General features: G+C 61.1%; 35 protein-coding genes, 1 tRNA gene and 1 pseudogene (1 of these 37 running past the window's edge). 17 read left to right on the top strand and 20 right to left on the bottom strand.

Annotated elements, in window-relative coordinates; translation table 11 throughout:
• The 5 genes from ACP7BO_RS08295 to fhuF form a co-directional block, all read left to right on the top strand.
• Positions 1 to 1,719: amino acid adenylation domain-containing protein (locus ACP7BO_RS08295; RefSeq protein ID WP_426209546.1), on the top strand; the 1,719-nt coding region annotated here is incomplete at its 5' end.
• Positions 1,716 to 14,030 (top strand): non-ribosomal peptide synthase/polyketide synthase, encoded by a 12,315-nt coding sequence (locus ACP7BO_RS08300; RefSeq protein WP_426209548.1) that lies wholly within the window; start codon positions 1,716 to 1,718, stop codon positions 14,028 to 14,030. The genes ACP7BO_RS08295 and ACP7BO_RS08300, both read left to right, overlap by 4 nt.
• 1 nt (position 14,031) lies before the next feature.
• Positions 14,032 to 18,090, top strand: a complete 4,059-nt coding sequence (locus ACP7BO_RS08305; RefSeq protein ID WP_426209550.1) for an amino acid adenylation domain-containing protein — start codon at positions 14,032 to 14,034, stop codon at positions 18,088 to 18,090.
• A gap of 73 nt (positions 18,091 to 18,163) precedes the next feature.
• Complete coding sequence (locus ACP7BO_RS08310; RefSeq protein WP_426209552.1) at positions 18,164 to 19,513, top strand: lysine N(6)-hydroxylase/L-ornithine N(5)-oxygenase family protein; 1,350 nt, start codon at positions 18,164 to 18,166, stop codon at positions 19,511 to 19,513.
• A gap of 85 nt (positions 19,514 to 19,598) precedes the next feature.
• Positions 19,599 to 20,354 carry a siderophore-iron reductase FhuF gene (gene fhuF / locus ACP7BO_RS08315; protein ID WP_426209554.1) on the top strand — a complete coding sequence of 252 codons (756 nt, stop codon included), beginning with the start codon at positions 19,599 to 19,601 and terminating at the stop codon, positions 20,352 to 20,354.
• 23 nt (positions 20,355 to 20,377) lie between these two features.
• Here fhuF and ACP7BO_RS08320 read toward each other — a convergent pair whose 3' ends face one another.
• On the bottom strand, positions 20,378 to 21,145 hold the full coding sequence (locus ACP7BO_RS08320; protein WP_397457079.1) for an ATP-binding cassette domain-containing protein: 768 nt from the start codon (positions 21,143 to 21,145) through the stop codon (positions 20,378 to 20,380).
• A gap of 177 nt (positions 21,146 to 21,322) precedes the next feature.
• Here ACP7BO_RS08320 and ACP7BO_RS08325 point away from each other — a divergent pair, with 177 nt between their 5' ends.
• From ACP7BO_RS08325 to ACP7BO_RS08335, 3 genes are all read left to right on the top strand, one after another.
• The gene (locus tag ACP7BO_RS08325; protein WP_397457078.1) at positions 21,323 to 21,817 is read left to right on the top strand and encodes a sigma-70 family RNA polymerase sigma factor; all 495 of its coding nucleotides are present in this window, start codon (positions 21,323 to 21,325) and stop codon (positions 21,815 to 21,817) included.
• A gap of 23 nt (positions 21,818 to 21,840) precedes the next feature.
• Positions 21,841 to 22,815, top strand: a complete 975-nt coding sequence (locus tag ACP7BO_RS08330) for a FecR family protein (RefSeq protein WP_397457262.1) — start codon at positions 21,841 to 21,843, stop codon at positions 22,813 to 22,815.
• Between the two features lie 157 nt (positions 22,816 to 22,972).
• On the top strand, positions 22,973 to 25,390 hold the full coding sequence (locus ACP7BO_RS08335) for a TonB-dependent siderophore receptor (protein ID WP_426209557.1): 2,418 nt from the start codon (positions 22,973 to 22,975) through the stop codon (positions 25,388 to 25,390).
• Positions 25,391 to 25,954: 564 nt separating this feature from the next.
• Here ACP7BO_RS08335 and ACP7BO_RS08340 read toward each other — a convergent pair.
• Complete coding sequence (locus tag ACP7BO_RS08340; protein WP_060693106.1) at positions 25,955 to 27,106, bottom strand: MFS transporter; 1,152 nt, start codon at positions 27,104 to 27,106, stop codon at positions 25,955 to 25,957.
• A 148-nt stretch (positions 27,107 to 27,254) separates the two neighbouring features.
• Between ACP7BO_RS08340 and ACP7BO_RS08345 the strand changes: the two genes are divergently transcribed.
• Positions 27,255 to 27,677, top strand: a complete 423-nt coding sequence (locus ACP7BO_RS08345; RefSeq protein ID WP_426209559.1) for a RidA family protein — start codon at positions 27,255 to 27,257, stop codon at positions 27,675 to 27,677.
• A 106-nt stretch (positions 27,678 to 27,783) separates the two neighbouring features.
• Here the strand turns inward: ACP7BO_RS08345 and uvrB are convergent, their stop codons facing one another.
• Positions 27,784 to 29,799 (bottom strand): excinuclease ABC subunit UvrB, encoded by a 2,016-nt coding sequence (uvrB, locus tag ACP7BO_RS08350; RefSeq protein ID WP_060693102.1) that lies wholly within the window; start codon positions 29,797 to 29,799, stop codon positions 27,784 to 27,786.
• 334 nt (positions 29,800 to 30,133) lie between these two features.
• Between uvrB and ACP7BO_RS08355 the strand changes: the two genes are divergently transcribed.
• The gene (locus ACP7BO_RS08355; RefSeq protein ID WP_426209561.1) at positions 30,134 to 31,330 is read left to right on the top strand and encodes an amino acid aminotransferase; all 1,197 of its coding nucleotides are present in this window, start codon (positions 30,134 to 30,136) and stop codon (positions 31,328 to 31,330) included.
• 65 nt (positions 31,331 to 31,395) lie between these two features.
• A tRNA-Asn gene (locus ACP7BO_RS08360) sits at positions 31,396 to 31,471 on the top strand.
• Positions 31,472 to 31,623: 152 nt separating this feature from the next.
• On the opposite strand, the gene ACP7BO_RS08365 is transcribed toward ACP7BO_RS08360, so the two are convergent.
• The 8 genes from ACP7BO_RS08365 to dapF all read right to left on the bottom strand — a co-directional run bounded on the left by ACP7BO_RS08365 (position 31,624) and on the right by dapF (position 39,273).
• Complete coding sequence (locus tag ACP7BO_RS08365) at positions 31,624 to 32,346, bottom strand: L,D-transpeptidase (protein WP_397457073.1); 723 nt, start codon at positions 32,344 to 32,346, stop codon at positions 31,624 to 31,626.
• A gap of 377 nt (positions 32,347 to 32,723) precedes the next feature.
• Positions 32,724 to 33,686: a LysR family transcriptional regulator gene (locus ACP7BO_RS08370; protein WP_060693097.1), complete on the bottom strand. Its 963-nt coding sequence runs from the start codon at positions 33,684 to 33,686 to the stop codon at positions 32,724 to 32,726.
• A 137-nt stretch (positions 33,687 to 33,823) separates the two neighbouring features.
• Complete coding sequence (gene lysA / locus ACP7BO_RS08375; protein WP_426209564.1) at positions 33,824 to 35,113, bottom strand: diaminopimelate decarboxylase; 1,290 nt, start codon at positions 35,111 to 35,113, stop codon at positions 33,824 to 33,826.
• 88 nt (positions 35,114 to 35,201) lie between these two features.
• Positions 35,202 to 35,888 carry an amino acid ABC transporter permease gene (locus tag ACP7BO_RS08380; protein WP_426209566.1) on the bottom strand — a complete coding sequence of 229 codons (687 nt, stop codon included), beginning with the start codon at positions 35,886 to 35,888 and terminating at the stop codon, positions 35,202 to 35,204.
• Positions 35,889 to 35,899: 11 nt separating this feature from the next.
• Complete coding sequence (locus ACP7BO_RS08385; protein WP_060693093.1) at positions 35,900 to 36,589, bottom strand: amino acid ABC transporter permease; 690 nt, start codon at positions 36,587 to 36,589, stop codon at positions 35,900 to 35,902.
• A 104-nt stretch (positions 36,590 to 36,693) separates the two neighbouring features.
• Entirely contained in the window at positions 36,694 to 37,491 is a 798-nt protein-coding gene (locus ACP7BO_RS08390; protein WP_426209568.1) for an ABC transporter substrate-binding protein, read from the bottom strand.
• Positions 37,492 to 37,595: 104 nt separating this feature from the next.
• The gene (locus tag ACP7BO_RS08395; protein WP_426210355.1) at positions 37,596 to 38,348 is read right to left on the bottom strand and encodes an amino acid ABC transporter ATP-binding protein; all 753 of its coding nucleotides are present in this window, start codon (positions 38,346 to 38,348) and stop codon (positions 37,596 to 37,598) included.
• Between the two features lie 28 nt (positions 38,349 to 38,376).
• Positions 38,377 to 39,273 carry a diaminopimelate epimerase gene (gene dapF, locus ACP7BO_RS08400; RefSeq protein WP_426209570.1) on the bottom strand — a complete coding sequence of 299 codons (897 nt, stop codon included), beginning with the start codon at positions 39,271 to 39,273 and terminating at the stop codon, positions 38,377 to 38,379.
• A 612-nt stretch (positions 39,274 to 39,885) separates the two neighbouring features.
• Between dapF and ACP7BO_RS08405 the strand changes: the two genes are divergently transcribed.
• The 3 genes from ACP7BO_RS08405 to ACP7BO_RS08415 are packed head-to-tail and all read left to right on the top strand — an operon-like array spanning position 39,886 to position 43,734.
• Positions 39,886 to 41,319, top strand: a complete 1,434-nt coding sequence (locus ACP7BO_RS08405) for an aldehyde dehydrogenase family protein (RefSeq protein ID WP_426209572.1) — start codon at positions 39,886 to 39,888, stop codon at positions 41,317 to 41,319.
• 4 nt (positions 41,320 to 41,323) lie between these two features.
• Positions 41,324 to 42,139, top strand: coding sequence for a shikimate dehydrogenase family protein (locus tag ACP7BO_RS08410; protein WP_426209574.1), 816 nt, complete (start codon positions 41,324 to 41,326; stop codon positions 42,137 to 42,139).
• Positions 42,136 to 43,734 (top strand): GMC family oxidoreductase, encoded by a 1,599-nt coding sequence (locus tag ACP7BO_RS08415; RefSeq protein ID WP_426209577.1) that lies wholly within the window; start codon positions 42,136 to 42,138, stop codon positions 43,732 to 43,734. Before ACP7BO_RS08410 ends, ACP7BO_RS08415 begins: the two co-directional genes overlap by 4 nt.
• A gap of 70 nt (positions 43,735 to 43,804) precedes the next feature.
• On the opposite strand, the gene ACP7BO_RS08420 is transcribed toward ACP7BO_RS08415, so the two are convergent.
• The 5 genes from ACP7BO_RS08420 to ACP7BO_RS08440 all read right to left on the bottom strand — a co-directional run bounded on the left by ACP7BO_RS08420 (position 43,805) and on the right by ACP7BO_RS08440 (position 49,509).
• Positions 43,805 to 45,052, bottom strand: coding sequence for an aspartate aminotransferase family protein (locus ACP7BO_RS08420; protein WP_426209579.1), 1,248 nt, complete (start codon positions 45,050 to 45,052; stop codon positions 43,805 to 43,807).
• Between the two features lie 90 nt (positions 45,053 to 45,142).
• Complete coding sequence (locus ACP7BO_RS08425; RefSeq protein ID WP_426209582.1) at positions 45,143 to 45,967, bottom strand: ABC transporter permease; 825 nt, start codon at positions 45,965 to 45,967, stop codon at positions 45,143 to 45,145.
• A 5-nt stretch (positions 45,968 to 45,972) separates the two neighbouring features.
• On the bottom strand, positions 45,973 to 47,220 hold the full coding sequence (locus ACP7BO_RS08430) for an ABC transporter permease (protein WP_426209584.1): 1,248 nt from the start codon (positions 47,218 to 47,220) through the stop codon (positions 45,973 to 45,975).
• A gap of 10 nt (positions 47,221 to 47,230) precedes the next feature.
• Positions 47,231 to 48,358 carry an ABC transporter ATP-binding protein gene (locus tag ACP7BO_RS08435; RefSeq protein ID WP_426209586.1) on the bottom strand — a complete coding sequence of 376 codons (1,128 nt, stop codon included), beginning with the start codon at positions 48,356 to 48,358 and terminating at the stop codon, positions 47,231 to 47,233.
• A gap of 98 nt (positions 48,359 to 48,456) precedes the next feature.
• Positions 48,457 to 49,509, bottom strand: coding sequence for an ABC transporter substrate-binding protein (locus tag ACP7BO_RS08440; protein WP_426209588.1), 1,053 nt, complete (start codon positions 49,507 to 49,509; stop codon positions 48,457 to 48,459).
• A gap of 476 nt (positions 49,510 to 49,985) precedes the next feature.
• Here ACP7BO_RS08440 and ACP7BO_RS08445 point away from each other — a divergent pair, with 476 nt between their 5' ends.
• Complete coding sequence (locus ACP7BO_RS08445) at positions 49,986 to 50,534, top strand: cupin domain-containing protein (protein ID WP_060693068.1); 549 nt, start codon at positions 49,986 to 49,988, stop codon at positions 50,532 to 50,534.
• 29 nt (positions 50,535 to 50,563) lie between these two features.
• On the opposite strand, the gene ACP7BO_RS08450 is transcribed toward ACP7BO_RS08445, so the two are convergent.
• Together ACP7BO_RS08450 and ydiJ are read right to left on the bottom strand one after the other, a co-directional pair.
• Positions 50,564 to 51,463, bottom strand: coding sequence for a LysR family transcriptional regulator (locus ACP7BO_RS08450; protein ID WP_426209590.1), 900 nt, complete (start codon positions 51,461 to 51,463; stop codon positions 50,564 to 50,566).
• An 82-nt stretch (positions 51,464 to 51,545) separates the two neighbouring features.
• Positions 51,546 to 54,611, bottom strand: a complete 3,066-nt coding sequence (gene ydiJ, locus ACP7BO_RS08455; protein ID WP_426209592.1) for a D-2-hydroxyglutarate dehydrogenase YdiJ — start codon at positions 54,609 to 54,611, stop codon at positions 51,546 to 51,548.
• Between the two features lie 157 nt (positions 54,612 to 54,768).
• On the opposite strand from ydiJ, the gene ACP7BO_RS08460 reads away from it, so the two are divergent.
• Entirely contained in the window at positions 54,769 to 55,674 is a 906-nt protein-coding gene (locus tag ACP7BO_RS08460; protein WP_426209594.1) for a LysR substrate-binding domain-containing protein, read from the top strand.
• Positions 55,675 to 55,692: 18 nt separating this feature from the next.
• Here the strand turns inward: ACP7BO_RS08460 and ACP7BO_RS08465 are convergent.
• A pseudogene (locus ACP7BO_RS08465) lies at positions 55,693 to 55,788 on the bottom strand (rhizopine-binding protein); the annotation flags it as partial.
• 12 nt (positions 55,789 to 55,800) lie between these two features.
• A complete protein-coding gene (locus tag ACP7BO_RS08470) occupies positions 55,801 to 56,271 on the bottom strand; it encodes an FAD/FMN-containing dehydrogenase (RefSeq protein ID WP_397457048.1) in 471 nt (156 codons plus the stop codon).
• Positions 56,272 to 56,549: 278 nt separating this feature from the next.
• Between ACP7BO_RS08470 and ACP7BO_RS08475 the strand changes: the two genes are divergently transcribed.
• On the top strand, positions 56,550 to 57,671 hold the 5' portion of the coding sequence (locus ACP7BO_RS08475) for a GAF domain-containing protein (RefSeq protein ID WP_426209597.1). It continues 1,071 nt past the right edge of the window; 1,122 of the gene's 2,193 nt are visible here — the first part of the coding sequence; the start codon lies at positions 56,550 to 56,552; the stop codon falls past the right edge of the window.

The raw sequence follows: 57,671 nt of genomic DNA on the forward strand, positions 1-57,671 counted from the left end.
GGCGACACGCAGCTGAGCTATGGCGAACTGGATGCCCGGGCCAATCAACTGGCCCATTGGCTGCAAGCTCAGGGCGTTGGCCCGGATGTACCGGTGGCAGTGTGCGCCGAGCGCTCCGTTGAACTGGTGGTTGCACTGCTGGGGGTGATCAAGGCCGGTGGTGCGTATCTGCCGCTGGACCCGGACCATCCGCGGGAGCGTTTGCAAGGGATGCTGGCCGACAGTGGCAGCCCGTTGTTGCTGACTCAAGCTCACCTGCTGGACAGTTGGTCCGGCGCTGCTTGCGTGCCGCCGTATGCACTGGAAAACCTGCCGCTGGCGACTCAGCTGCAGACCGCACCGCAGGTCAATATCGGCCCGGAAAACCTCGTCTATTGCCTGTACACCTCCGGCTCCACCGGCAAGCCCAAGGCCGTCGGTAATCGCCATGCCGGGCTGCTCAATCGACTGCAATGGATGCAGGCCGAATACACTCTGAACGCAACTGACCGGGTGCTGCAAAAGACCCCCTACAGTTTCGACGTGTCGGTGTGGGAGTTCTTCTGGCCGCTGCTCAGCGGCGCGGCACTGGTGATGGCACCGCCCGGTGCTCACCGTGATCCGCAGGCCTTGCGTGAACTGATCGTCGAGCACGGCATCACCACGCTGCACTTCGTGCCGTCGATGCTGCAGGCGTTCGTCTCGGCGGGTGAACTGCCGATTTGTACTTCGCTGAAACGGATTATTTGCAGCGGAGAAGCCCTGCCTGCGGAGTTGCAGCGTCAGGTGCTGGGGCAAACCAGCAGTGAATTGCACAACCTCTACGGCCCGACCGAAGCGGCCATCGACGTCACCTCATGGGCCTGTCGCGAGGACGGCAACAGCGTGCCGATCGGGCGTCCGATCGCCAATACGCAAATCCATATTCTCGACGCCGATCTCAACCCTGTGCCGGTGGGCGTGGCGGGGGAGTTGTATATCGCCGGGGTCAATCTGGCCCGGGGTTATCAGGACCGTGCAGCTCTGACTGCCGAACGCTTTGTCGCCAACCCTTATGGCGGCCCCGGCGAACGGATGTACCGCAGTGGCGACCTGGCGCGCTGGCGCGCCGATGGTGCTATCGACTACCTGGGGCGTCTCGATCATCAGGTCAAGTTGCGCGGCCAGCGCATTGAGCTGGGCGAGATCGAAGCGGTGTTGCTGGCCCATGCCGCGGTGCGCGAATGCGTGGTGGTGGCGCGGGACAATCAACTGCTCGGTTACTGGGTTGGCACCGAGGCCGATGAAGCCGCGCTTAAATTTCATCTGGGGCAGCACGTTCCTGAATACATGGTGCCGTGGCGATTATTGCAATTGCCGGCGATGCCGCTCTCGGCCAACGGCAAACTGGATCGCAAGCAGTTACCGCAGGTCGAAGCGCAGGCCGCTGCCACTGGCTATGTCGAACCCCGCAATGACGCCGAGCGCGCGCTGGCCAGAATCTGGTCCGAGGTGCTGGGTGTGGAGCGGGTCGGTGTGACGGATGACTTTTTCGAACTGGGCGGGCATTCGCTGCTGGCGACCCGCCTGGCCTCGCAGATTCGCCACCAGTTAGGCGTACAGATTCACCTCGGCGCGGTGTTCGACACCCCGACGGTCGAGGCGCTTGCTCGGCACCTGGAGCACATTCCGGCGCACGCCCCCGAAGACGAGGTGGACGCCATGACCCAATTGCTGAATGAACTGGAGCGCATTGAATGAATGACCTGAGCCAAGCCCACGGCCCCAGCCACCGTGACGATCCGTTGCGTGCGCTGGCCGAACGGCTCAATGCACTTCCAGGCGAAAAGCAGCGGCTGTTCCTGCAACAGCTGCGGGAAAAAGGCATTGATGCCCGGCGTCTGCCAATCGTCCCGGCACCCGCCGGGGCTGCGGCCGCGCTGTCCTACAGCCAGCACCGACTGTGGCTGCTGTGGCAACTGGAACCGACCTCCAGCGCTTATCACATTACCGGCGGGCTGCAACTCACCGGGGAACTGAACGAGGCGGCGCTGGAGGCTGCCCTGGCTGACATAGTCACCCGCCACGCGGTACTGCGCAGCGACTTTCCCGAAGAGGGCGGCGAGCCCCGGGTGCGGGTACATAGCGCCACTGAGCACGGGCTGATCCTCGCCCGTGAAGACCTCAGCGAGGTGTCGGCCCGGGCCCGCGACGCCGCCTTGACGCGCCTGGCCCAGGATCAGGCGCGGCAACCTTTCGACTTGACCCTGGGGCCGTTGCTGCGCCTGTGTCTGGTGCGCTGTGCCGAGCAGCGCCACGCCCTGCTGGTGACGATGCATCACATCGTCGCCGACGGTGTGTCGGTGGAGTTGTTCGTCCAGGAACTGGCCAGTGGTTATGCCCGTCACCTGCGGGGCGAGGCCAGCCCGTTGCCCGGCCTCGATGTGCAATACAGCGATTACGCGCGCTGGCAGCGGCTGTGGCTGGAGTCCGGCGAGAGCGAGCAGCAGTTGGCGTATTGGCGTGAGCGCCTGGGCAGTGAGGAGCCGGTACTGGAATTGCCGGCGGACCACCTGCGTCCCGGTTTGCCCAGCTATCGCGGGGCGCGGGTCGGCAAGGTATTGGCGGATGCCACCAGCACCCGCTTGCGCCAGTTTGCCCGTAGCCAGCAGGCCACGCCGTTCATGGTTCTGCTCGCGGCCTACGGCGTGTGGCTCAGCCGCCTGTGCGGTCAGGCGCAGGTGCGGGTCGGGATCCCGGTGGCCAATCGTCAGGCGCAGGCGATCCAAGGCTTGATCGGCTGCTTCGTCAACACTCAGGTCTGGCCGCTGCAGGTGTCGCGCCGCGAAGCCTTTATCGACCAGCTCAAGGCTGTGCGTGAGCAAGCCTTGCAAGCCCAGGCCCATCAGGACCTGCCATTCGAACAATTGGTCGAGGCGCTGCAACCCCAGCGCAGCCTTGGCCGCAACCCGCTGTTCCAGGTGCTGTTCAATCACTTGCAGCGTGGCGACAGCCAGTTGCAGGCAGGCGGGCTGGTGTTCGAGCGCCTGGATCAGGCCGCCGAAACCGCCCAGCTGGACCTGGCCCTGACCACCGAAGAAACCCCTCAGGGGCAGATCACGGCCACCTTCAGTTACGCCACCGACCTGTTCGAAGCATCCACCGTGCACGGCTGGCACACGCATTTTCTGTACCTGCTCGAGCAATTACTGGAGCAACCCGAACGCCCGCTGCATGAACTGCCGCCGCTGACGACGGCGGAGCAACAGCAACTCGCAGGCTGGAATGCGACCCGCGAAGATTACCCGCAGTACCCGAGCCTGCCAGCCTTGATCGCCGAACAGGTGCGGGCCACCCCCGAGGCCCTGGCGCTGGTGTATGGCGACACGCAGCTGAGCTATGGCGAACTGGATGCCCGGGCCAATCAGCTGGCCCATTGGCTGCAGGCTCAGGGCGTGGGCCCGGATGTACCGGTGGCGGTGTGCGCCGAGCGCTCCGTGGAACTGGTGGTGGCACTGCTGGGGGTGATCAAGGCTGGTGGTGCGTACTTGCCACTGGACCCGGATCTGCCGCTTGAGCGTCTGCAAGGGATGCTGGCCGACAGCGGCAGCCCGTTGTTGCTGACTCAGAAACATCTATTGAGCACGTGGTCCGGCGCTGCCGGTGTACCGGTGCACGCATTGGAAAGCCTGCCGCTTGCGATTCAGCCGCAGACCGCGCCCCAGGTCCATATCGGCCCGGAAAACCTCGTGTACTGCCTGTACACCTCCGGCTCCACCGGCAAGCCCAAGGCGGTGGGCAATCGTCACGCCGGGCTGCTCAATCGCCTGCAATGGATGCAGGCCGAATACGCTTTGAACGCCAGTGACCGGGTGCTGCAAAAGACCCCCTACAGTTTCGACGTGTCGGTGTGGGAGTTCTTCTGGCCGCTGCTCAGCGGTGCCGCGCTGGTGATGGCGCCACCCGGTGCCCATCGCGATCCACAGGCCTTGCGCGAGCTGATCGTCGAGCACGGCATCACCACGCTGCACTTCGTGCCGTCGATGCTGCAGGCGTTCGTCTCGGCGGGTGAACTGCCGATTTGTACTTCGCTGAAACGGATCATATGCAGCGGCGAAGCCCTGCCTGCGGAGTTGCAACGCCAGGTGCTGGGGCAAACCAGCAGTGAATTGCACAACCTCTATGGCCCGACCGAAGCGGCTATCGATGTGACGTCCTGGGCCTGTCGCGAGGACGGCAGCAGCGTGCCGATCGGGCGTCCGATCGCCAATACGCAAATCCATATTCTCGACGCCGATCTCAATCCGGTGCCGGTGGGGGTGGCGGGGGAGTTGTATATCGCCGGGATTAATCTGGCGCGGGGTTATCAGGGCCGTGCTGCGCTGACTGCCGAACGCTTTGTCGCCAATCCCTACGGTGCGCCCGGCGAACGGATGTACCGCAGTGGCGACCTTGCGCGCTGGCGTGCCGATGGCGCCATCGACTACCTGGGGCGCCTCGATCATCAGGTCAAGTTGCGCGGTCTGCGTATCGAATTGGGGGAGATTGAAGCGCTGTTGCTGGCCCATGCCAATGTCCAGGAAAGCGTGGTCATTGCCCGCGACGACAAGCTGATCGGCTACTGGGTGGGGGATGCTATCGAAGAGGATGCACTCAAGGCCCATCTGGCCCGTCACCTTCCTGAATACATGGTGCCGTGGCGTCTGGTTCAGCTGGATACCATGCCGCTGTCGGCCAACGGCAAGCTGGACCGTAAACAGTTGCCACAGCCCCAAGGGCCGGTGACTGAAGACTATGTGGTACCCAGCAGCGAAATCGAACGGATCCTGGCAAGTATCTGGGCCGATGTATTGGGTCAAGAACAGGTTGGAATCAGCGACAATTTCTTCGAACTGGGGGGCGACTCCATCCTGTCCTTGCAAGTGATCAGCCGGGTGCGTCAGGCCGGCTGGCAACTGAGCCCCCGCGACCTGTTCCTGCACCCGACCCTGGCGGCCCTGGCCCAGGCGGCGCGCAGCGTGGCTCAGGGAGGCGAGCTGGAGCAGGCGGTAACGGTCGGGCCGGCGCCGCTGACGCCGATCCAGGAATATTTTTTCAGCCAGGACATCCCGCAGCGCCAGCACTGGAACCAGTCGGCGTTGCTGCGCCCGCTGCAGGCCCTGCAAGTCGAACCCCTGCGCGCCAGTCTGGCGGCGCTGGCCGAACAACATGCCAGCCTGCGCCTGCGTTACGGGCAGGATGCCCGGGGCGTCTGGCAACAAGACTACACCGCGCATTGCACCGAGGACTGGCTGGTGGAGGTGGATGCCCCGGACGCCGAGGTGTTTCTGCGCGAGGCTGAGCGCTTGCAGGCCAGTCTGGACCTTGCCCGGGGCCCTCTGTTGCGCGCTGCCTTGCTGACCCTGGGCGACGGCAGTCAGCGTCTGTTGATCGTGGTTCATCACCTGGTGGTGGACGGCGTGTCCTGGCGTGTCCTGGTGGAAGATTTGCAGCAAGCCTATCGCCAACTGACGGCAGGCCAGCGCGTGACCCTGGCACCGGTGGGGGCCAGCTTCGCCCTGTGGGGCCAGCGCTTGCAGGCGTTCGCCGCCAGCCCGGCGCTGCTCGATGAACTGGACTACTGGTGCGCGCAGACCGCAGGGCAGCCGGCAATGGCTTTGGGCAGTGAGGGCCAGGCCGTGGAGCGCCGCCTGCGCCTGCCGGCGGAACTGACCCGGCGCCTGCAAAAGGAGGCGCCGGCGGCCTATCGCACGCGTCTGGATGAATTGTTGCTGGTGGCCCTGGCGCGGGTCCTGTGCCGCCAAAGCGCACAGGACTGCCTAAGCGTCGAGCTGGAAGGCCATGGCCGCGATGCGTTGCCCGCACCGTTCGGCGATGGGCTGGATATCGAACGCAGCGTTGGCTGGTTCACCAGCCTGTACCCGGTACGTCTGAGCCCGGGTACGGGCGATCTGGGCTCGGCGATCAAGGCCGTCAAGGAGCAGCTGCGTCAGGTGCCGAACAAGGGCATCGGCTACGGCGCGCTACGCTATCTCGGCCCGGCGTCTGCCCGGGCAATGCTTGACGGGCAGGCCCGGCCACAGGTGATGTTCAACTACCTGGGGCAGTACGACACCAGCCTCGATGGCCAGCGCCTGTTTACCCTGGCCAGCGAACCCCAGGGCCGCCAGCGCGACGATGCGGCCCCCCTGAGCCATGCCTTGACCCTCAACGCCCGCCTGGTGGAAGGCCAGTTGCAATTCGACGGCCGCGCCGATGCCCGGCACTACAGCGCTTCGCAACTGGAAAGCCTGCTCGATGACCTGCGTGCCGAACTGAGCTTGCTCGCCGCTTATTGTCTGGTCCCGCAAAACGCCGCGCTGACCCCGGCCGATGTGCCGCTGGCGGGCTTGAGCCAGGCCCGGCTCGACGGCTTGCCCCTGGCAGCCCGCGACGTCGAGGACCTGTATCCGCTGTCGCCGCTGCAACAGGGGCTGCTGTTCCACACCCTGCAAGGGGATGCTCGCGCGGCCTACGTCAACCAGATCGACGTGGTGCTTGACGGTCTGGACCCGCAACGCTTCCTGCAGGCCTGGGAAACCACCGTCCAGCAACACCCGACCCTGCGCAGCCTGTTCCTCTGGGAGCACGGGCTCGATACGCCGTTGCAAGCAGTGTTGCGCCGTGGCCCGGCCGTAGCGCAGTTGCATGACGCCCGCGGGCTCAGCCAGCAAGCCCTGGATGATTGGGCCCGGGCTGAGCGCGCCGAAGGTTTCGACCTGACCCGCCTGGCGTTGCAACGGGTGCAGTTGCTACGTCTGGATGCCACTCGCTGCCGCATGATCTGGACCTTCCACCACATCCTGCTGGACGGCTGGAGCAGCGCGCGACTGATCAGCGAAGTGCTGCAACATTACGCCGGTGAACGGCCGCGGGCGCCGCGCAGCCAGTACCGCGATTACATCGCCTGGCTCGGTGCCCAGGATGGGCAGGCGGCCCAGGCCTACTGGCAAGGGCGTCTGGCAACCCTGGATGGCCCGACCCTGCTGGCCCAGAGCCTGCCGGCCCGGGACACCCAGGGCCTTGGCGAAACCCCGGGCCACGGGGTGATTCGCGGCGGCCTGTCGGTGGCTGACAGCCAGCGGCTGCGCCAGTTTGCCCGGCGTCAGCGGGTCACCCTCAACACCCTGGTGCAGGGCGCGTGGACCCTGCTGCTGCAAACCTATACCGGCCAGTCCCGGGTGGTGTTCGGCACCACGGTATCGGGTCGTCCTGCAGCCCTGGATGATGCCGAAGCGGTGGTCGGCCTGTTCATCAATACCGTGCCGGTGATCGCTGGCGGTGCTCCGGCACAGGCGGTGGGCGACTGGTTGCGCGAGCTGCAGGCCTGCAGCGCCGATGCCGGCGAGTTCGAGCACACCCCGCTGGCCGACATCCAGCGTTGGGCGGGCCTGAGCGGGCAGAGCCTGTTCGACAGCCTGCTGGTGTTCGAGAACTACCCGGTCGATCACGCCATGCGCCAGCGCAGCGGGGTGCGCATCGAAGCTTCCAGCACCCTTGAAGCCACCCACTATCCATTGTCCCTGGCGATCTTCGCCGGTGAGACCCTGGACATCAGCTTCGGCTACCGTCGTGATGCTTTCGCCCCGGAGCGGGTCGAGGCCCTGGCCGAACATCTGCAGCAACTGTTGCTTGGCCTGTGTGCCGATGCGCTGCAGCCGTTGGCAGCGCTTAGCCCGCTGAGCGCTGCTGAACAAGCTCAACTCATGGCCTGGAGCCGCTCGGACTACGCGCCCCCGGCCTTCAGCAGTGTGCAGCAGCGAATCGCCGCCCACGCCGCGGCCGACCCGCAGCGTATTGCACTGATTTGCGAGGGGCAGCACTTGAGCCGTGGCGAACTGGAAGGGCAGGCCAACCGTCTGGCCCACACCTTGATCGCTCGCGGTGTCGGGCCCGAAGTTCGGGTCGGCGTCGCCTTGCAGCGTTCCAACCGCCTGCTGGTGGCGTTGCTGGCGGTGGCCAAGGCCGGTGCGGCCTTTGTGCCCCTGGCCCTGGATTATCCGCGCGAACGTCTGGGCTTCGTCCTGGCCGACAGCGGCATGAGCCTGTTGCTCACCGAACAGATGGCCCTGGATCGCCTGCCGCAAACCCCGGGTCTGGCCGTGCTCGACCTCGACCGGCTGGACCTGGACAACTACAGCGACCAGCCCCCTAGCGTCGAGGTGCATGCACAGAATCTTGCGTACCTGATCTACACCTCCGGCTCCAGCGGCACGCCCAAAGGCGTGGCCGTGGCCCATGGCCCGTTGGCCATGCATTGCGATGCCACCGCGCCGCTGTACGACATGAGTGCCGAGTCCCGCGAGTTTCACTTCATCTCCTTCGCCTTCGACGGTGCCCATGAGCGCTGGCTGACCGCGCTGACCTGCGGTGCCAGCCTGGTGCTGCGCGACGAAGAGCTGTGGTCCCCGGCGCGCACCTTGCAGACCCTGCAAGAGCAGCAGGTCACCAACGCCGGCTTCCCGCCGGTGTATCTGACCCAGCTGGCCGCCGAAGCCCGGACCCGTGGGCATGCCCCGGCGCTGGACCTGTACTCCTTCGGCGGCGAAGCCATGCCCCAGGCCAATTTCGAGCGGATCCGCCAGACCCTGGCACCGCGCACCCTGATCAATGGCTACGGCCCGACCGAAACCGTGGTCACGCCGCTGGTGTGGAAGGTGCCGGCCAGCCAGGCCTGCCTGTCGGCCTACGCGCCCATCGGCCGTCCTGTCGGCGACCGTCGTGCCTACATTCTCGACGCACGCCTGCAACCGGTGCCGGTCGGGGTCAGTGGCGAGCTGTACCTGGGCGGCACTGGTCTGGCCCGGGAATATCACGGACGTGCGGCCATGAGCGCCGAGCGTTTTGTGCCTGACCCGTTCGGTGCGCCGGGGGCGCGCATGTACCGCACCGGTGACCGTGTGTTGTGGGGTGCCGAGGGGGTGATCGAATACGTCGGCCGCATCGATCAGCAAATCAAGATCCGTGGTTATCGCATCGAGCCCGGGGAGGTCGAGGCGCACATCCAGCAACATCCGCAGGTCGAGACGTGCGTGGTGCTAGCGTTGCCTTCACCTACCGGGCCACGACTGGTCGCTTATGGCGTGGCAACCACGCCAGCCGATGAGCCGGGCCTGGAGGCGCGGGTCAAGCAGGCCCTGGCCGGGCATTTGCCGGACTACATGATTCCGGCCCGGCTGATGTGGCTGGCGCAATTGCCGGTGACGCCGAACGGCAAGCTTGACCGGGCGGCCTTGCCCACCCCGGACTGGCAGGTGCAGGACGGCGAATTCGTCGCGCCCCTGGGCGAGGTGGAAACCCTGCTGGCCGGGATCTGGCAGCAGTTGCTGGGTATGCAACGGGTCGGCGCCAGCGATAACTTTTTTGAACTGGGCGGCGATTCAATCGTGTCCCTGCAACTGGTGGGACGTGCCCGTCAGGCCGGGGTGCTGTTGACCCCCAAGGATGTGTTCGAACAACAGACCATCCGCGCTCTGGCCCAGGTGGCCAGGGTTGCGCCGGGCGTTGATCGGGCACAGGGTCCGGTGACCGGGGCGGCGGCCTTGACGCCGATCCAGGCCTGGTTCTTTGAGAGCCCGATCCCGGTTCGCCAGCACTGGAACCAGTCGGTATTGCTGCAACCGCGCGAAAGCCTCGACCCGCTGCTGCTGGAGCGTGCCCTGCAAGCGCTGGTGGCTCAGCACGATGCCTTGCGTCTGCGCTTTACCCGGGACGCGCAGGGTGTGTGGCAGCAGAGTCACGCCGACACCGCTGCGGTCCCCCTTGAGCAGGTCCAGGTCAGCACCCCGGCGCAACTGGCCAGTGTCTGCAGCATCGTCCAGGCCGGCTTGAGCCTGAGTGAAGGCCCGCTGTTGCGTGGCCTGTTGCTGGACACCGGGGATGGCCAGCAGCTGTTGCTGGCCGCCCATCACCTGGTGGTGGACGGGGTGTCCTGGCGCATTCTGCTGGAGGACTTGCAGCGCGCTTATGGCCAGTTGCAGGCCGGGCAGGCGCTGGACCTTGGCAACAAGAGCAGTGCTTTCCAACGCTGGGGCGAAGTGCTCCAGGCGCAGGTGCCGGAGCGTCTGGCCGAGCTGGACTTCTGGCGCGCCACACTGGCGCCGGGGGCGGTCAGCCTGCCCTTGCTGGACCCGGCCGGCAGTCGTCGCCGCGACCAGGTGCGCGAGTGCCAGGTACGGCTGGACGAGCCATTGACCCGCCAGTTATTGACCCGGGCCCCTCAGGCCTATCGCAGCCGCGTTGATGAACTGTTGCTTACGGCGCTGGCCCGGGCGGTGCTGCGTGAGACCGCTGGCGAAAGCGTGCTGGTCGGCCTCGAGGGTCATGGTCGTGAAGTGCCGCTGGACTGTCCCGACGTTGACCTGAGCCGCAGTGTGGGCTGGTTCACCAGCCTGTATCCGGTGCGCCTGCAAACCGACCCGGCGGTTGCTGCGGGTGTGGCGATTCGCGGGATCAAGGAGCAACTGCGTCAGGTGCCCGATCAGGGGATGGGCTACGGCCTGTTGCGCTATCTCGGCGAGCCCGGGGTGCGCGCCGAACTGGCTGGCGCCGCGCAGCCGTCGATCACCTTTAACTATCTGGGGCAGACCGATCGTGGCCTGGATCACCGGGCCTTGTTCAGCATCGCGGCCGAGCGCGGCGGTGACGATCAGGCGGCGGACGCCCCGCTGGGCAACGAGTTGATCATCAATGCCCAGGTGCGCCAGGGTCAATTGCAGATGAACTGGCAATACAGCGGCGCGCGGCTGTCCACGGCCTGGGTCGAGCGTGTGGCCGCAGCGTGCCGGGAGGAGTTGCAGGGCTTGATCGAGCATTGCCTGAGCCCCGACGCGCAACGCTTCACCCCGTCGGACTTCCCGCTGGCGGGGCTGGATCAGGCCGCGCTGGAGCGTCTGCAACTGCCCGCCGACACCGAGTTGCTGTATCCGCTGACGCCGTTGCAGCAGGGCATGTTGTTCCATGCCTTGCAGGCCCCCGGCGAAAGCCATTATCTCAACCAGCTGAGTCTGGCCATCGACGGCCTCGACGCCACGCGCTTCGCTCAGGCCTGGGACAGCACCGTGGCCCGGCATGACGTGTTGCGCACCCGGTTCCTCTGGGAAGGGCTGAGCCAGCCGTTGCAAGCGGTGCGCCGCAGCGTGCCGTCGCCGGTGCGCGTGCTCGACTGGCGCGAGCGCAGCGACCGGGTCACGGCGGTCGAAGATCTGCCCCGCGAAGAGCGCGAGGACGGTTTCGACCTTGGTCAGGCGCCTTTGCTGCGGGTGTTGCTGGTACGCCTGGAAGAACAGCGCTACCAATTGATTTTGAGCAGTCATCACTTGTTGCTCGATGGCTGGAGTTCGTCGCGGCTGATCGCCGAGGTTTTGCAGCACTACCGCGCAACACCACCCGGCGAAGTGGCAGGGCGTTACATCGATTACGTGCAGTGGCTGCAACAGCGTGACCCGGCGCAGCGCCAGGCCTTCTGGCGTGAACGTCTGGCCGGGCTGGACGCGCCGACTCTGCTGGCCACTAGCGTGGATGGCGTGGCCCTTGGCAGCGGTCACCGCCAGCACCACTGGCAGTGCGACGCGCAGCAGACGGCCCGCCTGATCGCCATTGCCCGCCGCGAGCGGGTGACCCTCAATACGCTGGTGCAAGGTGCCTGGAGCCTGTTGCTGCAACGCTACAGCGGGCAGGCCACCGTGGCGTTTGGCGCCACGGTGGCCGGACGTCCGGCGCAACTGGCGGATGCCGAACGTACCCTGGGGTTGTTCATCAACACCTTGCCGGTGATTCAGACGCCACCGGCGCAACAGGCCCTGGGCGACTGGTTGCGCCAGTTGCAGGCCTTCAACAGCGCGTTGCGCGAGCATGAACATACGCCGTTGTTCGAGATTCAGGGCTGGGCCGGGCAGGGCGGTCAGGCCCTGTTCGACACCTTGCTGGTGTTCGAAAACTATCCGGTGGAACAGGCCCTTGGCGAGGCCAGCGGTTTGCGGTTCTCGCCGCTGCAGCGCCACGAAACCACGCACTACCCGCTGACCCTGGTGATCCATGCCGGTGCGCAGTTGCAGATCGAATTCAGCTATCGCCTGGATGCCTTCGCCGAGGCCGACGTGGTGCGCTTCAGCGAGCACCTTGGCGGGCTGCTGCAACAGTTCGAAGACAGCTACCGGCCCTTGGCCAGCCTGACATTGCTGAGCCCGGCCGAGACCCGCCAGATTCAAATGTGGAATGCCACCGGGGTCGACTATGCACAGTACGCGAGCCTGCCAGCCCTGATCGCTGAGCAGGTGCGGGCTACTCCGGATGCGCTGGCACTGGTGTATGGCGACACGCGTCTGAGCTATGCCGAACTGGATGCCCGGGCCAATCAGCTGGCGCACTGGTTGCAGGGTCGGGGCGTTGGCCCGGACGTGCCGGTGGCAGTGAGCGCCGAGCGCTCCGTGGAACTGGTGGTGGCACTGCTGGGGGTGATCAAGGCCGGTGGTGCGTACTTGCCGCTGGACCCGGATCACCCGCAAGAGCGCCTGCAAGGGATGCTGGCCGACAGTGGCAGCCCATTGTTGCTGACCCAGAAACATCTATTGAGCACGTGGTCCGGCGCTGCCGGTGTACCGGTTCATGCACTGGAAAACCTGGCGCTGGCAACTCAGCCGCAGACCGCGCCGCAGGTCGATATCGCCCCGGAAAACCTCGTCTATTGCCTGTACACCTCCGGCTCCACCGGCAAGCCCAAGGCCGTCGGTAATCGCCATGCCGGGCTGCTCAATCGACTGCAATGGATGCAGGCCGAATACACTCTGAACGCAACTGACCGGGTGCTGCAAAAGACCCCCTACAGTTTCGACGTGTCGGTGTGGGAGTTCTTCTGGCCGCTGCTCAGCGGCGCGGCACTGGTGATGGCACCGCCCGGTGCTCACCGTGATCCGCAGGCCTTGCGTGAACTGATCGTCGAGCACGGCATCACCACGCTGCACTTCGTGCCGTCGATGTTGCAGGCGTTCGTCTCGGCCGGTGAACTGGCGCTTTGCACTTCCCTGAAACGGGTTATTTGCAGCGGAGAAGCCCTGCCTGCGGAGTTGCAACGCCAGGTGCTGGGGCAAACCAGCAGTGAATTGCACAACCTCTATGGCCCGACCGAAGCGGCCATCGACGTCACCTCATGGGCCTGTCGCGAGGACGGCAGCAGCGTGCCGATCGGGCGTCCGATCGCCAATACGCAAATCCATATTCTCGACGCCGATCTCAACCCGGTGCCGGTGGGCGTGGCGGGGGAGTTGTACATCGCCGGGGTCAATCTGGCCCGGGGTTATCAGGGCCGTCCGGGGCTGACTGCCGAACGCTTTGTCGCCAACCCCTACGGTGCTCCCGGCGAACGGATGTACCGCAGTGGCGACCTGGCGCGCTGGCGCGCCGACGGTGCCATCGACTACCTGGGGCGCCTCGATCATCAGGTCAAGTTACGCGGCCAACGCATTGAGCTGGGCGAGATCGAAGCGCAGTTGCTGGCCCATGCCGCGGTGCACGAATGCGTGGTGGTGGCGCGGGACAATCAACTGCTCGGTTACTGGGTCGGCACTGAGGCCGATGAAGCCGCGCTTAAATTTCATCTGGGGCAGCACGTTCCTGAATACATGGTGCCGTGGCGCTTGCTGCAATTGCCGGCGATGCCGCTGTCGGCCAACGGCAAGCTGGACCGCAAACAGTTGCCGCAACCCGAAAGGCCGGGCGCGAGCAGCGGCCATGTAGCGCCGGGCAGCGATGCCGAGCGGGCGCTGGTCGACATCTGGCTTGAAGTTCTGGGGCTGGAGCAGATCGGCGTCACCGACAGTTTCTTCGAGCTGGGCGGGCATTCGCTGAGCGTCATGCAAGTGCGCGCTCAACTGCAACAACGCCACGGCTGTCACCTGCCAATCAACGCCTTCTTCGATCACGTCACCGTGCAGAAGTTGGCCCTACAACTGCCGGGCGATTTGTTCGCCGCGGCGGTCGAGCATCGCGAGCGCCTGGATGACATGGCCCGCTGGCTGGATGAAATCGAGGTTTGAGATGAGTATTGATCCGCATCAAATCGCCCGGCGTTTCGCCGAACTGTCCCCTGAACGGCGCCAGGCCTTTCTCGCCAGGCTCGAGGAAAACGGCATCCGCTTTACTGATCTGCCGATGGTCGCGCTGCCCCGCGCGGATGCCTCACCGCTTTCCGCCGCCCAGCGCGGCTTGTGGATTGCCTGGCAGAGCGAACCCGACAGCCCGGCCTATAACCTGGCGGGCGTGCTGCGTCTGGGGGGGCTGCTGGATGTCGACGCTCTGGAGCAGGCTTGCAATGACTTGCTCGCCCGCCACGAAGCGCTGCGTACGTCCTTTACCCAGGACGCCGACGGCGAACCTCAGCAACGGGCCAACCCGGCGCAGTTCCAGCCACTGGCCTACCTGGAGCTGGACGAGGCCGCGTCGCGGCAACGGGCCCAGGCCCTGACGTGCCAGGCATTCGACCTGCAGGCCGGACCGGCGCTGCGTCTGGAACTGCATCGCCTCGATCCGCAGCAGCACCGGCTGGTGATCGTCCTGCATCACATCCTCGCTGACGGCTGGTCCATCGGCCTGATTATCGAAGACCTGGCCACGGCCTACGCTGCGCGCTGTCAGGGGCAGGTCGCGCAATGGCCTGCGCTGACTGTGCAATACGCCGATTATGCCGGTTGGCAACAGCGCTGGCTGGATGCGGGCGAGCAAACCCGGCAGCTGGATTATTGGCGCAAGCAACTGGGTGACGATCACACCCCTCTGGCGCTGGTGCTGGACCGCCCGCGCAGCGCGGATCGAGACTCACGCGGTGCCAGTGTGCGTCTGCAGCTGCCAGCAGACACCAGCCAGCGCTTGCGCAGCCTCGCCAAGGCCAACGGTGCGACGACCTTCATGGCCATGCTGGCGCTGCTCAACCTGTTGCTCGCCCGCCAGAGTGGCGCCGAGCGAGTGCGCATCGGCTCGCCGCTGGCCAATCGCTCGCGGGCTGAAACCCAGCGGGTGGTGGGCTACTTCACCACCCTGAGCGTGTTGAGCAACCGGGTCGATGAGCGCTGCCACTTTACTGCGCTGCTGCATCAGGTGCGCGGCACCCTGCTCGAGGCCCAGGAGCATTCCCAGTTGCCGTTCGACCAGCTCTTGCAAGCCCTGGCGCCTCCCCGCGAGGCGGGCACCCATCCGCTGTTCCAGGTCAAGTGCACCGAGCAGTCGGCCCGTCGCCCGCAGCGCTTTGCCGGGCTGTCTATGAGCCTGGACGGGCTGGTGGCGGGGGAGGTGCATTTCGATCTCAGCGTGGATTTCACCGACCGCGCCGATGGCATCGAAGTGCTGATCGCCTATGCCTGCGACCTGTTCGACGCCGAGCGCATTGAAGCCCTGGCAGAGGATCTGCGGGTGCTGGCCGACGCCGTGAGTCTGACGCCGGAGCAGCCCTTGATGGGGCTCGCTGTGAGGTCTGAAGACCGTGCCGATGCATCGGCAGTTGCCACGGAAGACGTACTGGCGGCCTGGCAGCGCCAGCATCGGCTCAGCCCTGACGCCGCCGCCCTGACCTGTAACGGGATGAGCTTCTCTCGCGGCGATATCGAGCGCGCCGCCGAGGCCCTTGGCCAACATCTGCTGGCCCGGGGCGTCGGCCCCGGAGCCCGGGTGGCGCTGTTGACCGGGCGTACGCCGGGGCTGGTGATCGGCATTCTGGCCGCACTCAAGTGTGGTGCCGCCTATGTGCCAGTGGACCCGCGCTGGCCGGCCGAACGCCGCACGGCGGTGTTGGCTGACAGCGGTGCGTGCCTGGTATTGGGGGCGGACCCCGGGGTGCCGGGTCTGGACTGGCTGGCGCTGGAGCCGGATCTGCCGCTGCCCGCGTCGATGGCGGCCTGGCCCAGCCACGTGCCGCAGTTGCCCGCATACTTGATCTACACCTCCGGCTCCAGTGGTACGCCCAAGGCCGTGGTTGCCAGTCGCGGCAACCTGGCCGCCTATGTCGCGGGGCTGAACCAGCGTCTGCAATTGCCGGCGCGCAGCAGCTTCGCGCTGGTTTCGACGGTGGCCGCCGACCTCGGCCATACGGTGCTGTTCAGCGCCCTGAGCCAGGGTGGTGTGCTGCACCTGGCCGCCGATGAACAGGCCTTCGACCCCGACGCCTTTGCCCATTGGCAAAGCGAACAGGGGGCCGACGTGCTGAAAATCACCCCCAGTCATTTGCAGGCCTTGCTCAACGCCCGCGACCCGGCCCGGGTGCTGCCACGGCATACATTGATCCTGGGCGGCGAAGCCACTTCCTGGGAGCTGCTGGAGCAGATTCGCCAGCTTGCCCCGCACTTGCGCGTGTTCAACCATTACGGCCCCACCGAGACCACGGTGGGTGCGCTGTGCCAGGACGCCGCCCATGCCGATCGCCTGCGCGCCCGCACCTTGCCTGTCGGCACAGCGCTGGCCGGGGTTGAAGCCCGGGTGCTGGATGCCTGGCTCAACCCGGTGGGTAACGGCGTCACCGGCGAGCTGTACCTGGGCGGCCCCGGTGTTACCCAGGGCTATGCGGGGCGCCCGGCTCTGACGGCCGAGCGCTATGTGCCGGACCCGTTCGGCGCACCCGGTGCACGCCTGTATCGTAGCGGCGATCGGGTGCGACGGCTGGATGACGGCAGCCTGGAATACCTGGGACGCAGCGATGATCAGGTGAAAATCCGTGGTTACCGGGTCGAACCCGGCGAAGTCAGCGCTGCGTTGCGGCGCCTGCCCGGCGTGCGGGAGGCGGCCGTGATCGGCATGCCCGGTGAGGATGGCGGCGATCAATTGCATGCCTGTCTGGTGCTGGAGCCGGGCATCGCTGTGGAAACCCTGCGCCAGTCCCTGGCCAGCCAGTTGCCGGACGCCCTGGTGCCGTCCCGCTGGACCGTGCTGGAGCAACTGCCGTTGACTGCCAACGGCAAACTTGACCGCCACGCCCTAACCCGCACGCAAGCCACCCGGCCGTCGGGCGAGGGCCCGAGGGGGCCGGTGGAGCAGGCGCTGGCACAGTTGTGGAGCGACCTGCTGGGGCAGAGCGTTATGTCCCGAGACGCCTCCTTTGGCGAACTGGGCGGCGACTCGCTGCTGAGCCTTAAACTGCTGTCGCGCATCCGCAAGCAGGGCCTGCAGGGTGAGCGCAAGCTGACCCTGGCCGACTTGCTTAATGCCCCGAGCCTCGCGGCCCTGGCCGAACGTCTGGCGCCACCTCCAGTGATCGACCCGGAGGTGGTGTTCCTGTCGCGTTCGGGGAGCGGTGTGCCGCTGTTCTGCCTGCCGGGGCTGATCGTCAACAGCAGCGAATTCAAGCCTCTGGTGGAGACCCTGGGCGGCACCCGGCCGGTGTACGGGTTCGTCAGCCATGTCTACACCGAGCAACGCTGGCGTGGCTATGATCTGCCCGCGCTGGCCCGGGAATACGCCGACTACATTGCACGCACGGTCAAGGGCGGGCGCTGCGCCTTGCTCGGCTGGTCGTCCGGCGGCGAGCTGGCGCTGGAAACTGCGCGCCTGCTGCAAGGGCGGGCGCAGGTCGACTTTCTTGGGCTGGTGGACGTGTTCGAATCGGTGCCGTTTCATCCGCGCCAGATCCCCGACGAGGCGGCACGTGCTCGCGCACAACCGCTGCTGGACAGCTGGCTGGCCCGCTCGGCGATGGCGCTTGAGTGGCGGCAATTGTTCGCGCTGATGGACGAGCGCGAGCGCGATGCCCTGACCGAGCATGTGCTGGCCCACGACGGGCAATTGCCCAGCGACGGACCGGACTTGCTGTCCCGGGAATTCGAACAGTGGGCCTTGCTCGACAAGCGCCTCAAAGCCGCCCGCCATGTGCACGCACCCGTGCCGGTGGCTGCCCATGTCTGGCAGGCCGCCGATTCCCTGACCCGCAGCGAGCGCCTGCGTGACTGGAGCGCGCTGGTAAAGGTGATCGAGCAGCGCTGTGTGGCGGGTGCACAGCATCTGGACATTATCCGTCACCCGGTCTTCATGGCCGATCTTGCCCGGGCACTGGCAGCCCTCGACGTAAACCGGCAGCCAGAGGGCGTTAAATTCGCCGAGGCCGCAAGCGTCTTCTAAGGACACATTCTCCAGCGGCCGGACCCGGTTCCGGCCACCGCTCTCTCACCCTCTACTGGAAGGAATCGGTCACATGACCCAGCACTTCAACCCGACGGCCCCCCACGACCTGATCGGCATCGGCTTCGGCCCTTCCAACCTGGCCCTGGCCATTGCCCTGCAAGAACGCGCGGAACAGGGCGGCAAGGCTTTTGATGCGATGTTCCTGGAGCGCCAGCCCGACTACAACTGGCATGGCAACACGCTGGTGGCCCAGAGCGAACTGCAGATTTCGTTTCTCAAGGACCTGGTGACCCTGCGCAACCCGTCCAGCCGTTTCTCGTTCGTCAACTACCTCAAGGCCCATGGCCGGCTGGTGGACTTCATCAACCTGGGGACCTTTTACCCGTGCCGCATGGAGTACAACGACTACCTGCGCTGGGTCGCCGTGCAGTTCGCCGGGCAGAGCCGCTATGGCGAACAAGTGCTGCGCGTCGAGCCGGTAGTGGAAGCGGACGGCCGGGTGCAGCGGCTGAATGTGATCAGCCAGAACCAGCAAGGTTGCGAAGTGAGCCGCCAGACCCGCTCGGTGATCGTCAGCACCGGCGGTACGCCGAAAATTCCCCCGGCGTTTGCCGGGTTCAAGGATGACCCGCGAGTGTTTCACCATGCGCGCTACCTGTCGGCCATGGCCACCCAGGCGTGCAGCCGTGGCGAGCCGATGCGTATCGCCGTGGTGGGCGCCGGGCAGAGCGCCGCAGAGGCCTTTATCGACCTCAGTGACAACTTCCCCAACGTGCAGGTCGACATGATCCTGCGCGCGGCCGTGCTCAAGCCCGCCGACGACAGCCCGTTCGTCAACGAGATCTTCGGCCCCGACTACACCGACCTGGTGTTCAATCAGCCGGAAACCGAGCGCGAGCGGCTGATCCGCGAGTACCACAACACCAACTACTCGGTGGTGGACCTGGACCTGATCGAGCGTATCTACGCCATTCTCTATCGCCAGAAAGTCAGCGGCATCGAGCGCCACGCTTTTCTCTGCCGGCGCATGATCGAAAGCGCCAGTGATGTGGATGGCCGTGTGCAATTGCAGCTGCGCGACCTGGCCACCGGTAGCACTGAGGCGCGGCGCTACGATGCGGTGATCCTGGCGACGGGCTACGAACGCCGCTCCCATCGTGAACTGCTGGCGCCGCTCAAGGACTATCTGGACGATTTCAGGGTCGATCGCGACTATCAATTGCTGGCGCGCCCGGAGCTGGAAACGCCAGTGTTTATCCAGGGTTTCAGTCAGCATTCCCATGGCCTCTCCGACACTCTGTTGTCTGTGCTGCCGGCCCGTTCCGGGGAAATCGCCGCCGCCCTGGAGCAGCGCCTGGAGGGCGTTAATCAGTCCCGTGCGCTTCACGAGGCGCGGGCCCTGCACAGCGTCTCGGCCTGATGGCTGAATAGCGGCGGCTGATCGGGTATGCTGGATGAATGATGCTGTTTCTCATTTACCTTTTTGAATAGGGTGCCAGGGGCTGATGATCGACGTGCTAGCACCGCTGTTTCGCGGTGAATTTGAAGCCTATCGGGACGTGTTGGTGCTGGCCGACGATCCTCGTCCGGGCATGCCCCTGGACCTGCTGCTGGCGCCCGCCGCCTTCGGCGACGTGTTGGGCGGCTTTGCTCAGCGCTATAACGGTGATGACCGGCGTGCCCTGGCGTCGTTGTGGGCCAAGCACTACATCGTCAAGCTGTTGCCGCCGGTGATGGGCGCCACGCTATTGCTGCGCTGGCGCCTGCCGCTGTCCCTCCACGACACCGCTGTGGTGCTCGACGAGGGGTATCTGCCCCAGGCGTTTCGCCTGTCTGGCAAGGGCGAGCCGTTCGCGGCCGATGTCAGTGATCCGTTTGAGCTGTTCTCGGGCTTGCTGGACGACCATTTGCAGCCGCTGTTCCAGGCCTTGTCCAGCCAGGTGAAGCTTTCACCCAAGGTGCTGTGGAGCAATGCCGGCAACTACTTCGAAAACTTGCTCAACCTCATGGCCCGGGCCGGGATGCCCGCCGAGCGCCTGGCTGCGGGGCATGTGCTGCTGCAAACCCGCATTCGCCCCGATGGCAGCCGCAATCCGCTGTTCCAGCCGGTGCAGTACCTGCCGGTCAATGACGAACAGGGCCAGCCGACCCTGCGCCGCGAGCGTAAGGTCTGTTGCGTGCGTTACCTGCTGCCCGAGCTCGAGTTGTGCGGTAACTGCCCGTTGAAGATCAGGCCGCCGGGCAAGGCGGCCTGTGTCTGACAGGGATAAACACCTGCAACCTTTCAGTAATGAAAACTGATGGCCGAGCCGTCGTGCGGGTGGGGCATGACGCCCATGCGGATGCCGTAGATGGATTCAAGCACGGCACTGTTCATCAGCTCTGCCGGTGGCCCCTGGATCAGTAAGCGGCCGCTGTGCAACGCCACCAGGTGATCGCAGTAGCGCGCCGCCATGTTGATTTCATGCAGCACCACCACCACCCCCAGATCCAGCTTGTGGCTCAGTTCGCGAATCAGCCCCAGCACCTCGACCTGATGCGCAATGTCCAGTGCCGAGGTCGGCTCGTCGAGCAGCAGATAGCGGCTGTTCTGTGCCAGCAGCATGGCCAGCCAGACCCGCTGGCGTTCGCCGCCGGAGAGGTTGTCCACCAGGCGCTCGGCATAGGCGCTGGTGTGGGTCAGCTCCATGGCCTGTTCGACCTGGGCGTGATCTTCCTCGGTCAAACGCCCCAGCGCGCCATGCCAGGGGTAGCGGCCAAAGCGCACCAGCTCGCGTACGGTGAGGCCGTCGGCGGCGGGCAATTGTTGCGGCAAGTAGGCTACCTGGCGTGCGAATTCGCGGTTTTTCCAGGCCGACAACGGCACCCCATCGAGTTTCACTGTGCCCTGGCTCGCCGCTTGCTGGCGGGCCAGCAACTTGATGAGGGTCGATTTCCCCGAGCCGTTATGGCCGATCAGGCCGATGATCTGACCATGGGGCAACGTCAGGTCCAGCGGGTACAGGAGGGTGCGCTCGGGGATGTCGAAAGAGACGGCCTGTAACTCGAACATGGGAAGGTCCTAGGGGCAAAAGGCCCCTAATCTAGAGCAAATAAGAACCATTATCAAAGGTTGCATGCGGCGATTCGGTGCCGGTGCGTGTTGCGGGGCAGGCGGGCGGCACGCAAGTCATTGCTCGCATTAATAGGAAGCATTACTATTCACGCCCCACCTTTGTAGTCCAGAGCAATGACTCGTGAAGTGCCCCGCCGGGCGGGTTTTCTTGAATATTACGATGAGTTGGTCGGGACCTGGACCCGCCGCCTGCGCAACCGTCAGCAGGCGCAGGATCTGGCTCATGACACCTTTTTACGCGTGCTCGAATCCCGCCCGGAGACGGTGGAGCAGCCGCGTGCCTATTTGCATCAGACTGCGCGTAATATCGCGGTCGATGGTTTTCGCCGAGAAGAGCTACGCGATGCCAAGGAGCAGGCAGCCGTTCCCCCAAGTTCGTCCGAAACGGGCGACCCGGAGCAGTACATGCACGCTATCCAGTTGGCTGAGTCAGTTGAAAGGGCATTGCAGGAACTGCCGCTGAACTGTCGCAAGGTGTTTGTCTGGCAGAAGATCGAAGGCCTGACCCAGGCCGAGATTGCCGAGCGCCTGGGGCTGTCCAGAAACATGGTGGAAAAGTACATGATCCGCACGCTGCGTCATTTGCGTGAACGGGTGGAGGCGCCGTGACGACATCAGATAAGGACAGAATGATGGATACCCGTGACTGTACGTGTGACAGCGCGAGCGTGCGCGATGCCGCCGCGACCTGGTTTACGCGGGTGCAGGCACAATCCCTGAGCGCTGCCGAGCAGGCCGAATTCCAGGCATGGCGCACCCGACACGCCAGCCATGAGGCCGAGTACCAATGGCTGGCAAGCCTGTGGGCGGCCACCGATCTGTTGCCTGAAGCCCGCTTGCAGGCGCTGTGCGAATTGCCGGTCATATCGCCCAGGCGCCGCCCGGTCATGGCGTACGGCCTGGCTGCAAGCCTGTTGGCGGCGATGGGGGCCGGGTTGTGGCTGCTACTGCCGGCGCAAGGGGTTTATCACGGCGAATTTGCCACGCTGGCGGGTGAATACCGTGAAGTGCTGTTGCCGGACGGCTCATCGCTCGAACTCAACAGTCGCAGCCGCATTCAGGTCAGCTTCGAGGGGCAACAGCGCACGGTCGAACTGGCGCAGGGCGAAGTGATGTTCAGCGTGGCCCATGACAGTGATCGCCCGTTCGTGGTGCGCGCCGGTGCCGGGCAGGTGACAGTCACCGGCACCCGCTTTGATGTCCGCCGTGATGGCGACCAGGCACAGGTTGCAGTGGAGTCGGGGCATGTCCGGGTGCAGGGCCGCGATGCCGGGGGCGCGGTCAGCCTGAGCGCAGGCCTTGGCACCCGGGTCGATGGGCAGGGGCAGGTGGGCGCACCGCAGCCGGTCAATACCCAGGCGTTGACGGCATGGCGCGCAGGGCAACTGGTGTTCAATGATGCAAGCCTTGCGCAAGTGGCCGCCGAGGTGTCGCGCTATCGTGAACAGCCGTTGCATGTGAGGGATCCGGCAGTGGCCCGGCTGCGCCTGACCAGCGTGTTTAAAACCACAGACACCGAGGCCTTGCTCAAGGCCTTGCCGCGCATCTTGCCGGTGGCCATCAATACCCGTGCGGACGGCAGTCAGGAAATAGTCTCCAGTAAATAAAAACGCTTTCGATTCAGGTTTTTTTCGAGTTCTTCGTCTTCTTGAACAACTGCAACTGGTTTGCATTAACAGTCGCACTCAAGTGCGATCTACAAGGGCAAGACTCGACGTGAAAAACAACAATCTCCGTGAGCGATTCTGTTCGCTTGATACACCCTTGAGCACATCTTTTTCGATCAAACCAACGCGCTGGTTGCCGCTGGCCCTGGCCCTGGCAGTCAGTGCGGGATTGCCGTGTGCATTTGCCGGCGAGACCGCGTCGAGCACCATTGAGATTCAGGCCCAGCCTTTGGGCGCCGCACTGAGCCAGCTGGCCCGGCAAACCTCATTGCAGGTGTTTTTCAGCCCGCAGCTGGTGGCTGGCAAGCAAGCCCCTGCGGTCGACGGCAACTTGTCGCCCGAGCAGGCATTGCGCGCATTGTTGCAAGGCAGCGGCCTGAGCTATGAATTGAACGGCGATGCCGTGACCCTGCTTGCAGCACCTGCGGTCAGCGCTTCAGCCGCTTCCGGCCCGCTGGAACTGGGGCCGGTGGATGTGAAAGTGGTGGGCGACTGGCTGGGCGATGCCAATGCCTCTGTGGTGCAGAACCACCCCGGCGCCCGCACCGTGGTGCGCCGCGAAGCCATGGTCGAGCAGGGCGCGATGAATGTCAGCGACGTGCTGAAGAAAATCCCCGGGGTCCAGGTGCAGGCGCCCAATGGCACCGGTGGCAGTGACATTTCCCTGAACGTGGGGGTTCGTGGCCTGACCTCGCGCCTGTCGCCGCGCTCCACGGTCTTGATTGACGGGGTGCCCGCCGCATTCGCGCCTTATGGTCAGCCACAGTTGGCAATGGCGCCGATTTCGTCCGGCAACCTGGACAGCATCGACGTGGTGCGCGGTGCCGGCTCGGTGCGTTACGGACCGCAGAACGTGGGCGGGGTGATCAACTTTGTGACCCGTGCGATTCCCGAAACCTTTGCAGGCGAAGTCGGTACCACACTGGAAACCTCCGAGCGTGGTGGCTGGAAACACATGGAGTCGGCCTTCCTGGGGGGCACCGCCGACAATGGCATCGGTGCCGCGCTGTTGTACTCCGGGGTCAAGGGCGACGGCTATCGGGCGCGCAACAATGACAACGACATCACTGACGTACTGCTCAAAACCCACTGGGCGCCCACCGATCAGGATGACTTCAGCCTCAACTTCCATTACTACGATGCCACCGCGGACATGCCCGGCGGCCTGACCCAGGCGCAATTCGACGCCGATCCGTACCAGTCGGTGCGCGACTATGACAACTTCACCGGGCGGCGCAAGGACGTGTCCTTCAAGTACCTGCGCCAGATTGACGACCTGACCCAGTTTGAAGTCCTGACCTATTACACCGACAGCTTCCGCGGCAGCAATATTGCGGCGCGCAACCTGCAAACCCTGTCGGCTTACCCGCGCAATTACCATACCTTCGGCATTGAGCCGCGGGTGTCCCATGTGTTCACACTGGGGCCGGTGACTCAGGAAGTCGGGGTCGGTTATCGCTACCTCAAAGAAGCGATGCACGAGCAGGCGAGCATGCTGGAGCTGGTGGATAACGTGCCGGTACCGGGGCCTAAAGGTGACGGCCATGTGTATCAGGACCGCACCGGGGGCACGGAGGCCAACTCTTTCTATATCGATGACCAGATCGATGTCGGTAACTGGACGGTCACCCCGGGGGTTCGTTTCGAGCGTATCAGCACCAACTGGCACGACCGGCCGGTACTGGACGGCAAGGGTGTGCCGGTGCCGGAGAAAAACCGCAGCATCGACAGCAGCGAAGCGCTGCCGGCCCTGAGCGTGATGTACCACCTCTCGGACGCGTGGAAGCTGTTTGCCAACTATGAAACTTCGTTCGGCAGCCTGCAGTATTTCCAGCTGGGGCAGGGCGGAACGGGGGACCAGACGGCAGCAGGCCTGCGCCCGGAAAAAGCCAAGACCTACGAGCTGGGTACGCGCTATGACAACGGGGTGTGGGGTGGCGAAGTGACGCTGTTCTACATCGACTTTGCCGATGAGCTGCAATACGTGAGCAACGATGTGGGCTGGACCAACCTCGGTGCGACCAAGCACCAGGGTATCGAAACCTCGATTCACTACGACATGTCGGCGCTGGATGCGCGCCTTGACGGGCTGTCGGTGAATGCCGGATTCACCTACACCAAGGCGGTGGCCGAGGGAGACATCATGAACTTCAAGGGCCGCGACCTGCCGCTGTATTCGCGTCAGGTCGCCAACCTGGGGGCCCGTTATGCGGTCGACCGCTGGACCTACAACCTGGACATGTTTGCCCAGTCCAAACAGCATGCGCCGGGGACTGGCGGCACCTACATCACCGACCCGACTGCGGATGGCCAGTACGGCGACATTCCGGGGTATGCGACCTGGAGCACGCGCGTGGGCTACGACTTCGGGCCAGAGGCGTCGAACCTGAAAGTAGGCGCGGGGATCAAAAACCTGCTCAACCAGCAGTACTTCACCCGTTCCAGCGACAACAACGCCGGCATCTACCTCGGCGAGCCGCGCACGTTCTTCGTACAGGCGAGCGTGGGCTTCTAAAGCAAGCGTATGACTGTAGGAGCGAGCTTTTCAAGATCAAAAGCTCGCGAGCAAGCTCGCTCCTACAGAGGTTCATGGGCAACAATTCCGGGGGCTGACTTGGCGAGCTGCGTAGGTTCTTCGTGCAGGCGAATACGGGCTTTTGAAGCAAGCGAATGACTGTAGGAGCGAGCTTGTCTCGCGAGCTTTTCAAGATCAAAAGCTCGCGAGACAAGCTCGCTCCTACATAGGTTCAGGGGTCAATTATTCCGGGGGCTGACTTGGCGAGCTGCGTAGGTGTTTCGTGCAGGCGAATGTGGGCTTTTGAAGCAAACGTATGACTGTAGGAGCGAGCTTGCCTCGCGAGCTTTTCAAGATCAAAAGCTCGCGAGACAAGCTCGCTCCTACAGAGGTTTAGGGGGGCAACAATTCCGGGGGCTGGCTCGGGGAGCTGCGTAGGTGTTTCGTGCAGGCGAATGTGGGCTTCTAAAGCCGACGTATGACTGTAGGAGCGAGCTTGCTCGCGAGCTTTTCAAGATCAAAAGCTCGCGAGCAAGCTCGCTCCTACAGAGGGCGGGGCTATGTTTAGACCTTCAGGATCCGTCCGCTGATGGCTACGGCTACAAGCATGGCGGCGATCAGCAGGAAGGCAATGCTCAGGCTGCTGGCATGGGCGACAAAGCCGATGGCTGCCGGCCCCGCCAGAATCCCCGCATATCCCAAGGTCGTGATGGCCGGTACGGCGATGTTTTCGGGCATCACGGTTTGTTTGCCGACGGCGGTGTACAGCACCGGCACGATGTTCGAACAGCCAATACCCACCAGTGCATAACCGGCCAGGGCCACTTCCCAGCCTGGCGCCAAGGTTGCCAGCGCTAGCCCGACAGCGGCGAACAGGCCTCCCAGGACAATCACCCGGCGGGCGCCAAGACGTCTGACGATGGTGTCACCAGTCAATCGGCCTGCGGTCATGGTCAGGGCGAAGGCGGCATAGCCAAGCCCGGCATAGGCTTCACCGATCTGTTTTTCGGTGGTCAAAAACACTGCGCTCCAGTCGAGCATCGCGCCTTCGGCCAGGAACACGGTAAAACACAGCAACCCGATAAACAGCACCACACCATGGGGCACCGCAAACGCCGGGCCGGTGCTTTCACTGCCGTAAGCCAGCATGTGCGGCGCGGCTTTGAGCAAGGCGGCGAGGGTCAGCACGATCACCACCACGATTGCCCACAGCGGCGTCAGCCCCAGCGCGAGCAGGGCGCTGACACCGGCCGCGCCGGCAATTCCGCCGACACTGAACATGCCGTGAAAGCCCGACATCATATTGCGCCCGCTGGCGCGCTCGACGATCACCGCTTGCAGGTTGACGGTGGAGTCGACGATGCCCAGGCCTGCGCCAAACACAAACAAGGTGGCGATCAGCAACGGTATGGAGCCGGCGGTAGCCAGGAGCGGCAGTGCCAGGCAAATCAGCAAGGTGCCGCCAATCGTCACCCGGCGGCAGCCAAAGCGCGTGGCCAGCAGGCCGGCGATGGGCATTGCCAGAATCGAGCCCGCGCCCAGGCACAGCAGCAACAGGCCAAGGGTGGCTTCATCGAGCCCGGCCCGGGCTTTGGCGTAGGGCACCAGTGGCGCCCAGGCGGCGAGCCCGAACCCGGCGATAAAAAAGGCGATGCGGGTCGACATTTGTTCGAGGCGCCCTGGAACAAAAGGCGTCTGAGTGTTGATGGCGGTCATGTTCATCCTTGGGATTCGGGTCTGTGTCGCGCAGCAGCGCACCATCCTGACATATTTGCGACCTGTGCCGCGAGGGCGCTGGCACAGGCCTTGGCAGGAGTGGTTGAATAGCGCGCTTGCCAATTCAACTGCCCAAGGTGCGACTTTTATGGATAAGAACCCTCACCCCACTGTGCAACTGCTGAACCCGCCCGGGCTGTATGACCCTTCGGGCAATGGCTACTCCCATGTGGCCCGCCTGGCGCCGAATGTGCGGTTGGTCTACACCGCGGGGCAGGGTGGGGAGGATGCCGACAGTCAGCTCTCGCCGGACTTTGCCGAGCAGGTGCGCCAGGCGTTTGCCAATCTGCAGATTGCCCTGGCCGCTGCCGATGCGCAGATCAAGGACGTGGCCAAACTGACGGTGCTGATCGTGGATCACAGCCAGGAGCGGTTGCATATTTTGGGGGCAGAAGTTGCGCGGGTCTGGGGTGCGCTTCCGGCGCCGGCCTGTACCTTGATCCCGGTGCCGCGACTGGCGCTGGATGCGATGTTGTTTGAGGTAGAAGCGGTGGCGGCGGTGGCTGACTGAGGCACCAAACCAGCTCCAATACCCCCGTGTAGGAGCGAGCTTGCTCGCGAGCTTTTGATCTTGAAAGAGCTCGCGAGCAAGCTCGCTCCTACAGGGTTGGGGGGGATTAAACCTGCAGCAACCGCTCTCTGAGCTTGCCGATTTCGTCGCGCATTTGCGCGGCTGCCTCGAACTCCAGGTCGCGGGCCAGGGCGTACATTTTTTCTTCCAGCTGGCGGATGCGCTTGCTGATTTCGCTCGGTGAACGCAGTTCGTTTTCGTACTTGGCGTTTTCCTCGGCAGCCTTGGCCATGCCTTTGCGCTTTTTGCTGCGCGAGCCTGGTACCACTGCGCCTTCCATGATGTCGGCGACATCCTTGAATACGCCCTTGGGTGTAATTCCGTTCGCCAGGTTGAAGGCGATCTGTTTTTCGCGACGGCGTTCGGTCTCACCAATCGCCCGCTCCATCGAGCCGGTTATCCGGTCGGCGTACAGGATCGCCCGGCCATTGAGGTTACGGGCAGCACGGCCAATGGTCTGGATCAATGAGCGCTCGGAACGCAGGAAGCCTTCCTTGTCGGCATCGAGAATCGCCACCAGCGACACTTCAGGCATGTCCAGGCCTTCACGCAGCAGGTTGATCCCCACCAGCACGTCAAACACGCCGAGGCGCAAGTCGCGGATGATCTCGACCCGTTCCACGGTGTCGATGTCCGAGTGCAGGTAACGCACACGTACGCCGTGGTCGGCCAGGTAATCAGTGAGGTCTTCGGACATGCGCTTGGTCAGCGTCGTCACCAGTACCCGTTCTTCCAGTGCCACGCGCTTGGCGATTTCGGACAGCAGGTCGTCGACCTGGGTCAGCGCCGGGCGGATTTCGATTTGCGGGTCCACCAGGCCGGTCGGACGCACCACTTGCTCCACGACCCGGCCCGAATGCTCGGCCTCATAGTTGCCGGGGGTGGCCGAGACGAAAATGGTCTGGGGGCTGATGCGTTCCCATTCGTCAAAACGCATCGGCCGGTTATCCAGGGCCGACGGCAAGCGGAAGCCGTACTCCACCAGTGTCTCTTTGCGCGAACGGTCGCCTTTATACATCGCGCCCACTTGCGGCACGCTGACGTGGGACTCATCGATCACCAGTAACGCGTCGGCCGGCAGGTAGTCGAACAGGGTCGGCGGCGGGGCACCGGACTCGCGACCCGAGAGGTAGCGCGAGTAGTTTTCGATCCCGTTGCAGTAACCCAGCTCCATGATCATTTCCAGATCAAAGCGGGTGCGTTGTTCAAGGCGCTGGGCCTCGACCAGTTTGTTATTGGTGCGCAAGTACTCCAGGCGCTCCTTGAGCTCTTCCTTGATGCCTTCGACCGCGTCCAGCAGGGTTTCGCGGGGCGTGACGTAGTGGCTTTTGGGGTAGAAGGTAAAGCGCGGCATCTTGCGGATGACTTCGCCGGTCAGCGGGTCAAAGGCGCTGATGCTTTCGACTTCATCATCGAACAGTTCAATGCGCACGGCTTCGAGGTCGGATTCAGCCGGGTAGATGTCGATCACATCGCCGCGTACCCGGAATGTCGAGCGGGCGAAGTCCATGTCGTTGCGGGTGTATTGCAGGTCGGCCAGGCGGCGCAGCAGTTCGCGCTGGTCGAGTTTGTCACCGCGATCAACGTGCAACACCATCTTCAAATAGGTTTCCGGGCTGCCCAGGCCGTAAATGCACGACACCGTGGTGACGATGATTGCGTCCTTGCGCTCCAGCAACGCCTTGGTCGCAGACAGGCGCATTTGCTCGATGTGGTCGTTGATCGAGGCGTCTTTCTCAATAAAGGTATCGGAGGAGGGCACATAGGCTTCGGGCTGGTAGTAGTCGTAGTACGAGACGAAGTACTCCACCGCGTTGTTGGGGAAGAACGACTTGAACTCGCCGTACAGCTGCGCCGCGAGGGTTTTGTTGGGGGCGAGCACCAGCGTCGGGCGATTCACATGGGCGATGACGTTGGCGATGCTGAAGGTCTTGCCCGAGCCCGTTACCCCGAGCAGGGTCTGGTGCGACAGCCCGGCTTCGATGCCTTCGATCATCTGGCGAATGGCTTCGGGTTGATCGCCCGCAGGCTCGAAGCGGGTAACTAGCTGGAAATCGGGCATAACGGACCTCTGGGTTCGCATCTATAAAGGCTTGGACCTTGGTAGATCGAGAAAGACTGCATGCGACGCAAGCCGCAGGAAAAAACAGGATACGGCTAAATATGGAGGTCGTTACCGACTGTTTCAAGGCAGCGTTCTGACATGGGCATACGGGCAAAGATTGCAATTCGACCAGCGGCCGAAAAATAAACCGAAATACTTGCCCAAAACCGGGAATCGCCTGTTGCCCGAATCGTTATCGCCTTTATACTTGCTCCCCGTTTGTGCACCGCTCTAGTGCAATCGGCTGGAGCGTTGTCACCCCCTCCATTCCCCATTCAGAGCCGCCGTAATAATGAGCCTGTTCTCCGCTGTCGAAATGGCACCACGCGATCCTATCCTGGGCCTCAACGAAGCATTTAACGCCGATACTCGTACCAGCAAAGTGAATCTGGGGGTCGGTGTTTACTGCAACGAGGAGGGACGAATTCCACTCTTGCGTGCCGTTGTCGAAGCCGAAACGATCCGGGTTGCTCAACATGCATCCCGCGGCTACCTGCCGATCGATGGCATTGCAGCCTACGACCAAGCCGTGCAAAAGCTGCTGTTCGGTGCCGAGTCGCCGCTGTTGGCTGCTGGCCGTGTGATTACCACTCAAGCCGTGGGCGGTACCGGTGCACTGAAAATCGGTGCTGACTTCCTCAAGCAGCTGCAGCCGGGCGCTGTGGTGGCCATCAGCGATCCAAGCTGGGAGAACCACCGGGCATTGTTCGAAACGGCCGGTTTCCCGGTGCAGAACTATCGCTACTACGACGCCGCCAGCCATGATGTAAACCGTGCCGGCATGCTCGAAGACCTCAACGCCTTGCCAGCCGGCTCCATCGTTGTGCTGCACGCGTGCTGCCACAACCCGACCGGGGTCGACCTGACGCCGGCGGACTGGCAGAACGTGCTGGACCTGGTCAAGGCCAAAGGCCTGATCCCGTTCCTGGACATGGCCTACCAGGGCTTTGGCGATGGCATCGACGAAGACGCCGCTGCAGTGCGCCTGTTCGCCGAGTCGGGCCTGAGCTTCTTTGTTTCCAGCTCGTTCTCCAAGTCGTTCTCGCTGTACGGCGAGCGCGTTGGCGCACTGTCGATCATCACCCAGTCCCGTGATGAGAGCGCCCGCGTTCTGTCCCAGGTCAAGCGCGTGATCCGCACCAACTACTCCAACCCGCCGACCCACGGCGCAAGCATTGTCGCGGCTGTACTCAACAGCCCTGAGCTGCGTGCCCAGTGGGAAGCCGAGCTGGCTGAAATGCGCCTGCGGATTCGCGGCATGCGCTTGCAGATGGTTGAGATGCTGGCGAACAAGGCACCCGGGCACGACTTCAGCTTTGTGGCGCGTCAGCGCGGCATGTTTTCGTACTCCGGCCTGACCGTTGAACAAGTGGCGCGTCTGCGTACCGAGTTCGGTATCTATGCCCTGGACACCGGCCGTATCTGTGTCGCTTCTTTGAATCAACGCAACATTGAAGCGGTTACCGATGCCATTGTTCAGGTCATCTGAATAATGCCTGGAGAAGTCATCGAAAGTGTTGACTTCTCTTTTTATATCAGTAAGATAGACGCCATTCCGCGATAGCTCAGTTGGTAGAGCAAATGACTGTTAATCATTGGGTCCCTGGTTCGAGTCCAGGTCGTGGAGCCATACAAGGTGACAGAGAAGGCTTGCAGAATCTCTGAAACCACCGAAAAAACCCGCCATCTGGCGGGTTTTTTCGTTTTGGCGTTCCTGCGGATTTTGCTGGCTGCAAACCGTCTTGAGGGAGCCCCCTGATCTCGCGCAGCATTGCTGCATTCTCACCGCTGCGGAAGTTTCCAGCGTTCCTTGTAAAGCTCGTATTGCGCCACAGGCATTTGTACCAGCAGCGGGTTTTTTTGCGGGTCCAGCCAGGTGAACAATTGCTGGATATTCTGCGGGTCCATGGCGGTGCAGCCAGTGGTCGGGGTGCTGCTCGATTGCCAGATGTGCATGAAAATACATGAGCCGCCATTGGCTGCTGCTGGCGTGTTGTGTTCGACGACAATGCCCTGGCGATACAACTCATCCTTGCGGTGCATTTGTTCTGAGCTGTTCCAGTCTTTGCTCACGGCCGAGCTGTCGACCAACGAGTTGTAGTGACTGGACTGGCTGTCATCCACACATTCGCGGGCGTCGGTGCTGACGGTGTAGGGCAGCCGGGTATTGGCTGTAGATTCGTACCCGAACGCGCTGCCGAAGGTGAACATGCCGGCGGGCGCTTTACCGTCGCCTTCACGTTTTACAGGCTGCTCTTCGGGGTCGATCGGTAAAATGCCGCGGCCCCAGGCAAGCCCGGTCTTGCCCACCACAATGGGGAAGGCGTCACCGACTTTCTGGAAGTCCTGGCCATGGCGCTCATAGCGTTGTGCCGTGCCTTGAATGGCGTCCCAGTCGGGGGTCGTCACCACGATCAATTGGCTGCTTGTTTCGGGAATTTGCGCCAACGCCAAGTTTGAACACAGCAGCAGCAACAATGAGCAACTCTTTAGGAGAGGGTTCAATAGTAGTGTTCCTTGATTAAGAAGATAAATAACACAGTAGGGTTATTGGGACTTATCAAATTGAACGTGTGTGGATTAAGACAACATCCAAAACAACTCAATATAAATTGGCTGTTTCACGCATTAGTTGATGTGAATGAACTTATCAGTCGCTCGAAAAGACGGTAAATGCTTATTTGTAGGGCGATCATTCACTCTCGATATGTGACGATTAGTGCGCATGCTGCGCACCATGACGGACCCTTGCAGCGCCCGGCGGGCCTGCGTTACAAGGCATATACAAACACCACTAAGTAACCGGGCGCACTAAATGGGTGCCCCCTGTTTTCGCGGTGCTTAGTTGAAGTCAGGGGGCGGTGTTGAAGGCGGGGCGGACTTTATAAGGAGGCGGGTGTTAACACGTTATCCAGACTTTCGAGCGTGACGCTGACGCCCAGAGTGGATAGCTGTTCGGCCTGTAAGGATATTTCTCGCTGCAAGGCATCAGCGAAATATTGTTGGAAGGGCGTTGAAGAGCGGTAGAGCGGTTTGACCAGGCTGATTTGAAAAGGCAAGGAAAAGGCAAGAGGACGAATATTGACACCCTGGCCCTGAAACATGATCGCGGTCAGCGGGTTGAGGATCGCAATACCCAGCCCCGCTTGTACCATCGAACATACTGAAACGGCGCTGTGGGTTTCGACCTGGATGAATCGATCGATTCCCGCTTCCTTGAACAGGACATCAAGCACTCTCCTGTAACGATCGCCCTTGCTGAAACTGACGAACGTTTGATCCCTGATGTCCTCCAGCGACAGGATGTTTTTCTCCAGCAAAGGGTGGCCATCGGGCAAGATGCACACTTCGTCCACACTCATCAGCAGTTGTAACTCAGTTCCGGGCGGGGCTTCATCATGCTCGGTGAGGCCGACATCGTGGCGTTGAAGTGTCAGTTGTTCCTCAAGCCAGGGCGACTCCAGCGTGGCTATCTCGACACTGACACCGGGATGATTGGCAATCAGGTGCTTGCACACCTGAGGCAGCAGCGCATGAGAAAAAGCGGGAATACAGGCCACTGAAAATGCGCCCTGAGAGAAGCGACTCAGGCTCTCTGCAAACGAGACGATCCGGTCCAGACCAATGAACGCAAGCTCTACCTCCTGGAACAAAACCACTGCCCGCGCTGTTGCATGAAGGCGCCCACGCCCGCGTTCAAACAGTTCGAAACCTACGAGGTACTCCAGACGCGCCAGCTCACGGCTGATGGTGGGTTGACTGGTATGCAGCAGTTGAGCAGCGTTGGTGACACTCCCCGCCGTCATGATGGCGCGGAAAACTTCGATATGTCGCAAGTTGATCATAAAAGCGCTCTAAAACAGCGATGCACATTCGTTACCTTCATGTGCACGAAACAGTCCATCCGGAACCGACACTGCGCCAAAATTTTAATAGCTGCCAGTCGCCCGGCAGGCATCACGTCTTCTGGGCGCGAACCTGGCTATGGGTGTTGTGGTCCGGCGGTCGCTTCTTTTTGGTGGAGGTTAGCTGCTGAGACCTCTTCCAGTGCCAGAAGCTCCTCCACTCGCTGGCGACGGCGGATCAGTACATCATCGGACCCTTCAATCAGCACCTCTGCGATCAGCGGGCGAGTGTTGTAGTTCGAAGACATCGACGCACCATAGGCGCCTGTATCGCGAATGGCGATCAGATCGCCCACTGCGCATTGGGGAATCATTCTGGAAAGTACCGTTCCATCCTCCGCTTGCGTGAATACGTCACCTGCCTCACACAGCGGCCCTGCAACGACGCTGGCTTGCAGGGGGCGCCCCGATGCATCTGCCTCCAGCAACTCGATACCGTGGTAACTGCCGTACATGGACGGGCGCATCAGCTCGTTGAAGCCTGCGTCGAGAAGCACAAAGTAATTGCTGCCGACGGCCTTGGTGGCGCGAACTTCACTCAGCAGGCAACCCGACTCAGCCACCAGATACCGTCCGGGCTCGATCTCAAGACGCAGTTTCTTGCCCAGAGTCTGCTCGGCTTTCTGGCGCGCAGCGTCCCACAGGCTGAAGTAATGGCGGGTATCGAGCTGCGGTTCATCCGCGGTGTACGGGACCGACAACCCGCCGCCTGCTGACAAGGCGCTGAGGGTCATGTTTGCGTCTTTGACTTGCTGCACGAGATCGAGCATGGCATTGCTGACGCTGGCCAGGTGCTTATAGTCCACCCCGGACCCTATGTGCATGTGCAGCCCGATTAATTGCAGGTTGTGCTTGCTGACAACCGACAGCGCCGCGCCCAGGTCGGTGTGCCAGATGCCATGCTTGCTGTGTTCGCCCCCGGTGTTGGTCTTCTTGCTGTGGCCATGGCCGAAGCCCGGGTTGATCCTCAGCCAGACTTTGTGCCCGGGTGCGATGGCGCCCAGTTGCTCGAGCATATCGATCGAACCGGCGTTAACTGCAATGGCATGCTCCACTACGGTGGCTAGCGTCGCTTCATCGATAAGGTCTGCAGTGAAAACGATGGCTTCTTCGTTGCCCAGGCATGAATAACCCGCGGCCAGTGCTCTAAGGATTTCTCCACGAGACACGGCATCTACCTGGACGCCTTGCTCGCGCATGAGCTTGAGGATATTGATGTTGGAGCAGGCCTTTTGTGCAAATCGAATGGTATCGAACTGGCGTAGATCATTGATGCGGTCACGAATGGTCTGAGCATCATAGACCCACAAGGGCGTGCCGAATTTTTCGGCCAGGGACTGAAGACGCTTTACGGGTACGTTTTTCATAGGCCCAACTCAAGAAAAAGGGTGTGTCCCGGATCCTGCTTCCCGATCCGGACTAGAAATTATATTGGCGCGTATCGGGTGATGGGTTTTATCGGTGTTCGAGGGCGCCAAAGCGCTTTTCTGCCAGCTTCGACAGGTAGAGAAGCGGGTAGCAGTAGGCGAAATAGAGCAGGGCGATCACGCAGTAAATGAACATCAGGTGTTGCGGCATGCGGACAATCAAAACTTCGCCCTGGCGCGTGAGTTCAGTGATGCCGATGATGGATAAAATAGCGGTACTTTTGATGATGTTTACATACACGCTTCCCAACGGCGGCAGGGTCAGCGGAATAGCCTGGGGTAACACGACGTGAACCAGCGCCTGAAATTTGCTCATCCCGACTGAGCGCGCTGCTTCAACCTGGCCGTGGGGGACGGTCAGAATTGCCGAGGCCACGATTTCAGTCGCATAGCTCGACGTGTAGAGCGTCAGCGATACGATGGCGGCGGTGTAGGCGTTGAACTTGAATATCTCAAGCCCCGTAGCAGGCAGTACAAAATAGATGATGTAGACCTGCACCAGGTATGGGGTACCCCTGAACAGGTGCAGGTACAGACCGATAATATTTTTGAACAAGAACCTGCTCTGAGAGCGCATGACCCCTAACACGAGCCCCAGCAGTACGCCGAGTGCAATGGCGATGAGGGATATCTGCACGGTCATCCACAGCCCTTTGAACATGAATGGCAACAGCGCCTGAAGCACTGTCGCTTTGGTCATGATCCATTCCATCATTATTTGATCCCCTACCGAGTTTGCCAGTTGGCGCCGCATTTGCGCCGGACCAGGTGAGAGAGCAGTAGCAGCAGTACATAGATAAACAGGTAGCAAGCGGCGGTGGTCAGGTAACTCTCGGTCGCCACGACCGAATCTGAAAACATGTACAGGCCTGCGCTCATTAGCTCTGTGACTGCGATGATGCTCAGCAGGGACGTATCCTTGATCAGGATGGCTGCCTGCCCTATCAGCGGAGGGGTGACGTTAGCCAGCGCCTGCGGCAGCACCACGTGGAGCATCCGTTGAAATGGACTCATGCCGACGGACATCGCCCCTTCAAACTGGCCGCGGGGAATCGATTCGATACCGGCACGGATAATTTCTGCCATGTAGGGTGTCGTGTGAATCGTCAGTGCGATAAGGCCGGTCTGGAGTTCATTAATGTTTTTGCCGAACGCAAACAGCGCCGGAAGACCGTAGTAAACCAGGTAGATCTGCATCAGCAGCGGTGTGGCGCGGATAAACTGGATATACGCCGCCGCTGGCCGCCACAGGAAAGCGCTTTTCGACATGCGCATGAGTGCTACAAATATGCCGAAAAACACCGAAAGCACTAAACAGACTGATGCTATTTCAAGGGTTGTCAGTACGCCGTTTAAAAATACATCCCGGTATTTGTATACGATGCCGAAGTTGAAACTATCCAGTGCAAAACTCATTGCGACGTAACCTCATCCAGCAAGCCGAACTCTTTTTGTGCGCGGTAACAGTTAGCCGTAGGCCGCCCGGTTAAATGACGGCCAGTATCACCACGCGCTAACCTTTACTTGTGGTCGGCTTCCCACGCCGTAGAGTTCCACCAGTAGTCGGTACGCTCTTTCAATCGACCGTCGATTTCGATCAGGCGAATATAGTTATTGAGTGCCAGCAGCAAGTGCACAGAGTCTGGGCGCGTGGCGAAGCTCAATGGCTCTTTAGTCATGGTTCCGTCGAGTACTTCCAGTTCAGGCGTGGCGTTAACGAAGGTCGCTATTTGCGCACGGTCCGAGATGCCTGCATCTGCACGGCCGGAAACAACGGCCTGAACGGTCTGGGCGTTGCCACCGCCGAATTCTTTCAACTGAGCCTTAGGCAGAATTTTTTTAGCCGCATCCGCATAGCTGGAAGCCTGGGTAGCGCCCACGGTAATAGCAGGATTGTTGAGGGCTTCCCACGAGTTGAAATGCTTGTCTTTGTTGGCGAATGCCACGGTCTCCAGATAGAAGACGGGATTGGTGAAAAGCACCTGCATGTTGCGCTTTGCAGACGGTGTCATGTCGGCGGCGATAAGATCAGCCTTACCGGACGTCAGTGCTGGAATGAGGCCTTTCCAGTCGTAGTCCTGGATGACCAGTTTGACCCCCATGTCGTCGGCGAACATGCGGGCAATATCAATCGCCAAACCGGCGCGCTCGCCATTTTTATCAATAAAGCTGACGGGAGGGCCCTGGGTTTGAACGGCGATCGTAAGTGTTCCATTTTTGTTGATGTCGTCCATGGCGTCGGCCTGTGCCAACATCGGCACGGTCGCTAATGCAGAAGCGACAAGAACATTTGCCAGCAAGCTTTTCAATAAATGCATCGCACTATGCCTTTCTTTAATTGTGATTAATCGGCAGTTTATTGGGGTTAGCTGTCGTTCATTTCAGTGCGCCTTCTTCGGCGTCTTGTTTTCGTTGCGGCGGTTTAAATGCACGGTGCTGCTGACACGCGGCCCAGGAAACTGGCAACCCGGTCGCTGGGGGCAGCGAAAAACTTGTCAGCGGGAGCCTCATCGACAATCTGTCCGGCCTCCATGAAAATCACCCGGTCGGCCACGTCGCGAGCAAAGCCCATTTCGTGAGTGACCACGACCATGGTCATCCCTTCGGCGGCGAGTTCCTTCATCAGTTGCAGTACCTCTCCCACCGTTTCTGGATCCAGTGCTGATGTGGCCTCGTCAAACAACATGACTTTCGGGTTCATCGCCAACGAACGCGCAATTGCAATGCGCTGCTGCTGACCCCCGGAAAGCTGGTGTGGGTAGTTATTGGCACGGTCCGGCAGTCCTACTTTTTGCAGTAACGTGCGCGCGATATCCTCGGCTTCTTCTTTCGATCGTTTCAGGACGATTGTTTGCGGGATGACAATATTTTGAAGCGCTGTTTTATGGGCGAACAGGTTGAAGTTCTGGAACACCATGCCGACTTCTGCGCGCAATTTATTAATGTCTGTTTTGCGATCGGTCAAGCTGACGCCATCAATCCAGATCTGCCCCGAGCTAATGGTGTTTAACCCGTTAAGTGAGCGCAGCAAGGTACTTTTCCCTGAGCCACTCGGGCCGATGATGACCACCACTTCACCCCAGTTAATGTGGTTGTCCACATTTCTGAGTGCATACACTTCCTGGCGACCATTAATGCCGCTGAAGACTTTCGATACTGATTCTATTTTTATAATGCATGACGACCTGCGTTCATCAGTCATTTTAAGCCTCGTGTGTTTCCAGCAAATATCCAGCAAACGCAATGACAGTAGGCCCCGTCAGAGTGAGTTGCCCTTTATCGTCTTGCTCGATTGTCAGGGCTCCCCCCGGCATATACACCGTCACAATACTGGACTGAATAAGTCCCTTCGCTCTGGCCGCTGCCACGGCGCAACATGCTCCGCTGCCACACGCCTGGGTAAGAATGCCCGGCCGCTCCCAGACGGTCAGGCGAATGGCTGTTTCGCCAATAATCTGGGCAACGCCTATGTTGGCGGACTCTGGCAGGAGTGGATCCTGTTGGGCCTGGGCGGCATGGCGCGGGATATCGACACTTTGTAAATCATCAACAAAGAACACCAGGTGCGGGTTGCCGATATTAAGAGCCACTGCCAGTTGGAGCGGTCCGTGATTCATTCTGACATTCAGGGTGTCAGTGGCTTGTGCCAACGGGATGGAATGCCAGTCAAGATTGACTGTTCCCATCGCAACACTTATTTGGCCTGACGCTTCGTTGCGCCAGCATCGCAGGTTGCCACCGCCTGTTTCGATCACAACTTGGTCTGTTGCACTTTCCTTTAAAAGAAGGTCGGCAACACAACGCGTGGCATTGCCGCAAGTTTGGGCTTCGCTGCCATCTACGTTATAGATTCGCATGCGGGCATACACACCCAAAGCGATACCGGTTAAGGTCGCCGGCTCAATAACGAGTAACTGATCCGCTCCAACACCTGCTTCAACATTGCAAATATCGGCAATGATGTCAGGCGATGGAGTGAAGGAACGTTCGCGTCCATCGACAATAACGAAATGGTTCTTCAGTCCGTGCATTTTTATAAACGGACGTGCGAACTTGACCATATCAGCCCATACCGGCACCGGCAGATTGACAGTCAGCATGTAGGGCTCTTATTTCATCGAACATTAGATGTAGAGCAAACTAACAGTCACGCAGGTATCCGGTTAATACTTATTTTGTCGAAGGCCATTCATTATTGATATGCCATGATTTATCCCGTTCTGTGCACCATTACGGACCACTGACACGTTCAACTAGGCTAACGCTGCGACGTAAAAGTTTTTAATGATCCACGCAACTACGCACCGCTATGGTGCTGTATTTTTTTTCCCGTCGCTGAGTGCAGGGGGTATCCGCACTATCACTCCCCAACTATGCAGTCGCCTGCCACGTACCCGTTAGTCAGGGTTTTGGCTGTGCGTATCCGGAATAGCATGTGTGAACCAGCGTCACAGCTAGCGCGTAGACGATGAATTATCAGAGGCGTATGTTTTGCCCATCGCCCTTTGGCGCGAAAGCATGCCCCTCTGGCTTCACCAGGAAGACCGGTTACATGACCCGATAAATCACTGTCGGGTCGGTCGATGGTTTCTATGAGCGGCTTCAAATAAACGGGTCGGGACCGCTTGATTGCGTTTGGCTGGCGTTCTTCAGGGCGCCGGATCAAAGCGTTCGGGGCGGTACGGGCAAGTGTGTTCGCGGGAGTCATTCGCATGAATAAAAACTATATAGGCGGCGAGTGGGTCGCTGGCGCTGATGTGAACCTGAACATCAATCCTTCGGATACCGATGATGTGGTCGGCGAGTACGCCCGGGCCGACGCGGCTCAGGCGCACGCGGCGGTGGATGCTGCATTTGACGCGCAACCGGCATGGGCCGGATTTACTGCAGAACAGCGCAGTGACGCGCTGGACCGTATCGGTACCGAGGTGCTGGCACGTCGCGAAGAGTTGGGCCGTTTGCTCGCCCGTGAAGAAGGCAAAACCCTGGCCGAAGGCATTGGCGAAGTGGTGCGGGCCGGGCGAGTGTTCAAGTTTTTCGCCGGTGAAGCATTGCGGTTGTCGGGCGAGCGCCTGGCTTCGATCCGCCCCGGGGTTGAGGTGGATGTCCGCCGCGAGCCTGAGGGCGTGATCGGGATTATCACGCCGTGGAACTTTCCGATTGCGATCCCGGCCTGGAAGATCGCCCCCGCGCTGGCATACGGCAATACCGTGGTATTCAAGCCGGCTGATCTGGTACCGGGCAGTGCCTGGGCACTGGCCGAAATCATTGTGCGCGCCGGTGCGTTGCCGGCTGGCGTGTTTAATCTGGTCATGGGCCCGGGCTCGAAAGTCGGCGATGTGTTCGCAAAATCGCGCAAGGTCAGGGCCGTCACCTTCACCGGCTCGACCGGTACCGGTCGCCAGGTCGGCCTGGCATGCATGGAGCGGGGCGCCAAGGTGCAGCTGGAGATGGGCGGCAAGAACCCGTTAATCATTCTGGACGATGCCGACCTGGAGCAAGCCGTCGAAGTGGCAGTGTCCGGTTCGTACTTTTCCACCGGCCAGCGCTGTACCGCTTCAAGTCGGCTGATCGTTCAGGACGGCATTCATGACCGCTTTGTCGAGGCCGTGGTGCAGCGTCTGGCCGCGCTCAAGGTCGATAACGCCCTGGCTGAGGGCTGTGACATCGGCCCCGTGGTTTCTCAGGCGCAGCTCAAACAGGATTGCGATTACATCGATATTGCCCGCCATGAAGGTGGCAATCTGGTGTTTGGCGGTGAATTGCTCGAGCGCGCGACCGATGGTTTTTACCTGTCGCCAGCCCTGATCACCGAGACTGGTAATGACATGCGAATCAACCGCGAAGAAGTCTTTGGTCCGGTCGCCAGTGTTATCCGGGTGCGCGATTATGACGAGGCGCTGGCGCTGGCCAACGACACCGAGTTCGGTCTTTCCTCGGGCATCTGCACCACATCGCTCAAGCACGCGTGCGACTTCAAACAGCGCTCGGCGGCGGGCATGGTGATGGTCAATGTGGCCACCGCAGGTGTCGATTATCACGCGCCCTTTGGTGGAAGAAAGGGCTCCAGCTACGGCTCCCGCGAGCAGGGTTCCTACGCTCGCGAATTCTATACCGGCGTGAAAACCGCCTATACCCTGGCGTGATGCGATGACAGACATAACTCAAATCAGTGGCAACACCCGGGTCTACGCAATCATTGCCGACCCGATTCACCATGTGCAGACCCCCCAGGCGATGAATGCGCTGTTCTCGGCCCGCGGCGAAGACCGGGTGCTAGTGCCTTTTCATGTGGCACCGGCCGACCTTGCCGGGGTCGTGGCGGGCTTGCGGGGCATTCAGAGCCTTGACGGATTTATTGTGACGGTGCCGCACAAAACCGCCATTCTGGAGCTGTGCGATACCCTCTCTGACGCAGCGGTGCTGGTGGGCGCGGCGAACGTTGTGACGCGCTCAGGTGACGGCAAGTTGCATGGCGAAATCCTCGATGGCGAGGGCTTTGTCAGCGGGTTGCGCCAGGCAGGTATCGAGCTTGAGGGGCGCAGTGTGTATCTGGCCGGCGCCGGTGGTGCGGCCAATGCCATCGCTTTTGCGCTGGCTGCGGCCGGGGTGGCCTGGCTGACCATAGCCAACCGTACGAGCGCCAAGGCCCAGTTGCTGGTGGACCGTATCGCCAGTGCGTTCCCGGAATTGCAGGTGGTGGTCGGCACCTCTGATCCCGCCGACCATGATCTGGTGGTCAACGGCACTTCCCTGGGCCTCAAAGAAGGTGATGCCCTGCCGTGTGACGTGACCCGGCTCACCTCGCAGCAGATCGTCGCCGAGATCATCATGCAACCGGCGATCACACCCTTGCTTGCGGCCGCACAAAAAGTCGGCTGCCGGGTACACGAAGGTTTACCCATGCTGCTGTGCCAGATCGAATTGATGGCGGCGGCGATGGCCTCCAGACGGGTCGAACCATGAGCACCTTTGATTACATCATCGTCGGCGGCGGCACTGCCGGCTGCATCCTCGCCAACCGGTTGACGGCCTCTGGCAAGTACCGGGTATTAATGATCGAGGCCGGTGGCGAACCCAAAGGTTTCTGGATTCCGATCCCGGCCGGTTTCAGCAAGCTGTTGACTGACAAACGTTACAACTGGCGCTTCAAGACCCAGGCCGAAGAAAACACTCGGGGCCGGGAGATAGCTGTACCGCGGGGCAAGGGCCTGGGCGGCTCGACCCTGATCAACGGCATGATTTATGTGCGCGGTCAGCCCGGTGATTACGACGCCTGGGAAAGCGGCGGAGCCAGGGGGTGGAATTTCGACACCCTCAAGCCCTATTTCAAAAAGATCGAAAACTACGCCCAGGGCGATCACCGTCGTGGGCATGAAGGCCCCATGCATCTGGATCAAGTGCGTGAGCGCTACCCGATTTCCGATGCCTTCATGCTCGCGGCGAAACAGGACGGTCAACCCTTCAACGCGGACTACAACGGCGATGACCAGACCGGCTTTGGCTACTACCAGGTCGCTCAGCACAAAGGCCGGCGCTGGAGTGTGGTCGACGGCTATCTGAACCCTGCCAGAAACCGGCCGAACCTGACCATCCAAACCCATGCCCATGTGTTGCGCCTGGAGTTGAAAGGGGCCCGCTGTACCGGTGTTACCTACCGCCAGCGAGGCAAGGAAGTCACGGTCAATGCGGCCCAGGAAGTGATCTTGTGCGCAGGCTCGATCCAATCGCCACAAATCCTCGAACTCTCAGGGATTGGACGGCCCGATGTCCTGGAAAAAGTCGGCATCGCGCTCAAGCATCGGCTCGACGGGGTGGGCGAGAACTATATCGATCACTTCGCGACCCGCATGAACTGGAAGATGAAAAATACCGTCACTCTCAACGAACTGGCACGTGGCTGGCGGCTGGGCATGGCGGTGGCCGAGTACTTCACCCGCCGTACGGGGATTCTGACCCTGGGCACCGGTCTGGTACACGGCTTTGTAAAAACCGCCCCGACCATGGCTACCCCGGATGTGCAGTATTTTGTGGTACACGCCAGCTACGCCAACGCGGCGGAGCGGATTCTCGACAAGCATCCGGGGATGACGATCGGGGTCAGTCAACTGCGGCCCAGGTCCAGGGGCAGTATCCATATCCAGTCTGCCGATCCGGATGTAATGCCGGCCATCCGCCCGAACTTCCTGAGCGTGGAAGAAGACCGCGTCAGCTTGATCGAGGGCATGAAAATCGCCCGGCGGATCATGCAGCGGCCAGCCATGCAGGCGTTTGTCGAGGTCGAGACCGGCCCCGGGATTGAAGTCAAAACCGATGAGCAGTGGCTTGAGTTTGCCCAGGCCAACGGTCAAACCATCTATCACCCGATTGCAACCTGTCGCATGGGGGAGGACGCCGATGCAGTGGTGGATTCGTCACTGCGGGTACGCGGCCTGACCGGCCTCAGGGTGGTGGATGCCTCGGTGATTCCATCCATGGTCTCCGGCAATATCCAGGGGGCCGTCATGGCCGTGGCGGAACGCGGTGCGGACCTTGTTCTGGGCAGTGCTTCACTGGTTTAAAGCTGTGATATGAGATTGATTTTCAGGCACAAAAAAACGCCGGTCAGGGCAACTGACTGGCGTTTTTTTATCAGGCATTGGCGAACTCTGCGCTTAGCCGGGCAGCCGCCTGTGCAAAGGCGTTCTTCATTTCTTCGATCACGCTGTCGGTATGTTCGAAGCTGATGTAGATCCGCCCATAGGGCGACGGCATCATCAACAGCCCGGCTTCACGCAATGCCAGATGCAGAGCCAGGGTGAACCGCGGGTTGGCTGCCCGGGCGGCCTGCTCGTAAGTGCCGGGCGCCGTGGCACCGAGCCAGATTCCGAATACATTGCCGTAGCCGCTGGTGGTAATGGTCACGCCATGGGCCTTGAACAGGCTTTCTATGGCTTGGCGCAAATGGTTGCCTCGGGCCATCAGCGCTTCATAGTCGGCGGTGTCCAGTTGTGCCAGGGTGCTGGTTACGGCTGCGCAGGCCATGGGGTTTCCGCTGAAGGTGCCGCCACGAATCACCCGGCCCTCTTCAAAGCCGGCCAGGATGTGCGGCTTGCCGACCACGGCGGAGACCGACACGCCGTTACCGATGGCCTTGCCGACACTGGCGAGGTCCGGGTCCAGACCCTCGAGCACGCCCGCCAGGCCGGCATACAGCCGAAAGCCCATCAGCACCTCATCACAAATCACCAGGGCGCCGTGTTGGTGGGCGATCTCCTGTACATGCTTGAGGTAACCGGGCAATGCCATGATGCAGCCGGCGTTGGCCAGCATGGGTTCAAGCACAACGGCGGCAATGTCCGGATCTTCGGCAAACAGCCTTTCGACATCGTCAAAGTCGTTGTAGCGCAGCAGGGTCGTGCGCTCGGTCGAGGGGCGCTGGCCATCTTCGAAACCGGCTTCAGTGGAGCTGACATTGCCGTAGCTGACGTCATCAAACCAGCCGTCGAAACCGCCCGCCATCTTGGCAATCTTGCCGCGGCCGGTGTAAGCACGGGCGGCGCGGCAGGCCAGGTGTACCGCTTCGCTGCCGGAGTTGGTGAAGATGACCTTTGACAGTTCGCCGGTATGGCTGGCCAGCGCAGTTGCCGCGCCATGTTCACGCACATGGGCCCAGGAGGGGGCGGCACTGTCGCCCAGCGCTTCGCTGACCGCCATGTTTACCCGGTCATTGGCATGGCCGAGCAGCACTGCGCCGAAGCCCAGCGCGGTATCGATGTAGCGGTGGCCATCAGCATCTTCAAGACAGGCGCCCTTGCCCTTGCGAATGAACAGCTTTTCACCGTTCAGGTCGGGCAGGATGCGGGCTGCACTGGAAACATCACCCACTAGATTAGGCATAGGAACCTCTGAATTTTGACAGTAGTTAGCCGTCCCGGCCTGGCGGCCGGAAGGAAGGTAAAGGTGTTTTGGCGAGCCGCAGCGGGCTGGCTAGGGTTGCTGGATTTTCAGCTTCTCGTTGCGCCGGCGCAGCACTTCCAGGGTCAGCAGCATGGGCACCGAGAGGATGACCATGATGGTGGCAACGGCGGCGATGTTGGGGCTGATGTTCTCCCGTATCCCCGAGAACATTTGCAGGGGCAGGGTTCTTTGCGAAGGGCTGGCCAGGAACAGGGTGACCACCACCTCATCGAAAGACGTGGCAAAGGCAAACAGTCCGCCCGAGATAACGCCGGGGGCAATCAAGGGCAGCACCACCTTGAAAAACACCGTCAGTGGCGGGGCGCCGAGACTGGCTGCGGCCCGGCTCAGGTTGATATTAAAGCCCTGCAGCGTCGCATTGACGGTGATCACCACAAACGGCACACCCAGCATGGCATGCGCCAGGATCAGGCCGATGTAGCTGTTGAGCAGTTGCAGCCGGGCAAAGAAGAAGTACAGGCCGACCGCAACGATGACCAGCGGAACAATCATCGGTGAGATCAGAAAAGCCATCACCAGGCCTTTGCCGCGAAAGTTGCCACGGCACAGGCCCACCGAGGCCATGGTGCCGAATACCATGGCCAGCAAGGTGGCAAACGGCGCAATGATGAAGCTGTTCTTGAATGCCTGGCGCCACTCTTGAGACGACATCAGCTCTTCATACCAGCGAAAGGAAAAGCCATCCATCGGGTAGGTCAGAAACGATGTGGAGTTGAACGACAGGGGAATGATCACCAGTACCGGCACAATCAAGAACAGCAACACCAGCAATGAGATCGAGACCAGTCCCAAGCGGGCCAGTTTCTCTGCAGTGGAAGCATAAGGCTGCATCATGGTGATTACCTCGCCTGGTTCGGGTTAGTGAGTTTGCCGTACACCGAATACAGCAGCAGTGTGGCAATCAGCAGCAGGCTGCCCAGCGCCGAGGCCATGCCCCAGTTAACGGTTTTGTTGGTGTAGAAAGCGACGAAGTAGCTGACCATTTGATCGGCAGCCCCACCGACCAGGGCCGGGGTTACGTAGTAGCCGATGGCGAGAATAAAGGTTAGCAACCCGCCCGCCGCCAGGCCGGCGAATGTCTGAGGAACATAGACCCGCCAGAACGCAACGAATGGGTGCGCGCCCAGTGAAATTGCAGCGCGAACGTAGTTCGACGGAATGCTTTTCATCACGCTGTAGAGCGGCAGGATCATGAATGGCAGCAGCACATGGGTCATGGCAATGATCACCCCGGTGCGGTTGAACACCAGTTGCACAGGGGCGTCCACCACGCCGAGGAACATCAGGGAGCGGTTGATCAGTCCGTCGGCCTGCAACAGCACGATCCACGCTGCGGTACGTACGATCAGTGAGGTCCAGAAAGGCAGCAGCACGCAGATCATCAGCAGATTGCTTTTGCCTTCAGGCAACGTGGCCAGCCAGTAAGCGACCGGAAACCCCAGCAACAGGCAGAGCAGGGTCACCACGCCACCGATATAGAAAGTGCGGGCGAAGATATCGACGTAGATCGACTGGTTCGGCTCGGCTTTGACAATGCTGCCCGTGGCGGAGTCGACCCGGTGATCGAGCGCGGCCAGCAGGAAATAAGGGGTCAGGGTCGACGAGGCCTGCTTCAGGGCTTTCCAGTATTTGACTTCTCCCCAGGCACTGTCGATTGCGATCAGCGCCTCCTGCTTTGAGGCGACATTGCTGTCCGGCAGGTTGCGCAGGGTCTTGGTGATAACGCTGCGATATGCCGGGATCTCATAGCTCAGGCGTTTGGACAGGGCGCCGATCTGACCGTTTTCCCTGGCGCTGGCCAGGTCTGTGATCAGGGCGGCGTAAGTACTCTCACCAGGCAGCGACTTGCCGTTCCATGCTGCCAGTGCCTGGGTGGTGGCGGGCATGGCAGTGTGGACATCGGGGTTGTCGACGCTTCGCGTCAGCATGGTGCCGATAGGAAAGGCGAAACACACCAGCACAAACACAAACAGCGGTGCGATGAGCAGCAGCGATTTGAGTTTGTAGGAGCGCTGGGATTTTTTGAGCTTGGCCCGAAGGTCGATCGCTTGCGTCTTGGGGTGAACTAGTGCGGCTGACTGACTCATGATCGGCGACTCAATGCGTGGTCATGTCCAGGGCACGAATGTGCTCCGGCGCCCAGGAAACGGAAATCGTGCTGCCGACTGTCCAGCTGGCATTCATTTGCGAGGCCGGCAGCTTGATCATGAAATCCGGTTGCCCTGCAATTTCAGTGATCATGCGCACGTGGTCACCCAGATAGATGTACTCCTGGATCCGTGCAGTCAGCGGTGAGCTGCCGGCAGGTCCGACAATCACCCGCTCCGGACGGATACACAGGGCCACCTGATCACCGGGCACTGCCTCAACCACCGATATCGCCCGGATCAGGCTGCCGTCGGCCAGACGCGCAACCGTGAGGCCTGCGTCCTTGTAAACGAAGGTGCCGAGCAGGGTGTTGTTTTCACCGATAAATTGCGCAACGAAGCGGGTGGTCGGGGCTTCATAAATGGCTGGCGGTGAGTCGATCTGCTGGATGATGCCGTCATTGAACACCGCGACCCGGTCCGACATGGTCAGTGCTTCGCTCTGGTCATGGGTCACATACACCACGGTCAGGCCAAGTTGCTGGTGCAGGTGTTTGATTTCCAGTTGCATGTGTTCACGCAGCTGCTTGTCGAGCGCGCCCAGGGGCTCATCCATCAATACCAGCTTGGGTTCAAACACCAGCGCCCGCGCCAGTGCGACGCGCTGCTGCTGACCGCCCGACAGTTGCGCCGGGTAGCGTGTGGCGAACTCGGAGAGTTTCACCATATCCAGTGCTTTACGTACTTTGGCCTTTCGGTCGACGCTGTTCATTTTGCGTACGGAAAGCGGAAAGGCGAGATTTTGCTCGATGGTCATGTGCGGAAACAGCGCGTAGTTCTGGAACACCATGCCGATATCGCGCTTGTGTGGCGGCAGATTGTGCAGCGGCTTGTCCTTGAGGAAAATCTCGCCGTGGGTCGGCGTTTCGAAACCGGCCAGCATCATCAGGCTGGTGGTTTTACCCGAACCCGACGGGCCGAGCAGGGTGACGAACTCACCCTCTTTGATATCAAGGTTCAGGTCCTTTACGACGGGACGAATGCCATCGTAGGTTTTCTGGATATTTTTGAAACTGACCAGGTGTTTCAAGGGGCAATCCTCATTCGTGAGTAGGCACCAATCATCTTTGCTACTCATCTGCCTGTTCACGGGAAATGAAGAAGCAATGGTTGAACGCTCAAGCGCTATCACCTGCCACCCGGGAGCGAATGGCAGGCTGATCCAGGCAAGGTCTGTTACTTCTGGGCAACCCAGGCGTTAAAGCGCTCGGTCAGCGGTTCAATGTTTTCCACCCAGAAATCCACATCAATCGGCACCGAACGGGCAAGGTTTTCAGGGGTTGTCGGCAACACCGCCTGGAGGTCTGCCGGTACCAGGTCGTTGGCTTTTTTGTTGGTCAGGCCGTAGGCGATGAACTTGGGCAGTTTTGCCTGATTTTCAGGCTTGCTGGCGAAGGCGATAAAGTCCATGGCGGCGGCTTTGTTCGCGCTGCCTTTGAGCACTGTCCATGAGTCGATGGCCGAGACGCTGCCATCCCACAGGAACTTGAAGTTCTTGCCTTCGGTGTTGTTGAACCCGGTGATGCGGCCGTTGTAGGAAGAGCTCATGACCACGTCGCCCGCGGTCAGCATTTGCAGGGGTTGGGCGCCGGCTTCCCACCACACAATGCTCGGCTTGATTTGCTGCAGTTTGTTGAAGGCACGGTCGACGCCTTCAGGCGTACGCAATACCTCGTAAACCTCGGAAGGTTTTACCCCGTCAGCAATCAGTGCGAACTCCAGAGAGTATTTAGGGCCTTTGCGCAGGCCGCGTTTGCCGGGGAATTTCTGGGTGTCGAAGAAGTCGGCCCAGGAGGTCGGTCCGACTTTGAGTTTGTCACCATCCCACGACAGACCGGTGTTCCAGACGATGTTACCGACCCCGCATTCATTCACGGCCTCGGGGATGAAATCAGCCTTGTCGCCGATTTTTGCCCAGTCGATCTTTTCGTAAAGCCCGGACTCGCAGCCCAGTGCCAGGTCTTCAGCTTCAACCTCTACCACGTCCCAATTGGGGTTGCCCGCCTTGACCTTTGCGTCAAGCACACCCACGCCACCGTCCCAGCTCTGGTCGAGTACATTTTTGCCGGTCTGTTTTGCATAAGGGGTGAAGAACAGCTCGCGCTGAGCATCCTGGAAATTTCCCCCCCAGGAAACGATTGTCAGGTCACGGGCGCTGGCCGCTTGAGAAACGGCAATACCGATGAGGGCAAATCCAAAAGCTGCAAAAGCGTGGCATGGTTTGTGCATTTTGAACCTCGACGCAGATGTTGTGTTGGTGTGGTAAAAATTTTTACCACTCAAAAATAGCTCAGGCAAGTCTTATTTTTTGTCAGGTCAAGAAAACTTCAAATCGCCCGGATTACGGCAAGCGATTGTTTTTTAACGCCTAAAATTTGTTGATTGAGGGTTGTTGAGGCAGGGCGAAAAATTCTCTGATGTGTGCAGGAAGCGTTTTGCCCATGAATGAGCCTTCAGGGAATCGTGTTACTTTGTTCCCGTTGGGATGTGCAGCAGGGTGCGAAACAACCCAAGTCGGGGCGCTTGAATTATTTTTTTACCGTAAAAAGGTCCCCGGCAGCTCAAGGACGGAATCGAAATTTTGCCCACTCGGGTGCCGTATGTCTGAGGAATCAACCGTGATAGAAACATCGGCGACCGGCCGAAGCCCGCATGCTCCAGGGGAGCCCTCTGAGAGCACTGGCGAACACTACGAAACTGCTTCAGTGGGAGCACGGCTGAAGGCTTTGCGACAAAGTCGCGGGCTCTCGATTCGGGGGCTGGCAGAGCTGGCCGGGGTGCCGCATGCCACGCTTTCGATTATCGAACGGGATAAATCCAGCCCGTCAGTGAGTATCCTCAAGCGCTTGCTGCGCCCCCTGAACGTCACTCTCAGTGTGTTTTTTTCAGACTCTGCCGTCGTCGATCGCGCGGTTTTTTATAAAGCCAGTGAGCTGGTAGAGCTGGCTGATGGCAAGAAGCTGTCTTACCGGCAAGTAGGCGCGAACCTGACTAACAGCTCGATGATGATCCTGCATGAGCGCTATGAGCCGGGCGCAGACACCGGGCAGGAAGGTGAAGAGCTTTACTCCCATGAAGCGGAAGAGGGCGGCATCATCATTGAAGGCCGTCTGGAAATGACGGTGGGTGATGAAGTCCGGGTCCTTTCGGTGGGGGATGCGTATTACTTCGACAGTCGGCTTCCGCACCGGATGCGCAATCCTTTTGACGAAGTTTGCATTGTGGTCAGTGCGGTGTCTCCGCCGACCTTCTAAGCCCGTTTGCCCATGGCATCAGCCATGGGTCAATCCCAGGGCGCCTGCAACAACTTCTGTTCCAGAAAGTCGCGAAACGCCCGGATTCTGGGGCTCAAGTGTTTGCGATTGGAGTAGATGAGGTAGATGGGTTCTTTGGTGGGAATGTCGAACGCCTGCAACACAGGCACAAGCCTTTGCGCCTTGATATCGGCACCAATATGAAACTGCGCCAGCTTGACGATGCCGCCGCCGCCCAGCGCTATATCGCGCAGCAGGTCACCCTGGGCGAACACCGCCTTGGGGGTGATCGCAATCGTGACCTTCTCCTGGTTCACCACAAACTGCCAATTGTTCCAGGCGCTGTTGAAGCCGAAGTTAAAGCAGTCGTGAGTCATCAGTTCTTCGGGGTGAACGGGCGTGCCACGGCGTGCCAGATACTCCGGTGATGCACAGGTGACCCAGGCACTTTCGCCGATTTTTCGTGCAATTCGCGATGAGTCGGGCAGCACGCCGCTGTGGATGGCGATGTCGAGCCCCTGATCGAAGTGGTCGACGTACTGGGCGCCGACCTGGATATCGACGGTCAGCCCGGGGTAAGTGGCAAGGAACTCCGGCAGCCAGGGCAGGATTTGATGCTTGGCGAACGTGGTCATGGTGTGAATCCGCAGCGAGCCACTGACCCGGGTGGGGAAGGCTTCGGCCAACGAATCGGCTTCGGCCATGGCATTGATCACCTCGCGGGCACTGACCAGATATGCCGAGCCTTCTTCGGTGAGCGTGAGGCTGCGGTTCCCGCGCTGAAAGAGCCGCACCTGCAGACGGTTTTCAAGGCGTGTGATCAGCTTGCTGATGGTGGACGGGGTTAACCCGTTCGCTCTGGCTGCCGCAGAAAAGTTGCCATGTTCGTTGGCCCACATGAAGGCCTGCAGTTGCGAAAAATTGTCCATCCAGGTTCCTTGGCGACACAACACAGACCTGTGCAGCCCCCCTGTGTGGGCGGGCATCGCTACAGTGCGGGGCGTCAGCCTGTCATCTTTGCGCGGCCTGAACAACAGGCTCTCCCTCGCGAAGATGGCCCAGCAGTGCCTGCAGGGGGTGCAGCAATTCTTTGCCTGCCTGGCGCTTGACCTGGCTTCTGCAGGAATACCCGTCCGCCAGGAGCGTGCCGTCGCCGTGATGCTGCTCTACCAGTGGCTGCCACGATTGCGAGTAGATGATCTGCGAGGTCTTCACGTTGCGTGTTTCATGGCCGTAGGTGCCGGACATGCCACAGCAACCGCTGGGCAAAACCTTGAGGCTCAGCCCCCATCCTGCGAATACCTTTTGCCACAGGTCAATGCTCGCGGGCTCATTGGTGCGCTCGGTGCAATGGGGCAAGAAGTGAAAGACCTTTTGCGGACCGGCCGGTGACTGGAGCGGCATGGCGCTCGCCAGCCACTCCTGCGCCAGAGCCACCTGCGGCACCGTGCCGTGATCCAGGGTTTTGGCGTATTCCTGGCGGTAGACCAGGGTCATTGCCGGGTCCAGCCCCACCAGCGGCACGCCGCAGTTTTGCAGGGCCAGCAGGCCCCGTGCATTGTGCGCTGCCGCTTTCTTGAAGGCGCCCAGCAGACCTTGCACTTGCAGGGGTTTGCCATTGGGTGCGAAGGGCGCCAGATAGACCTGATAGCCAAGCCGCCTGATCAGCTCGATCCATTGTGCGGCCACCGGCGTTTCGAAATAGCGGGTGAACGCATCCTGAACCAGGATGACGCTGCGCTGGCGCTGTGGGTCGGTTAGTCGCGAAAGGGTTTTGACCGTCGCCATTTGCACGTTCCATGTGGCGCACACCCGGTGAAAGTCCATGGCGCTCAGTAGCGGGCTATCGACCATTCCGACCACATGTTCAAGCATGAACTTGACGGGCCTGGCCCCCATCATGGCGTTGTACAGGCTCGGGAAGCGCGCGATCACGGGAATGCTGAACTCAAGTGAACCGACCACATAGTCCTTGAGCGGGCGCAGGTAACGACTGTGATAAAGCTCAAGAAAACGTGCCCTGAAATCCGGAACATTGACCTTGACCGGGCACTGCCCGGCGCAGGATTTGCACGCCAGGCAGCCGGCCATGGCGTCATAGACCTGATGTGAAAAGTCCTTCTGCCCCAACCGTCGGGCAAGGGTGTTGCGGGCTTTGCCAAGCCAGCTCCGGAGGGACGAAGTTGCAGCTGGATTGCCCAGCACGTCCACGCCTTGCGCACCCTGCAGGCGCAACCATTCGCGCACCAGTGAAGCGCGGCCCTTGGGTGAATGGATACGGTCGCGGGTGGCTTTCCAGGAGGGGCACATGGCGTCATCGGGGTCGAAGTTGTAGCAGGCACCATTGCCATTGCATTGCACGGCACTCTGGTAGCTTTGCCATACCCGTTGATCAATCTGGCGATCGAGGTCGCCGCGCAGCGTAACCTCGTCCACCGCTGTCAGCCTGGCCTGGCTGATGCGCGCCGCAGTGGCAATTTTCCCGGGGTTCAATTGATTGAACGGGTCAAATGCTGCCTTGATGGCCTGGAGCGAGGGGTAAAGGGCGCCAAAAAAATCAGGCACATATTCAGAGCGCAGGCCTTTGCCGTGTTCGCCCCACAGCAGCCCCCCGTACTTTTTCGTCAGCGCCGCGACTGCGTCCGAAAGCGGGCGAATCAGTGCCGCCTGGGCCGGGTCTTTCATGTCCAGGATGGGCCTTACGTGCAGTACCCCGGCATCAACATGACCGAACATACCGTATTCGAGATTGTGCCCGTCGAGCAGGGCGCGAAACTCTGCGATGTAATCCGCCAGGTGCTCCGGTGGCACGGCAGTGTCTTCGACAAACGGCTGGGGTCTGGCTTCGCCCTGCACATTGCCCAGCAGCCCGACCGAGCGTTTGCGCATGCTGTAAACACGCTTCACCGCTTCGTTGCCGATGGCCAGCGTATGACCGAGACGGCTGACGCCGGTATCGGTTCGAAGGTGCTCGATGAAGTCATTGACGCGCTGCTCCAGCCGCCCCTGGTCGTCGTCGCAGAACTCGATCAGGTTGATACCTGCGGTGGGGCGGTCCGGGTCCTGGGGGAAGTATTCAGCCACGCCGTGCCACACGATGTCCTGCATCGCCAGCATCAGCACTTTTGAGTCCACGGTCTCGATAGACAACGGCTTGAGTGCCATCAACGCCTTGGCATCGCGCAATGCGTCCATAAAGCCGGCATAGCTCACGTTGACCAGAATGGAGTGGCGGGGGATCGGCAGTACATTGAGTCTGGCTTCGACAATAAAGCCCAGGCTGCCCTCGGAACCGCACAGAACACTGTTGAGATTGAAGCCGCCATCTGCCTCGCGCAGGTGGGCAAGGTCATAGCCGGTGAGGCAGCGATTGAGCTTGGGAAAGATGTCCTGGATCAGCTGTTGCTGGCTGTCGGCAATCTCCTGGGTGCAGCGATAGACCTCGCCGATGATGTCCTGGCGGGCGGCTTGCTGCCGGGCCTGGCTGGCGTCCACGGCCTGGCTGTCGAGCCTGCGGCCGCCCATCAGAACGGTCGAAAGCGCCAATACATGGTCGCGGGTTTTGCCATAGGTACAACTGCCCTGGCCGCTGGCATCGGTATTGATCATCCCGCCAATGGTGGCGCGGTTGGAGGTGGACAGTTCGGGGGCAAAGAACAGGCCGTGGGGTTTGAGTGCCGCATTCAACTGGTCTTTAACCACACCGCTCTGAACGCGCACCCAGCGCTCATCGGGGTTGATCTCGAGAATCCGGTTCAGGTGTCTGGACAGATCGACGATCACCCCGTCTGTGAGCGACTGGCCATTGGTGCCGGTACCCCCGCCGCGGGCAGTCAGTACCACCGAGCGAAACCTGGGCTGCGCCGCGAGCCTGGCCACCAGCTCCACGTCCGCGCAGTGCCTGGGAAATATGGCGGCCTGGGGCAGGCGCTGGTAGATCGAATTGTCGGTCGACAGCACCGTGCGCACAGCATAATCGCTCGCGATTTCGCCCTCGAACCCCTCAGTTTTCAGGTCGCTCAGAAAACTTTGGTACAGGCCTGGCTGGCCATTTACGGGGATGAGGCGGGCGATCATCAAGATGTTTCCTGCAGGCTAAATTCGTTTTTGTATTCGCTTAACGTATGCTCTTTTACAGGCACAGGTCAGAGCAGAACTGGATTTGGCCTTATTGTCAGGGCGTCGTCTGCACAGGGCAAACGTAAAACGCGCAGCATTTGCATGAGGTTTATGAATGAATCCGAGGCGCCTAACCCCCTCGATGTCGGTACTGGTGGCGTTCGAAGCGGCAGCCAGGCATTGCAGTTTCACCAAGGCGGCCGATGAGCTGTCATTGACCCAAAGCGCTGTCAGCCGTCAGGTGCAGGCGCTGGAGGCTTTACTCGGGGTCGATCTGTTTAACCGTGAGGGTCGGCGTATCGAGCTGACGGCTGCCGGCGCGCTGTATCAACATGAGCTGTCAGCGGCGTTGGGCCGAATCCGTAGCGCGACCCTGCAGACCATTGCCTTCAGTTCAGGGGGCGGCACGCTGCACCTGGCGGTTCTGCCTACGTTCGGTTCGAAATGGCTGTTGCCGCGCATGAATGACTTCTACACCAGGCACCCCGACATCGTGGTGCATATCCACTCGCGCATCATGCACGCCGACCTGGCCAGCGCTGCGGGGGATATGAACGCGATCATCGTGGCCGGTTCGGGGCCATGGCCGGGGTTTATCTCGCACAAGCTGTTGACGGAAAAACTGGTGGTGGTGGCCAGCCCTGCGGCGCTGCCTGAATACCGCGCCATGACCCCGGCGGACCTTGCCGCCAGTCACTCGCTGCTCAATGTGGTGTCCAGGCCCAACGCTTGGTCGGACTGGTTTGAACGCCATGCGCTGGATCATCGGATGATGCGTTCGGGGCCCGGTTTCGAGCTTACCGCGCACTTGATTCAGGCCGTGGTGGCAGGCATCGGCATCGGTCTGGTGCCGCGTATTCTGGTTCAGGATGAGATCAGGGCGGGCACGCTGGTGACCCTGTTCGAACCGATGGAAAGCGGCAGGGGCTATTACCTGGCGTATGCCAACCGGTACCAGAACCTGCCGTCGCTGATGGCCTTCAGCGAGTGGCTGCAGAGCCTGCCGTTTCCCGACAATTAAACCTTCGGTGCCGGTCTTTTATTTAAAGTGCTGTTCATACATCTCGACCTGGTCCGGGGTGATCAGTTTGAAGGGCACCCAGACTTCAGCCTCAACGGGTTCGCCCTTGATCACCTACCGCCCCGGTTATTGGGCCGGCAGTTTTTCCAGTGCGGCGCGCAGTTCATCGGCGGAGGCAAATTCCTGCTGTGCAACCAGGGTGGCGTCGTCCAGTTGCAGCCACAGCACCTTGTCTTCAGCGCCCGGGTAGTGGGCGGCAATACTGCCATCGCGGTCGAGTACAACGCGGTAGCTGTAGTCACGCATGGCCGGGATTGCGATAAATTTGCCGATCAGCGATGGCATGCGCTGCACATCGGCAAGAAAGGCTACATTGCGCGCTTCCAGATAACCCTTGGGCTGGTTTTCCAGCGCGGCCTTCACCAGCTTGGAACCGTCCATGTTGCGCGCCACCAGTAGCACGCGGGTTTTTGCATCCAGAGTAAAGGGCTGATCGTATTGGTCCTGTAAGGTCCAGGGGGTCAGGCGCTCACCGATATTGGCGGCAAATGCGGGTATGGTCAGCGCGCTCAACAGCAACACAAGTGCAATTTTCACCGTTTGATTCCTCTTGTTTCAGGTCGTGTGTGCGCCGGGTCCGGCTTGGTCGCCAACAGGCATGCGAGGCGGCGGATGGTATCTGTGCGGCCGGTTTAACGACACCGGTAAAGTCATGAAGCCGATCTGTTCAGTGCCAGACCGGGGAGCACATGGCGCATTTATTAGGTGTGCAGGGTTGGAACCAAGTATTTTCAAGATATGTCTACCCGGTGGTGGCCTGTCATATAATCGGCGGTGCTTTTTTGGCAACTCGTGGTAATCAAGGTAAGAGCGTAATGGCTGACTGGCTCCAGCATGACGGTGTAATGGCCCAAAGAATCAGGAATCATGACTGGGCCAATACGTCTCTTGGCCCTCTGAACACTTGGCCGGATGTTTTGAAAACCACTGTAGCGCTGGCGCTGGATTCGCACTTTCCGCAATCGATTGTCTGGGGCGCGGATTTAATCACCCTGTACAACGATGCATTTGTGCCCATTCTGGGCAACAAGCCTGAAGCCCTGGGGCGGCCTTTCAATGAAGTCTGGAAAGAAGCCTGGAGCGAAATCAGTGCCATTGCCGATGCAGCGTTTGCCGGGCAAGCCACCTATATCGAAAACTTCCCCCTGGTGATTGAGCGCAGCCAGCGGCCAGAGCTGGCTTACTTCACTTTTTGCTACAGCCCTGTGCGCGATCAGTTCGGCCAGGTCGTGGGGATGCTCAATACGGTGACCGAAACCACGGCCACGGTGCTTATGACTCAGCGCCTGGCGGTGCTGGATGCCATCGGCAGCGCCGTGATCGAGACCAGCGATCCCCAGGCAATCATGCGGACCACCATGCGCATGCTGGCCGAGTACCTGAAGGTCACCCATTGCGCCTACGCGGACATGGAGGCCGACGAAGACGGATTTTTCATTCGGGACAACTGGCTCGTCGAAGGCGCTACCAGCTTGTGCGGCCAGTACCGCCTGAGTGATTTCGGGGAAGGGGTGCTGGCCTGCCTTCGCGCCGGCCAGCCGCTGGTGATCAATGACATTGCAACCGATCTGGCCCCTGAGGTTGCAGCCATTTTCAGCGCGTTCGGTATTGTCTCTACCTTGTGCCTGCCGCTGATCAAGGGCGGCAAACTGACGGCCCTGATGGCCATTCACGACAAGGTGCCACGCACCTGGTCGCCCTATGAGCTGGCCTTGCTGGGTGAAGTGACAGAGCGTTGCTGGGCCCATATTGAGCGTGCCCGTGCCGACGGTGCTGTGCGTGAGGGGCTGGCAGCACTGGAAAGGTTGAACCTGACAATCGAGGAGCGGGTTCAGGAACGAACCGCGCGCCTGCTGGTTGCCGAGGCGGCATTGCGCCAGTCGCAAAAGCTAGAGGCCATCGGCCAGCTCACAGGCGGTGTGGCCCATGACTTTAAT

It is taken from the genome of Pseudomonas sp. TWR2-1-1, assembly GCF_049897045.1.
Lineage (GTDB): Bacteria > Pseudomonadota > Gammaproteobacteria > Pseudomonadales > Pseudomonadaceae > Aquipseudomonas > Aquipseudomonas versuta.

What these genes read in the sequence shown, in the direction of transcription:
- ACP7BO_RS08300 (WP_426209548.1), top strand. Translation starts at nt 1,716, where the DNA reads ATGAATGACCTGAGCCAAGCCCACGGCCCCAGCCACCGTGACGATCCG.
- ACP7BO_RS08305 (WP_426209550.1), top strand. Translation starts at nt 14,032, where the DNA reads ATGAGTATTGATCCGCATCAAATCGCCCGGCGTTTCGCCGAACTGTCC.
- ACP7BO_RS08310 (WP_426209552.1), top strand. Translation starts at nt 18,164, where the DNA reads ATGACCCAGCACTTCAACCCGACGGCCCCCCACGACCTGATCGGCATC.
- fhuF (WP_426209554.1), top strand. Translation starts at nt 19,599, where the DNA reads ATGATCGACGTGCTAGCACCGCTGTTTCGCGGTGAATTTGAAGCCTAT.
- ACP7BO_RS08320 (WP_397457079.1), bottom strand. Translation starts at nt 21,145, where the DNA reads ATGTTCGAGTTACAGGCCGTCTCTTTCGACATCCCCGAGCGCACCCTC.
- ACP7BO_RS08325 (WP_397457078.1), top strand. Translation starts at nt 21,323, where the DNA reads ATGACTCGTGAAGTGCCCCGCCGGGCGGGTTTTCTTGAATATTACGAT.
- ACP7BO_RS08330 (WP_397457262.1), top strand. Translation starts at nt 21,841, where the DNA reads ATGGATACCCGTGACTGTACGTGTGACAGCGCGAGCGTGCGCGATGCC.
- ACP7BO_RS08340 (WP_060693106.1), bottom strand. Translation starts at nt 27,106, where the DNA reads ATGACCGCCATCAACACTCAGACGCCTTTTGTTCCAGGGCGCCTCGAA.
- ACP7BO_RS08345 (WP_426209559.1), top strand. Translation starts at nt 27,255, where the DNA reads ATGGATAAGAACCCTCACCCCACTGTGCAACTGCTGAACCCGCCCGGG.
- uvrB (WP_060693102.1), bottom strand. Translation starts at nt 29,799, where the DNA reads ATGCCCGATTTCCAGCTAGTTACCCGCTTCGAGCCTGCGGGCGATCAA.
- ACP7BO_RS08355 (WP_426209561.1), top strand. Translation starts at nt 30,134, where the DNA reads ATGAGCCTGTTCTCCGCTGTCGAAATGGCACCACGCGATCCTATCCTG.
- ACP7BO_RS08370 (WP_060693097.1), bottom strand. Translation starts at nt 33,686, where the DNA reads ATGATCAACTTGCGACATATCGAAGTTTTCCGCGCCATCATGACGGCG.
- lysA (WP_426209564.1), bottom strand. Translation starts at nt 35,113, where the DNA reads ATGAAAAACGTACCCGTAAAGCGTCTTCAGTCCCTGGCCGAAAAATTC.
- ACP7BO_RS08380 (WP_426209566.1), bottom strand. Translation starts at nt 35,888, where the DNA reads ATGATGGAATGGATCATGACCAAAGCGACAGTGCTTCAGGCGCTGTTG.
- ACP7BO_RS08385 (WP_060693093.1), bottom strand. Translation starts at nt 36,589, where the DNA reads ATGAGTTTTGCACTGGATAGTTTCAACTTCGGCATCGTATACAAATAC.
- ACP7BO_RS08390 (WP_426209568.1), bottom strand. Translation starts at nt 37,491, where the DNA reads ATGCATTTATTGAAAAGCTTGCTGGCAAATGTTCTTGTCGCTTCTGCA.
- dapF (WP_426209570.1), bottom strand. Translation starts at nt 39,273, where the DNA reads ATGCTGACTGTCAATCTGCCGGTGCCGGTATGGGCTGATATGGTCAAG.
- ACP7BO_RS08405 (WP_426209572.1), top strand. Translation starts at nt 39,886, where the DNA reads ATGAATAAAAACTATATAGGCGGCGAGTGGGTCGCTGGCGCTGATGTG.
- ACP7BO_RS08410 (WP_426209574.1), top strand. Translation starts at nt 41,324, where the DNA reads ATGACAGACATAACTCAAATCAGTGGCAACACCCGGGTCTACGCAATC.
- ACP7BO_RS08415 (WP_426209577.1), top strand. Translation starts at nt 42,136, where the DNA reads ATGAGCACCTTTGATTACATCATCGTCGGCGGCGGCACTGCCGGCTGC.
- ACP7BO_RS08420 (WP_426209579.1), bottom strand. Translation starts at nt 45,052, where the DNA reads ATGCCTAATCTAGTGGGTGATGTTTCCAGTGCAGCCCGCATCCTGCCC.
- ACP7BO_RS08425 (WP_426209582.1), bottom strand. Translation starts at nt 45,967, where the DNA reads ATGATGCAGCCTTATGCTTCCACTGCAGAGAAACTGGCCCGCTTGGGA.
- ACP7BO_RS08430 (WP_426209584.1), bottom strand. Translation starts at nt 47,220, where the DNA reads ATGAGTCAGTCAGCCGCACTAGTTCACCCCAAGACGCAAGCGATCGAC.
- ACP7BO_RS08435 (WP_426209586.1), bottom strand. Translation starts at nt 48,358, where the DNA reads ATGAGTAGCAAAGATGATTGGTGCCTACTCACGAATGAGGATTGCCCC.
- ACP7BO_RS08440 (WP_426209588.1), bottom strand. Translation starts at nt 49,509, where the DNA reads ATGCACAAACCATGCCACGCTTTTGCAGCTTTTGGATTTGCCCTCATC.
- ACP7BO_RS08450 (WP_426209590.1), bottom strand. Translation starts at nt 51,463, where the DNA reads ATGGACAATTTTTCGCAACTGCAGGCCTTCATGTGGGCCAACGAACAT.
- ydiJ (WP_426209592.1), bottom strand. Translation starts at nt 54,611, where the DNA reads ATGATCGCCCGCCTCATCCCCGTAAATGGCCAGCCAGGCCTGTACCAA.
- ACP7BO_RS08460 (WP_426209594.1), top strand. Translation starts at nt 54,769, where the DNA reads ATGAATCCGAGGCGCCTAACCCCCTCGATGTCGGTACTGGTGGCGTTC.